This window comes from Symbiobacterium sp., assembly GCF_040797425.1.
GTDB lineage: Bacteria > Bacillota > Sulfobacillia > Symbiobacteriales > Symbiobacteriaceae > Symbiobacterium.
Genome location: NZ_JBFNEH010000014.1, coordinates 1 through 57,671 on the forward strand (window position 1 = coordinate 1; position 57,671 = coordinate 57,671).

At 70.0% G+C, this 57,671-nt stretch carries 39 protein-coding genes (1 of these 39 running past the window's edge); 12 read left to right on the forward strand and 27 right to left on the reverse strand.

The genetic code is table 11. The annotated features are described in order from the left end of the window. The coding region (locus AB2385_RS06345; RefSeq protein ID WP_367654109.1) for a type I glyceraldehyde-3-phosphate dehydrogenase at positions 1-719 on the forward strand (719 nt) is incomplete at its 5' end. A gap of 61 nt (positions 720-780) precedes the next feature. Beyond that, the gene (locus AB2385_RS06350; RefSeq protein ID WP_367654110.1) at positions 781-966 is read left to right on the forward strand and encodes a hypothetical protein; all 186 of its coding nucleotides are present in this window, start codon (positions 781-783) and stop codon (positions 964-966) included. Positions 967-1,029: 63 nt separating this feature from the next. Here AB2385_RS06350 and AB2385_RS06355 read toward each other — a convergent pair whose 3' ends face one another. Continuing rightward, positions 1,030-1,965, reverse strand: coding sequence for a D-2-hydroxyacid dehydrogenase (locus AB2385_RS06355; RefSeq protein WP_367654111.1), 936 nt, complete (start codon positions 1,963-1,965; stop codon positions 1,030-1,032). Between the two features lie 23 nt (positions 1,966-1,988). Next, positions 1,989-2,210 (reverse strand): hypothetical protein, encoded by a 222-nt coding sequence (locus AB2385_RS06360; protein WP_367654112.1) that lies wholly within the window; start codon positions 2,208-2,210, stop codon positions 1,989-1,991. A gap of 96 nt (positions 2,211-2,306) precedes the next feature. Between AB2385_RS06360 and AB2385_RS06365 the strand changes: the two genes are divergently transcribed. Together AB2385_RS06365 and AB2385_RS06370 are read left to right on the forward strand one after the other, a co-directional pair. Then, positions 2,307-3,068: a polysaccharide deacetylase family protein gene (locus tag AB2385_RS06365; RefSeq protein WP_367654113.1), complete on the forward strand. Its 762-nt coding sequence runs from the start codon at positions 2,307-2,309 to the stop codon at positions 3,066-3,068. Then, on the forward strand, positions 3,028-3,576 hold the full coding sequence (locus AB2385_RS06370; protein ID WP_367654114.1) for a hypothetical protein: 549 nt from the start codon (positions 3,028-3,030) through the stop codon (positions 3,574-3,576). The genes AB2385_RS06365 and AB2385_RS06370 overlap by 41 nt, the downstream gene beginning before the upstream one ends. A 101-nt stretch (positions 3,577-3,677) precedes the next feature. On the opposite strand, the gene AB2385_RS06375 is transcribed toward AB2385_RS06370, so the two are convergent. Continuing rightward, positions 3,678-5,306, reverse strand: a complete 1,629-nt coding sequence (locus tag AB2385_RS06375; RefSeq protein ID WP_367654115.1) for an aspartate:alanine exchanger family transporter — start codon at positions 5,304-5,306, stop codon at positions 3,678-3,680. Between the two features lie 102 nt (positions 5,307-5,408). Next, positions 5,409-6,794, reverse strand: coding sequence for a TSUP family transporter (locus AB2385_RS06380; RefSeq protein ID WP_367654116.1), 1,386 nt, complete (start codon positions 6,792-6,794; stop codon positions 5,409-5,411). Positions 6,795-6,891: 97 nt separating this feature from the next. Between AB2385_RS06380 and AB2385_RS06385 the strand changes: the two genes are divergently transcribed. Then, on the forward strand, positions 6,892-7,473 hold the full coding sequence (locus AB2385_RS06385; RefSeq protein WP_367654117.1) for a hypothetical protein: 582 nt from the start codon (positions 6,892-6,894) through the stop codon (positions 7,471-7,473). A gap of 144 nt (positions 7,474-7,617) precedes the next feature. Here AB2385_RS06385 and AB2385_RS06390 read toward each other — a convergent pair whose 3' ends face one another. The 14 genes from AB2385_RS06390 to AB2385_RS06455 all read right to left on the reverse strand — a co-directional run bounded on the left by AB2385_RS06390 (position 7,618) and on the right by AB2385_RS06455 (position 31,617). Further along, entirely contained in the window at positions 7,618-8,898 is a 1,281-nt protein-coding gene (locus AB2385_RS06390; RefSeq protein WP_367654118.1) for an NCS2 family permease, read from the reverse strand. Between the two features lie 96 nt (positions 8,899-8,994). Then, positions 8,995-10,488 (reverse strand): EAL domain-containing protein, encoded by a 1,494-nt coding sequence (locus AB2385_RS06395; protein WP_367654119.1) that lies wholly within the window; start codon positions 10,486-10,488, stop codon positions 8,995-8,997. A gap of 132 nt (positions 10,489-10,620) precedes the next feature. Beyond that, positions 10,621-14,784 carry a UvrD-helicase domain-containing protein gene (locus tag AB2385_RS06400; RefSeq protein ID WP_367654120.1) on the reverse strand — a complete coding sequence of 1,388 codons (4,164 nt, stop codon included), beginning with the start codon at positions 14,782-14,784 and terminating at the stop codon, positions 10,621-10,623. Beyond that, complete coding sequence (gene addB, locus AB2385_RS06405) at positions 14,774-18,277, reverse strand: helicase-exonuclease AddAB subunit AddB (RefSeq protein WP_367654121.1); 3,504 nt, start codon at positions 18,275-18,277, stop codon at positions 14,774-14,776. Before addB ends, AB2385_RS06400 begins: the two co-directional genes overlap by 11 nt. Before the next feature lie 301 nt (positions 18,278-18,578). Then, the gene (locus AB2385_RS06410; protein WP_367654122.1) at positions 18,579-22,214 is read right to left on the reverse strand and encodes an AAA family ATPase; all 3,636 of its coding nucleotides are present in this window, start codon (positions 22,212-22,214) and stop codon (positions 18,579-18,581) included. Further along, positions 22,211-23,446, reverse strand: a complete 1,236-nt coding sequence (locus AB2385_RS06415) for an exonuclease SbcCD subunit D (protein WP_367654123.1) — start codon at positions 23,444-23,446, stop codon at positions 22,211-22,213. The genes AB2385_RS06410 and AB2385_RS06415 overlap by 4 nt, the downstream gene beginning before the upstream one ends. A gap of 365 nt (positions 23,447-23,811) precedes the next feature. After that, positions 23,812-24,348 carry a PolC-type DNA polymerase III gene (locus AB2385_RS06420; RefSeq protein ID WP_367654124.1) on the reverse strand — a complete coding sequence of 179 codons (537 nt, stop codon included), beginning with the start codon at positions 24,346-24,348 and terminating at the stop codon, positions 23,812-23,814. Positions 24,349-24,460: 112 nt separating this feature from the next. Next, positions 24,461-24,856, reverse strand: a complete 396-nt coding sequence (locus tag AB2385_RS06425; protein WP_367654125.1) for a hypothetical protein — start codon at positions 24,854-24,856, stop codon at positions 24,461-24,463. Between the two features lie 168 nt (positions 24,857-25,024). Beyond that, positions 25,025-26,407 (reverse strand): ABC transporter substrate-binding protein, encoded by a 1,383-nt coding sequence (locus AB2385_RS06430; RefSeq protein WP_367654126.1) that lies wholly within the window; start codon positions 26,405-26,407, stop codon positions 25,025-25,027. A 38-nt stretch (positions 26,408-26,445) separates the two neighbouring features. Beyond that, positions 26,446-27,273, reverse strand: coding sequence for a carbohydrate ABC transporter permease (locus AB2385_RS06435; protein WP_367654127.1), 828 nt, complete (start codon positions 27,271-27,273; stop codon positions 26,446-26,448). Then, positions 27,270-28,202: a carbohydrate ABC transporter permease gene (locus AB2385_RS06440; protein ID WP_367654128.1), complete on the reverse strand. Its 933-nt coding sequence runs from the start codon at positions 28,200-28,202 to the stop codon at positions 27,270-27,272. Before AB2385_RS06440 ends, AB2385_RS06435 begins: the two co-directional genes overlap by 4 nt. 228 nt (positions 28,203-28,430) lie before the next feature. Beyond that, on the reverse strand, positions 28,431-29,804 hold the full coding sequence (locus tag AB2385_RS06445; RefSeq protein ID WP_367654129.1) for an ABC transporter substrate-binding protein: 1,374 nt from the start codon (positions 29,802-29,804) through the stop codon (positions 28,431-28,433). A gap of 62 nt (positions 29,805-29,866) precedes the next feature. Further along, positions 29,867-30,694 carry a carbohydrate ABC transporter permease gene (locus AB2385_RS06450; RefSeq protein WP_367654130.1) on the reverse strand — a complete coding sequence of 276 codons (828 nt, stop codon included), beginning with the start codon at positions 30,692-30,694 and terminating at the stop codon, positions 29,867-29,869. Then, positions 30,691-31,617 (reverse strand): carbohydrate ABC transporter permease, encoded by a 927-nt coding sequence (locus tag AB2385_RS06455; protein WP_367654131.1) that lies wholly within the window; start codon positions 31,615-31,617, stop codon positions 30,691-30,693. The genes AB2385_RS06450 and AB2385_RS06455 overlap by 4 nt, the downstream gene beginning before the upstream one ends. A 306-nt stretch (positions 31,618-31,923) precedes the next feature. Between AB2385_RS06455 and AB2385_RS06460 the strand changes: the two genes are divergently transcribed. Continuing rightward, entirely contained in the window at positions 31,924-35,361 is a 3,438-nt protein-coding gene (locus AB2385_RS06460) for a pyruvate carboxylase (protein WP_367654132.1), read from the forward strand. Between the two features lie 117 nt (positions 35,362-35,478). Here the strand turns inward: AB2385_RS06460 and AB2385_RS06465 are convergent, their stop codons facing one another. Next, a complete protein-coding gene (locus AB2385_RS06465) occupies positions 35,479-36,207 on the reverse strand; it encodes a MerR family transcriptional regulator (RefSeq protein WP_367654133.1) in 729 nt (242 codons plus the stop codon). 132 nt (positions 36,208-36,339) lie between these two features. On the opposite strand from AB2385_RS06465, the gene AB2385_RS06470 reads away from it, so the two are divergent. Next, the gene (locus AB2385_RS06470) at positions 36,340-37,200 is read left to right on the forward strand and encodes an Hsp33 family molecular chaperone HslO (RefSeq protein ID WP_367654134.1); all 861 of its coding nucleotides are present in this window, start codon (positions 36,340-36,342) and stop codon (positions 37,198-37,200) included. A 99-nt stretch (positions 37,201-37,299) separates the two neighbouring features. Here AB2385_RS06470 and AB2385_RS06475 read toward each other — a convergent pair whose 3' ends face one another. The 4 genes from AB2385_RS06475 to AB2385_RS06490 all read right to left on the reverse strand — a co-directional run bounded on the left by AB2385_RS06475 (position 37,300) and on the right by AB2385_RS06490 (position 47,463). Continuing rightward, the gene (locus AB2385_RS06475) at positions 37,300-38,628 is read right to left on the reverse strand and encodes an ATP-binding protein (protein WP_367654135.1); all 1,329 of its coding nucleotides are present in this window, start codon (positions 38,626-38,628) and stop codon (positions 37,300-37,302) included. Between the two features lie 60 nt (positions 38,629-38,688). Further along, a complete protein-coding gene (locus tag AB2385_RS06480; RefSeq protein WP_367654136.1) occupies positions 38,689-39,171 on the reverse strand; it encodes a hypothetical protein in 483 nt (160 codons plus the stop codon). Positions 39,172-39,960: 789 nt separating this feature from the next. After that, positions 39,961-46,722, reverse strand: a complete 6,762-nt coding sequence (locus AB2385_RS06485; RefSeq protein WP_367654137.1) for an Ig-like domain-containing protein — start codon at positions 46,720-46,722, stop codon at positions 39,961-39,963. Between the two features lie 282 nt (positions 46,723-47,004). After that, positions 47,005-47,463, reverse strand: a complete 459-nt coding sequence (locus AB2385_RS06490; protein WP_367654138.1) for a hypothetical protein — start codon at positions 47,461-47,463, stop codon at positions 47,005-47,007. A 208-nt stretch (positions 47,464-47,671) separates the two neighbouring features. Between AB2385_RS06490 and AB2385_RS06495 the strand changes: the two genes are divergently transcribed. The 4 genes from AB2385_RS06495 to AB2385_RS06510 all read left to right on the forward strand — a co-directional run bounded on the left by AB2385_RS06495 (position 47,672) and on the right by AB2385_RS06510 (position 51,640). Then, complete coding sequence (locus AB2385_RS06495) at positions 47,672-48,481, forward strand: hypothetical protein (RefSeq protein WP_367654139.1); 810 nt, start codon at positions 47,672-47,674, stop codon at positions 48,479-48,481. A gap of 178 nt (positions 48,482-48,659) precedes the next feature. Then, on the forward strand, positions 48,660-49,541 hold the full coding sequence (locus tag AB2385_RS06500; RefSeq protein WP_367654140.1) for a DegT/DnrJ/EryC1/StrS family aminotransferase: 882 nt from the start codon (positions 48,660-48,662) through the stop codon (positions 49,539-49,541). Between the two features lie 288 nt (positions 49,542-49,829). Next, positions 49,830-50,468 (forward strand): NAD(P)-dependent oxidoreductase, encoded by a 639-nt coding sequence (locus AB2385_RS06505; RefSeq protein WP_367654141.1) that lies wholly within the window; start codon positions 49,830-49,832, stop codon positions 50,466-50,468. Positions 50,469-51,007: 539 nt separating this feature from the next. Beyond that, positions 51,008-51,640: a 2'-5' RNA ligase family protein gene (locus tag AB2385_RS06510; protein ID WP_367654142.1), complete on the forward strand. Its 633-nt coding sequence runs from the start codon at positions 51,008-51,010 to the stop codon at positions 51,638-51,640. 175 nt (positions 51,641-51,815) lie between these two features. On the opposite strand, the gene AB2385_RS06515 is transcribed toward AB2385_RS06510, so the two are convergent. From AB2385_RS06515 to AB2385_RS06530, 4 genes are all read right to left on the reverse strand, one after another. Beyond that, positions 51,816-53,192, reverse strand: coding sequence for a lipopolysaccharide biosynthesis protein (locus tag AB2385_RS06515; protein WP_367654143.1), 1,377 nt, complete (start codon positions 53,190-53,192; stop codon positions 51,816-51,818). An 8-nt stretch (positions 53,193-53,200) separates the two neighbouring features. Beyond that, on the reverse strand, positions 53,201-54,115 hold the full coding sequence (locus AB2385_RS06520; protein ID WP_367654144.1) for a DegT/DnrJ/EryC1/StrS family aminotransferase: 915 nt from the start codon (positions 54,113-54,115) through the stop codon (positions 53,201-53,203). Positions 54,116-54,346: 231 nt separating this feature from the next. Beyond that, positions 54,347-54,583, reverse strand: coding sequence for a hypothetical protein (locus AB2385_RS06525; protein WP_367654145.1), 237 nt, complete (start codon positions 54,581-54,583; stop codon positions 54,347-54,349). Positions 54,584-54,726: 143 nt separating this feature from the next. Continuing rightward, positions 54,727-56,337, reverse strand: coding sequence for a Gfo/Idh/MocA family oxidoreductase (locus AB2385_RS06530; RefSeq protein WP_367654146.1), 1,611 nt, complete (start codon positions 56,335-56,337; stop codon positions 54,727-54,729). A gap of 197 nt (positions 56,338-56,534) precedes the next feature. Here AB2385_RS06530 and AB2385_RS06535 point away from each other — a divergent pair, with 197 nt between their 5' ends. Further along, positions 56,535-57,671: the 5' portion of a S41 family peptidase gene (locus AB2385_RS06535; RefSeq protein WP_367654147.1), read on the forward strand. 192 nt of this gene lie beyond the right edge of the window; 1,137 of the gene's 1,329 nt are visible here — the first part of the coding sequence; the start codon lies at positions 56,535-56,537; its stop codon lies off the right edge, out of view.

The window sequence follows — 57,671 nt, forward strand, 5'->3', positions numbered from 1 at the left end:
CCCTCCACCTGGAGTCGGGCGCCCGGAAGGTCATCATCACCACGGCGACCAAGGATCCGGACGTCACCATCGTGATCGGCGTCAACGAGGAGACTTACTGCCCCGACCGACACCACGTGATTGCGGCTGCCTCATGCACCACCAACTGCCTCGCCCCGGTGGCGAAGGTAATGCATGAGACCTTCGGCATCGAGAGCGGGTTGATGACCACCGTACACGCGTACACCAACGACCAGAATATGTTGGACAACCCGCACCGCGACCTCAGGCGGGCCCGGTCGGCGACCGCCTCGATCATCCCCACCACCACCGGTGCTGCCAGGGCGGTGGCGCAGGTGCTGCCCGAGCTGAAAGGCCGCCTGAACGGCTTCGCCCTGCGCGTGCCCACGCCCGACGTCTCGGTGGTGGACCTGGTGGCCCGGCTCTCCCGGTCGGCCAGCCGCGAGGAGATCAACCAGGCGCTCCGGGAGGCGGCTGAAGGCCCCCTGCGGGGGATTCTCGCCTACACCGAGGAGGAGCTGGTCTCGACCGACTACGTCGGCGACTCGCACTCCTCCATCGTGGACGGCTCCCTGACCATGGTCGGCCCCGACGGCCTGGCCAAGGTGGTCGCCTGGTATGACAACGAGTGGGGCTACTCCTGCCGGGTCGTGGACCTCGCCGCGCTGGTGGCCCGCCACCTCGCCCTCGGGGAGACGGAGTCGAACGCGGCGGACTGAGCCTGCCCCCGGCCGTCAACGGGCCGCTGAACGCGCAGACTACCCGCGGGAGGTGATCTGCGTGAGCCAGGGTCAGCCGCCCCGCGGCAGGACCGGCGAGAAGGTGCGGGAGTCGGGAACCTACAAGTGCGAGGACAACACCCGATGGACCTACGTGGCCGGCGACGAGTTTCGGGCGTGTCCGTCCACCGGGAAACCCACCGTCTGGGAGAAGACCAGCGAACCGGAACACGCCGACAGCCGCTGAGAAACAGGGCGGCCGCCCGTGCGTATTTTCCGCACGGGCGGCCGCCTTCTGTCCCGGCAGCGCCTAGTACCCCCGGGACCGGTCCACCAGCCCGACGAGCGGCTCGCCCCGCTCCCACCGCCGCAGGTTGGCCACGAAGTACTCCGCCACCTCTTCGGGGAGGCTGGGCCCGCTCATGTGGGGCGTCACCGTGATGCCGGGCTCCGTCCAGAACGGGTGCGACGGCGGCAGCGGCTCCACCGCGAACACGTCCAGGACGGCCTGGATGCGGCCGCTGCGAACCGCCCGGAGGATCGCGCCCTCGTCGATGGTCGCCCCCCGTCCCACATTGATGAGCAGCGCCCTCTCCCGCATCGCCTCGGGGTCGATGAGGCCGCGGCTCTCCGGCGTGTCGGGCAGAGTGCTTACGAGGTAGTCGACGCCGGCGATGAACTCCGCGACCTCGGCCGGCATGAAAAGCCGGTCCACATGGGGCCGCGGCCGCTTGGTGCGGGCGAGGCCCCACACCTCCATGCCGAAGGCTTTCCCTCGGGCCGCGATCTCGAGGCCGATGGAGCCCACCCCGGCGACCCCTAGCCGCTTGCCCGCCAGCCGCCCGGCCGCAAACGGCTCCCAGCGGCGCTCCGCCTGCGCCGCGTACTGGCGCCTGAGCTGCTGGGCATGGGCCAGCATGTGGGCGAACACGTACTCGCTCATGACCGGGCCGAAGAGCCCCTCCACCCGGGTGAGCAGCACGTGCGCAGGCAGCGGGGCCGCGACCAGGTCCTCCACGCCCGCCCCCATCGCCTGCACCCAGCGCAGGCGCCGCGCCTCCCGGAAAAGGTCGGTGGGGAAGCGCCAGCAGAAGAGAATCTCGGCCTCGGCCACCGCCCGGGCAGCCTCCTCCGGCGTGGCGCACGGGATGAGACGGTATTCTGCCGAAGCAGGCAGCAGACGAGCTACCAGGTCTGTATATTTAGTGGCACGGGTCCGTTCGTAGATCAGGATTGTGCCGGGCATGTCGCTCCTCCCCCAGCCTCAGGTTAACGCCCGGTCCCGCTGCGCACGCGGTCAGAGGCGATGCCCACGCCCGTGCCCAGGGCGAGCACCACGGCGACGGTGATCGCCACGTACCGCCCGGTCGGATCCCACGTGAACACGGCGAAGGGGCTCCGGCCCCACACCGCCTCCATGCCCATGTGGACCAGCAGCAAGACCACCCAGATTCCCAGCGTGACCAGGAACCCGATCAGTCCCCCACGCATGGATCCTCCCCCTTTCGCTGCAACATTCGGCGCTTTCCCGCCGGGATCCTGTCGGCGAGCAGGACCGACCGCGCCGGTCAGAGAGGGGGGTCAGCGGTGACCGATCCGTTCACGCTCCTGCTCATGACGCTCTTCGGCTATGTCGGGGTACCGACGTTCCTGGCCCGCGCGGGCTTCTCCCGCGTGCTGAAGCGTCTGCCCGAGACCCCGCCGCAGGTGGCCCTCACCTTCGACGACGGCCCGGATCCCGTCTGGACCCCGCGGATCCTCGAGATTCTGGACCGCCACGGTGTGCCGGCGACGTTCTTCGTGTTGGGCAGCCAGGCGGAGCGGCATCCGGACGTGGTCCGTCAGGTGGCCGCCGCCGGCCACGAGGTCGGCGTGCACGGCTACCGCCACCGGGTGCCGGCCCTGCTCGGACTGCGGGCCACCCTGCAGGACGTGGGGGCGACGGTGCGGGTGCTCACCGAAATCCTGGGGCGGCCGCCCCGCTACTTCCGCCCGCCCTGGGGCATCTTCAACCTGTGGACGGGCCTCGCCGCCAGGCGCTACAACCTCTTCCCGGTCGTCTGGTCCCTCTATGTCTCCGAGTGGTCGCGCAGCACCACCGCACACTCCATCTACGTGGACGCGATGCGCCGCGCGCAGCCGGGCACCGTGATCCTGCTGCACGACTGCGCCGGCCCCGGCTCGCGGCCCGACGCCCCGGCAATCGTGGCCAGGGCCCTGCCGCGGCTCATCACCGGGCTCAGGCGCAGGGGGCTCCAGCTGGTCAGCCTCTCCCGGCTGCTCGTACACACGAAAGGAGGGCTGCCCCATGCGCCCGGTGATTCGAGCGTGGGATCGCCTCGCCCGTAACCTGTTCTCCATCCGTCCGGCCCGGGATGGCGGCGTGCTGGGCTACGCCCTGCGCCGGTACCCCGGGCGCGGCATGGTCACGGTCGGCGGGGCGACGCTCCGCCGGGGCGACCTGGTGCTGGAACTGCACCTGGACAGCCGCCTCCTGGCCGCGGAGACGGCGGACGAGTCCACCCACCACCGCATCCTTCGACTGCGCCGGACCCTGCTCGCCGACCTCCGGGCCCTCGCCCGACAGGTGGAATCCGACCCCCGCCTGGGCCGCGCCGCCGGGCTGTGGGCCCTGACGGTCCTGCACCGCGGGGTGGGGGCCCTCGGCTTCACCGTGGCCGAGCCCCGCCCGGTGCCGTTCGGCCGCCTTTCCACCTGGTACATGCGGCTGCTGCTGGCCGCATACCACCCCGACGGGAACCGCCGACTGCAACAACGGAGGCCAGAGCTGGTGGCCAGGGAAATCTTCCTGCCCATGGCCGAGTTCCGGGCGCGGTATGGGGGGAAGCAGGCGTAACCCGGGGGCGAGGCTCGCAAAGCTCCCCGCCCCCGTCACGGCAATGAAATGAGCCACCCCCATGCACGGGCGTGGCTCACCTTGTACTCCAATATGCCCGGTCACATCAGCAGCGCCAGCAGCAACGGCGCCAGGACGATCTTCACCACCATGGACAAGGGGTAGACCGTCACGTACCCCACGTTGGGCAGCTCATTCTCCGCCTCGTCGAGGGCAAAGCCGAGCGTCGCGGACTGGGTCTGCATGCCGGCCACCATGCCGGTGAGGAGCCCCATGGGGATCTTCATCCAGCGGTAGCCCACGTAGAGCATCATCCAGGCGCAGAGCATGGTGATGACAGCGCTGGCGCCCAGCATGGCCCAACCCCGGGGCTGGGCCAGCACCCGCACAAACTCGTAACCCGAGCGCGTGCCCACCGCGGCGAGGAAGATCGTGAGCGCCACCTGCCGCAGCAGCAGGTTGGCGCTGTAAGGCAGCACCCAGACCAGCGGGCCGGTGCGCTGCAGGGCGCTGAGCACGAGCCCGACGATCAGCGGCCCGCCCGCCAGCCCGAGCTTCACCGTGATGCCGCCGGGCAGGGGAATGGGCAGCATTCCCAGGCCGATGCCCAGCACCATCCCCAGCGCCAGAGCCGTCACATCGATCTCAGACACGGCCTTGAAGGAGTCGCCGAAGTAGCGGGCGACCTCGTCCATGCGCTCCCGCCGGGCGAGCACCCGCACCCGGTCGCCCAGCTCCAGCGCCATGTCGGCATGGGGCAGCAGCTCCAGGTCGCCCCGCCACACCCGGGAGACCACCACGCCGAAGCGGTGGGTGAGTTCCAGCTCCCGCAGGGTGCGTCCGGCCAACTCCGGGTTGGAGACGAAGACCTGGCGCATGTCGACCTCGGACCGGTCGAGGTCGGCCTCCACCTCGCTGACGGCACCGATGGCGCGGGCCGCCCGCTCCAGTTCCTCCACCGTGCCCACGGCGGTGAGCAGGTCGCCGTGCTCGAGCCGGCTGCCCCAGTTGGCCACCTCGGCGTGCTCCCCGCGCCGGATGCGTCCGAAGACCACTTTCAGCCGGTGGACGGCCACCACTTCGTTGACGGTGTGGCCCACCACCTCGGGCCGCTCCACCCGCAACGTCCAGCAGGTGATCTCCTCCGAGACGCCGGGCATGTCCTTCAGCGACCGGGCCTCGGCCCGGTAGTCGATGCGGAATACGCGCTGCGCCAGATAGATGGCCAGAATCATCCCGATCACGCTGACGGGGTAGGCGATGGAGTAGCCCACCACCGGTCCGGTGGCGTACGCGGTGGCCCCCGTACGGGTGAGGTACTCGACTGAGGCAGCCATCGCCGGAGTGGAAGTCAGCACGCCGGAGTAGAGGCCGGCCGTCTCGCCGGGGTGCAGCCCCAGCAGGTAATGGGGAACCAGCAACAAGAGGGCGGCCAGGAGGATGGCGGCAACAGCCAGGAGGTTATGGCCGACCCCCCTGCCGCGGAAGGAGCGGAAGAAGCCGGGACCGCTGCTGAGGCCCACGCAGTAGACGAACAGCGCCAGGCCGAACTCAAAAACGATGTCCGGCAGCTTCAGGCTGGGGTCGAGGGCGCCGAAGGCCAGTCCGACGAACAGGACGGCTGCAACGCCCAGGCGCACGCCGCCAATCTTGATCCGTCCGAGCGGGTAGCCGATGCCTGCGACGAGGAAGAGCAACAGGAGCGGGTTGTTCTGCAGGATACCGAGCATGTTCTGCGGAGCCTCCAACGACGTTTGGTTCAGGTACATCCGAATTCATTCGCTCCCCGCTCGCACGGCGCCTGCCCGCCATGGCGATTGCCGACAGTTCCGTCACAGGCCCTCCAGCGGCTGCTCGTCCGAGCCGAAGCCCGCCGCCGGCGTGTACACCGGCGGTGCCCCGTTCGCTGCCGCGTCGCCCTGCGGCGTGGGCGAGTCCAGCGTCTCCCAGGCCGCCGCGCCCCCCTCCAGGTAGCGGGTGCGGTGGCCGCGCATCGCCGCGAGGGCCACCGCCTCCGGGCTCAGCACCCCATCGTCGCAGACGAACACGGCCCCGTCGGCCGGGTCGGCGACATCCAGCCAGGCCTCCAGCTGCGGCCACGGGATGTTCACGCCGCCCGGCAGCGGGCGGCTGAGCGCCACCGCCGGGTCCCGCAGGTCGATGATCTGCGGCAGCGGCCCCTCCTGCACCATCCGGCGCAACTCTTCCGGCAGGAGGGGCGGCAGCGGGTCGACCAGCCGCTCGGGCGCGTCGGTCGGCCCCCAGGCCCGGATGCGGGGGCCAAACAGCGCTCCGCCCCGCCGCCGGCGGACCGACATCCAGAGCGCGGCCACGACCGCCGGCAGCGCGGCCAGGAGGTAGAGATGGCCGGGCCGCACCCGCCGGCCCAGCTCCGGCACCGCGAGCAGCCAGAGCCAGGCGGCGGCAGCCCAGGCGAAAGCCACGGCCGCCCCGGCCAGCCGCCGGGGGCTCAGCCGCCGGGCGAGCTCGGCGCCCCACCACGTGGCGGGGACCGCTCCCGCCACCAGCGGCGCGGCCAGCCACAGGTCGACCTGACCGGTCAGGCCCTTGCCCGCCAGGCCGCCCATGGCGCTGAAGAGCACAATCCCCACCACGGTAGTCTCCGCTGCCCGGCGGGGCCCGACCAGGCGCGCGATCAGGGGCTCCAGGAGGAAACCGCCCGCCGCTCCGACGAGTCCCGATACTGCCCCGGTGCCGGCTGACGCCAGGGCTGCACTCCACACCGGCTGCAGCCCACGGCCTTTGGCCTGAGCACGCCCTGGCGCGCTCGGCCGCGCCCGCGCCGGCCCGCTCCCCGACTCCTGCTTCCGGCCCGCCGGCCGCCGGGGCACCAGCAGCAGGAGGCCGGCCACCGTGGCAAACGCAGCCAGAAGGAAGAGCAGCGCTCTTCCTGGCAGCCGCGCCGAAACCAGGCCCCCGACCAGCGCCGCCCCGGCCCCGGCCAGCCCGGGCACCAGCAAGAGCCGCAACTCCTTCCCGCCTGCGATCCGCCGGCTCCAGAGGGAGACCGCGGCCCACAGCAGGCCGTAGAGCAGTGTGATGGAGGCAACGGCGTGCACACTGAGGTCGCTGAGCCCCAGGATGTGCGGCACGGTGAGCAGCAGCGGCGACAGCACCACCGCGCCACCCAGGCCCAGCAGTCCGGCGATGAACCCTCCGGTGATGCCAACTCCGATCAGCAGCGCCGTCTGCGTCATCGCCCCGTCTGGCGCTTCCCCCTTCCCGCCCGGGTGTCGCATTCTACCGTCTAGTCTTCCCCACCGGCGGACAGGCTAGGCGGCGGAGGATGAGAGCATGTCGGCGGCGCTTCACCGCTATTTGGATCGGCTGGCCCGGGTGATGGGGGTGCGGCCGACCTGCGAGAGCGTGGTTCGCCTCTGGGAGGCTGCCGGGCGCCCGGGGAGCCTGCACCTGCTGGACGCGGGCACGGGCGGATGGGCGGTCGTCTCGTCCCTGCTCCGGTGGGCGGACCGGACCGGGGTGCGCATCGCCATCACGCGGCTGGAGCCGGACCCGCAGGCCTGTATGCGCGCCGCGCGCCGCTTCGCCGGAGAGCCGCGGGTCCGGGTCGTGCAGGGGGACCGGCGGCAGCTCCGGCCGGCCTCGGCCGACATCGTCGCGGCCCTGGGGCTGCTCCGCGGCCTGCCGCCCGTCCAGGTTCCCTGGATGCTGCTGCACTGGCGGGAGGCCGCCCGCATCGGCGTGGTGGCAGTGGAGCCGTGGGGTTTCAGCGCCGGGGATGTGGCGGAACTGCGCAGCTACCCGGGCCTGGAGGAGCTGCGGTACAGGAGGCGCCGCTGGTTCTGCGGCCAGATCACACTGGCGGTGGCGTCGCCGCCATGCGGGCGCTGGCGGGACGGACGGGCGGGCAGATGACGCCGGGCGCCCACCCGCCCCCGCGGGGTGGCGGCCGGGCCGGTGGAAGACCCGGTCGGCCCAGGAGAGTGCAGGAGAAGAGCCGGGGCCGGTGAAGCGCACGGCCCCGGGTGTGGGGGCAGTGCCGTCAGGCCATCCAAGACCTCACGCCGCCCGGATCAGGAAGTAGAGCAGGAACAGTGCGGCCACCACGTACATCGCGGGGCTGACCTCCCGCCACCGGCCGGCCGCCGCCTTCACCAGCGGATAGGCCACCAGGCCGAAGGCGATGCCATCGGCCACCGAGAACGTGAGGGGGATCAGGAGGATCACCAGGAAGGCCGGAATGGCCTCCGTCAGGTCGTCGAACGCGATCGTCCGCAGCGGCTCGCACATCAGCGCCCCCACCAGCACCAGCACCGGGGCGATGGCGCTGTTGGGGATGAGCCCCACCACGGGCAGCGCGCCCAGGGAGGCCAGGAAGAGCACGCCGGCCGTCACCGCCGTGAGTCCCGTCCGGCCCCCGGCGGCGATGCCGGCCGCGCCCTCCGCCGCGGCCACCGTCGGCGTGGCGCCCAGCAGCCCGGCCAGGAAGACGGCGAGCGCGTTGGCCTGCAGGGCCCGGGGCACCTCCTCCTTCCGCGGCAGGAGGCCGTACATCAGGCCCAGGTTCTCGAAGAGGACCACCATCGTGAACGTGAACGTGGCCGCCCAGAAGGGCAGGGTGGCGAGGCGGCCCGGCGAGAGGGCGCCCGCCACCTGCCGGTACGCCGCCAGCGAGGCGGATGCGGCGGCCGTCCCGCCCGGATGGCCCGCGGCCCAGGCCAGGAGGGACCCCGCCCCGATGCTGATCAGCACCGCTCCGGGCACCCGCCGGAGGTAGAGCACCACGGTAATGGCCAGCGTGATGAGCGTCAGCAGCACCTGGGGGTCGCCCAGGTCGCCGAGGGCCACCAGGCTGTCGCCGCCCGAGACGATGAGGCCGCCCTGGCGCAGGCCGATGAACGTCAGGAAAAGCCCCACCCCGGCGGAGATCGCCGCCCTGAGCGATGCCGGAACGCCGCTGAGCACGCTCTGCAGCGCCGGGGTGAAGGCGACGACGCTGCAGAGGAGCCCGGTGGCGCAGACCACGGCCAGCGCCTCCTGCCAGGCGAGGCCGATCCCCTGCACCAGCGTGTAGGTGAAGAGGGCGGCGTCGCCCAGACCCGTCACCACCATGAGCGGGGCGTTGGCCCACAGGCCCATCAGGAGGGACCCCACGCCCGCCGCCACCGCCGAGGCCACCGTGGCCCCGGCCAGCGGCATGCCGGCCTCGGCCATGAGCCTGGCGTTCACCACCACAACGTAGGCGCCGGTAACGAACGAGACAAGCCCCGCCATCACCTCCCGGCGGAGCGTGGTGCCGTTTGCCTGCAGCTGAAAGCGATCCTCAAGTATTCGGTTCACGAAACGCACGTTATCCTGACTCCGATGCGAAAAACCCTCCACCCACCCGTGAGACAGAGCTCACGAGGCCCATGATAGCACAGGAAAATCCCGCCGTCACGAGGCGGCGGGATTCAGGCTTTCCACCAGTGCGGAGAGCGGTCCGGGACGCCCCAGGTGGAAGCCCTGGCCCAGCTCCACGCCGATCTCGCAGAGCCGCAGCCGGGTGTCCTCGTCCTCCACCCACTCGGCCACCACCTGCAGGCCCAGGTCTGTCGCCAGACGGTGGATCGCCTCCACCACCAGCCGGCTGGCAGGGTTGTGGGCCAGGCCCGTCACGAAGGAGCCGTCGATCTTGACCACGTTCACCGGAAGATTGGCCAGGGCGCTGAGGGACGAGAAACCCTGCCCCAGGTCGTCCAGTGCGAAACCGCATCCCAGCGCCCGCATCTCGTCCATCCACGCGCGCAAGGTCTCGGCGTCGCCGGCCCAGGCCGTCTCGGTAATCTCGAACGTGAGCCGGTGCGCCACTGCGCGCGCCTGCTCCACGCGCCGGGCAATCCACCGGCGCTGTGCGGGATCCCGCAGGCTCTGACCGGAAAGGTTGATGAAGAGGTGCAGGTCCGGCATCCCTTCGAGGGTGGCGATGACCTGCTCCAGGCACCACCGGTCCACCTCGGGCATGAGCCGGAACTCCTCGGCCGCGTTCAGAAACGTCCCCGCCGGATACGTCTCCCCGTCCTCGTCCCGCAGGCGCAGAAGGGCCTCGGCGTAGGCCACCCCGCCCCGCTCGAGGTGGACGACCGGCTGGTATTCCAAGAAGAGCGAGCCGTTCCGGAGTGCGGCGCTCAGGCGCTTTCCCCACCGGGCCATGGCGTGCAGCGCGGCAAGTTCGGCGTCGTCAGGCGGGGGGAGGATGCGCCCCTGGCCCCACTGCTGCGCGCGGTGGAGCAGCAGCTGGCCGACCAGCAGCACGTCCTGCGGCTCCATGCCGGGGCGCAACGGCACCAGACCGGAGCAGAAGCTCACCCGGCCCCGCTGCCCCGCCTGCCGGTCGAGCGAGCCCAGCCGGCGCTGCAGCTCCAATGCGAGCTCGTAACCCCCTTCCGGGTCCACCTCCGGCAGCAGCAGGGCGAATTCGTCCCCGTCCAGGCGGAAGGGCACGCCCTGCGGCGGTGCGCAGGAGACCAGGGCGGCGGCCACCGACTGCATCAGCGCATCGCCGGCGTCGTGGCCGAGGCTTTCATTGACCAGCCGCATGCCGTCCACGTCCAGCACCAGGAGCGTCCCGCCCCGGCGGGCGGCCAGCAGGTCGCCCAGGCGGCGAATCAGCACCGTCCGGCCCTCGAGGGTGCACTCGGGCTGCGGGTGGGAGGCGGCCGCCCGGCCGGCGAAGCTGCGGCTGAGGAAGAACAGATACACGGCGGTTGCGGTAACGAAAAGGAACCCCTTTACGGTCTGCACGTTCCAGCGCAGGCCGGCTGAGCTGAGCCACTGCTCGGCAATCCTGTCTGACCCCCAGACCCACACTAGCGAGACGAAGAGGTAGGCCAGCGAGGCCAGGGCGGCCCGGCTGGTGGCAGGGGAGACAGGGGTTGCTAGTCGCTTCAAATGATTCACCCCGGGTCCACTGAGACATGGTATTACGCACCCAAGAATATCACAATCGTCAAGTAACGGTATAGGTTCTGGACCCGGGGGCAGGCATCAGACCGAATTGCGTCACTACCAGCGCGAAAGTACTCACACGAGCAGAGACCGATGGCTCGCCAGGAAGTGCAGGTACGCCTCCTTGACCGGGCGCCCCAGGATCTCCTCCACCGCCCGGCGATAGAGCCGGATCTGCGTCCCGTAGCGGAGTGCGGCCTGTTCGGGCTCACGGCGGTCGGTCTTATAGTCTACCAGCACAAACCCATCGTCCTCCTCCAGAAGAAGGTCGATCATCCCCTGCACGATCACCACATCGGAGGAGGCGACCGCCGCCGAAAGGTCCGGGTAGACCTCGGCCGCGGGCACCGCCAGCGTGAAGGAGACCTCGCGCCGCACCCGGTCGGGCCGCTCCCGGATGCGCCGCCCCAGGGGCGAGGCGAAGAAGGCGGCGATGGCCTCCGCGTCCACGGCGGCGGCCTGCTGCGGCGTGAGCAGCTTTCCGGCGACCAGTTCGGAGAGCTGCGCGCCCACGTCCGCCGCGTCCAGCGGGCGGGTGAGGTCCAGGTGCTGCAGCACCAGGTGCGCCGCGGTGCCCCGCTCCGTGGGCGACAGCCCCTTGCGCTCCTCCTGGAGGAAGCGCGGCCGGCTGGAGAGGCCGCTGCCGATGGGCTCGCCGTCCTCCTCGTCCACCACCAGCCGCTCGCCCGGGGCCTCCGCGTCGGGGTCGAAGTGGCCCTTCAGTTCGGTGACGGACAGCTTGCCGAACCGGCGCACCACCGTCTCGTAGGGGTAGCGCCAGGCGAAGCGGGCGCGCAGGGCGTCCCCCAGGGCGGGGTCCAGGGGCCGGTCGAGGGGCTCGGCGGCGGCGATGCGCGCCCAGTCAAGCTGCTCCCGAGCGCCGGGGACGCCGGCGAGATCCACCAGCTGCTCCTGGGCCTGCGGATCCCAGACGGTGACCTGCCAGCGTGACGGGTCGCCGGCCACCGCCGCGTCCGGGCCCGCCGCGGCGTCCAGCGCCGGGCCCGCCAGCCGCCTCAGCGGCGCACCGGCGGCGTGGCGCATTACGGCGGGTCCGATCCAGTCGAGGTAGGTCCTGGCCGAAAGCAGCAGCGACTCGGGCAGCGGCCAGCCCGCCACCGCGGCCGCCCGGGACCACTGCTGGCAGGCGGCACGCAGCTTTGCCACGCTGCCCACCAGCACCAGGCGCTCCCGCGCCCGGGTGAGGGCCACGTAGAGCACCCGGAGCTCCTCGGCCAGGCTCGCCAGGCGGGTGGCCTCCCGCACGGCGTGGTGGGCGATCGTCGGGTACTTCACCCGAGACTCGGGGTCCACCAGCATCGGCCCGAAACCCAGCCCCCGCTCCAGCAGCAGGTCGCCGGAGAGGTCCCGCTCGTCGAACTTGCGGCCGAGACCGGCCACGAAGACCACCGGGAACTCGAGGCCCTTGCTCTTGTGGATTGTCATCACGCGCACCACGTCTTCGGCCTCGCCCAGGGCTGGAGCCGTGCCCATGTCCTGCGACTCGGCCCGCATCCGCTCGATAAAACGCAGGAAGCGGAAGAGCCCCTGACGGGCGAACTGGTCGAACTGGCGCGCCCGCTCGTAGAGCGCCAGCAGGTTGGCCTGCCGCTGCGCTCCGCCGGGCATGCCGCCGACATAGTGCAGGTAACGGGTCTCCTGGAGAATCTGCCAGATTACCTGGCTGAGCGGCCGGCGCCGGGCCAGGGTCCGCCAGCAGTCCAGGGCGGCCAGGAACCGGGAGAGCACCTCCGCCAGCCCGTCCGGCTGAGACGGGGTCACGTCGGGTGCGGCGGCAGCCGCAGCCTCGGCCATGCCGGTACCGGCACCCTCTGCCGTGGCGTCCGCGTCCCGCGTGCCGGCAGCCGAGCGGGCCGCGGCCACCAGGGCGTCGTAGAACGAGCCGCGCGGGTCGGCCAGGCGGATGCGGGCGAGGTCCGCGGCGGAGAGCCCTACGATGGGCGAGTGCAGCACCGCGGCCAGCGGGATGTCCTGCCGGGGGTTGTCCAGGATCTGCAGCAGGCTGAGGATGACCTCCACCTCGGTGGCGCTGAAGTAGCCGGTCGCCATCTGCGCATAGGCGGGGATGCCAGCCTGGCCCAGGACCTCCACGAACGTGTTGGCCCGGCCGGTGGTCGCCCGGAGGAGGACCACGATGTCGCGGTACCGCACCCGGCGGTAGGTCTGCAGCTTGCGGTCCCAGACCTGCAGCGGCGGCTCGCCCGGCGTGCCGTCCACCATCTCCCGGATGCGCCGGGCGATGAGGCGGGCTTCCCGCTCCATCGCCGTCAGGTCGGCGAGCTCTTCCGCCAGCGAGTTGCTGTTCCGGCCATCGCCGGTGCCGTCGTCGGTGGTGTTGCCCTCGGTTGCGCCTTCGGCGGCCTCTTCGGACTCCGCCGGTTCCTCGCGGTCGAGCAGGTGCAGTTCCACCGGGGGCTCGGCGGGAAATCCGGCGGGAACATGGGCAGCGGGCCCGGATGGGGTGCCAGCAGGGGTATCCCCAGACGCACCTGCACCGCTTGCGGCTCCGGTGGCCCCCGCCGGTTCCGCAGCGGTTTCCCCGGACGTGCCCGCTGGTGCATCCGCGCTGGCCTCCGGGGGAACGGGGGCAGGGGCGGCGGCCGGCACCTCTGCGGGCTGTCCCGTGTCCCCCGAAGGACCGGGCACGGCGGGCAGCGGCGGGTAGCCGGCCCGGTAGACCAGTTCGGCCTCCTTATCGTAGGCGATCTCCCCCGCCTCGGGGGTCATGATCTGCCGGAAGAGGAAGTTGACCGCGTCCACCACGCCCAGCCGGCTGCGGAAGTTGGCGCCGAGCACGATGCGCGCACCGGAGGCCGCAGGGTCGGGGGCGCCGCTCCACGGCCGGTAGGCCGCGTACTTGGCCATGAAGAGGCTCGGGTCCGCGTGGCGGAACCGGTAGATCGACTGCTTCACGTCGCCCACCATGAAGCGGTTCGGCGGGCCCTCCTCGCCGTCCCGGGAGACCAGCGTCAGGATTGCGTCCTGCACGCCGTTGATGTCCTGGTACTCATCTACCAGGACCTCCTTATAGCGGGCCCGCAGGTCCCGGGCCACGTCGGAGGGCACCAGGCGCTCGGGGGTGGACGCCGGGTCGCGCAGCAGCTGGAGTGCGAACCGCTCCAGGTCGTTGAAGTCGACGGCGGACTGCGCCGCCTTCGCCGCCCGGAACTCTGCCGCGAACTCCGTCACCACCTGGCCCAGCGTGCGCAGGTGGGGGGCGACCACCCGCAGGTCGCCCAGCCACTCCGCGGCCGTCCGGCCGAAGTAGCGCTCCAGCACCCCGCGCACGGCCTTCTTCGCGCCGTCCCGCAGGTTCTGGACCTTTTCCTTCAGCTTCTCGTCCACGTCTTTCCCTGCCCGGGGCAGCCGTCCGAAGGCGATCCCCTTCACCGCCGCGGCCAGGTCGTCGTACGTCTCGGCCCGGGCCGCCCGCCGCACGGCCGCCTCCTCGGCAGCCAGCACGTCGGCGTAGGCCACCGGGCCGCCGGGGAGCCGGGTGAGCCGCGCCGCGTCCGCCAGGGAGTCGGCCGCCCGCTCCAGGTCCAGCCGCACCTTTCGCCTGAGCGGCGGCCACCAGGGCAGGTCTTCGAGGGCTGCGCCCTCGGGCACGTCGAAGCGGGCCAGGCTCTCCTCCAGCCAGGCCTCGGGCCAGGGCAGCGACTGCATGTAGTCGTAGACCGCCAGCACCAGCTGCCGCAGGCCCTCGTCGCCCCGGCCGCCGCCGTAGCGGTCCACCAGGGCGTGGAACGGCCCGTCCTCCTCCTCGTCGAACCGGCGGGCGAAGAGGTCGTCCAGCACCTCGTGGCGCAGCAGGAGCGCCTCGTGCTCGCCCATCACGCTCACCGACGGGTCGATCCCCAGCCGGTAGAAGTACTGGCGCACCAGCGACAGGCAGAAGCTGTGCAGCGTGCTGATGGCCGCCCGGCCCAGCAGGGCCAGCTGCCGCTGGAGCCGCTCGTTGTCCGGGTCTTTCGCCAGCGCCGCCTCGATGGCCGCGCCGATGCGCTCCCGCATCTCGGCAGCCGCCGCCTCGGTGAAGGTGACCACCAGGAGCTCGTCGACGTCGATGGGGTCGCCGGGATCGGTCAGCCGCCGGATCACCCGTTCCACCAGCACCGCCGTCTTGCCGGAGCCCGCGGCCGCCGCCACCAGCAGGTCGGTACCCCGGGCCGTGATCGCCTGCTCCTGCTCCGGGGTCCAGCGCACCTCACCGCTCACCCGCTCCACCTCCCATCGCAACTCGCTGCCACACCGCCGGGGCGGCGATCTTCTCCAGGCGCCGGTACGTCTGCCCCTCCACCCCAGGGTCGAACTGGCAGACCGACCGGTACTGGCAGTATGTGCAGGGCGTCTCATCCGCCAACCGGTAGGGGGCGACCGCCACCTCGCCCTCCATCACCCGGGCGCCGCACTCGCCCACGATCTTCTTCAGGTGGTCGAAGAGCAACCGGAACTGCGTCGGGTCGGCCACCGGGGAGCCCTTGCGCACGGTGCCGTCCTGGTTCACCCGGGCCTGGATCAGGCCTAGCCCGGCCTCGTCCATGGCCAGGATCACCGCCGGATCGGCGCTCACCAGCCCCCGGGCCTGGTACCGCCTGCGCCGCCGACGCCGGATTTCGTCTTCCGGCTGCGGTCCGGGCAGCGGCTCCAGCGGGTTGTGCACCGGGAAGTAGAGCGCCCCGGCCGGGACCCGCTCCCCGGGCAGCAGCGGCTCGCCGCCCTCCACCACCGCGCACAGGTAGAGCAGCAACTGCAGGGCCAGGCCGTGGTAGAACTCGCCCAGCCGCAGGTCGCGCTGGCTCGACTTGTAGTCGATCACCCGCACCAGCCAGCTGCCGTCGGGCCGCTGCAGGGCGTCCACCCGGTCGATGCGGCCGCGCAGCAGCACCCGGTCGCCGCCGGGCAGCGGCACCGCCACCGGCGGCAGGCCGTCCTGCTCCTCGCCGAAGGGCACCTCCACGGCGACCGGCCGGAAGCGGCCGTGGGCCACGTGCTCGCCCAGGAAGCCGAGCGTCGCGCGCAGGGTGCGGCGGATCACCTTCAGGAGGTAGCGGTGCTGCGGGCTGGAGAGGAGGATCTCGCTCTGCAGGCGGGGCGCCAGGCGGTCCACCACGTCGTCCATGCGCCGGGCCGCCTCGTCGGGCGCCAGCGCGTCCCACGAAAGCCCATCCCGCTCCAGCTCCCGCACGAAGAGCGACAGGGCGGCGTGGTAGAACAGGCCGAACTCGGGCGCGTCCACCTGGAACTGGGCCCGCTCCTGCAGCCTGAGGGCGTAGCCGGCGAAGTGGCGGAACGGGCAGGCGAGGAAGGCCTCGAGCCGGCTGACGCTGGTGAGCAGCCGCTCGCCGTAGAGCAGCCGGGCCAGGTCGCGCCCCAGCGGCGCCGACCGGCGGCGGAACCATTCCTCGTAACCCACCGCGGCCAGGATGGAGGCGCTCGCCTCGTGCAGCCCGGGCTCGCTGACCGCCCACTGGTAAAGGTCGAGCCAGAGGGGGTCGAGGGGATAGCCCGAGCGGGCCTGCCGCAGGGCCCGCGCGATGGAAGCGGCCAGCTGCACCGGCGTGGTGACCGCATCGAGGGCCTCCGCCGCCGAGCCGCCCGCCGGGACGGCCGGCCGCGGCTGCAGTGCGGGGAAGAGGCGCCGCAGCCGGTTCACCACCGGCGAGGGGGCAGTCGCCCGGCCCGACTCGTCGGCCAGCGGGTAGCTGATCCAGAGGAAGTCCGACCCCCGGGTGAGCGTCAGGTAGGTGAGGAACTGCTCCTGGAAGAGCCGCTCCAGGCTGGTGGGGCCGACGTCGAGCCCGGCCTGCTTCAGCCGCTCCCGCTCCCGATCGGTGAAGATGGCGTCCTCCGCCGGCTGGGGCGGGAAGTCCTTCTCGGTGGCACCCAGGATCAGCGTGGCCCGGACGCCGGCGTGCCGGCTTCGCTCCACGGTGCCGACGATCACCTGGTCCAGGCCGGGCGGGATCAGGCCCAGCCGCAGACCGTCCAGTCCCGCGGCGAGCACCTGCAGGTACTCCCGCGGGGTCATCTTCTCGTTCCCCAGTCCTTCCACCACCTGGTCGAAGAGCTCCAGCACGCGGGTCCAGACTTGCTCGTGCTCCCGGGCGGTCTCCAGGTCGCCCCGCTTCTGGGCCTCCTCCTTCCACGCCTCCAGCTGGCGGGCGACTTTCAGGTCGTCCAGCAGCTGGAACAGGTAGGTGGTGAGCTCCCGGACGGTGAGGCCCTGGCGGCTCCGGCGCTCGATGCGGCGGTGGAAGGCCAGCAGCGGTGCGGTGGCGCGGCTGCGGATGTGGTGGATGCGTTCCAGCAGGGCCCGCTGACCCGGACCGGCGGGCGTCTCGTCCTCCTCCAGGGTGTAGCGGCGGAGGTACTGCCAGGGCTCCGGCTGCTGCCAGGCGCGGCCCCGGATGCCGTGCTCGATCACGTAGTTCTCCAGCAGGTCGACCTCCGTGCGGGAGACACCGGCCAGGTCGGTCTTGAGGTAGCGGAAGACGGGGTCATACGCCCAGTCGTGCACTACCACCTCCAGGGCCGCCCGGAGGAGCTCCACCAGCGGGTGGTGGGCGACGGTGCGCCGCCGGTCGATGAACGCGGGGATCCCGTGCTCGGCGAAGATCGTGGCGGTGAGGTCGCCGTACTCGTCGAGGTTGCGGGCAATCACGGCAATCTCCCGGAAGCGCAGCCCCTCCTCCCGCACCAGCCGCAGGATCTCCCGGGCGGCCGCCGCCACCTCCTCCCGCCGGTTCTGCGCCTCCACGAGGGCGATGTGCGCCGGCGCGTCCGTCCAGGCCGGGGCCGACTGCCGGAAGAGGTATTGCTCCACGTGGGCGAGTTCGGGGGCGTGCCGGAAGCGGTGACCTTCCCGCAGAAGCAGGGGCGGGTCAACGGGCACGCCGTTCTCCAGGGCCAGCGCCACGAGCTGGTCGTAGGTGGTAAGCGGCGGATGGAAGAGGTCGCCCGGACCGTGGTGCCCGCCGGCCTTGTAGAGCTGGCCCGGGGGGATGCAGAGGCTCACGTGGACCTGCCGGGCGGAGCGCATGATCGCAGCCAGCACGGTCAGTTCCTGCGGGGTGAAGCCATTGAACCCGTCCACCCAGACCTCGGCGCCGTCCAGCAGCCGGCTCTGCTCGAGGTGGGCCGCCAGCACGGTGAGGTAGTCGTCGGGGTCGGTGAAGCGGTTCTCGGTGTACTGCTGGAGGTCCGCCATCACCAGGGAGAGGTCGTGCAGCTTCGCCCCGAGCGCGGTCTCGCCCAGTCCCTCGGCCTCAAGCTGCTCGAACTGCCGCCGGAGGCTCTCGGGCCCCTGCTGGTAGCTGCGCAGCTCGCGGATGGAGCCTGCGACGCGCTCGATGAAGCCGGGCTTGTCCGCGACCTGGTGGAAGAGGCGCAGTTCGCCGCGCCGGCGCTCGAGGAGGGCGCGCAGGACCATCTGCTTGCCGAGGTCGGAGAGCGGCGGCAGCGCCAGGCCGCCCACCTTGAGGGACACGCGCCAGGCCAGTCGCTGGAAGGAGAGCACCTGCGCCCGCATGATGCCCTTGAGCCGTCCGCTGCTGAGCAGGGCCTGCTCCACCTGGAAGGTGGCCTGCTCGGGCACGAGCAGGATGAGCGGGGGCCCGGACGGCGCGGCCAGGGCGGCCTGGGTGAGTTCGTCCAGGCAGGTCTGGCTCTTGCCGGAGCCGGCACTGCCGATGATGAAGCGCACGGCCATGATGGGACCTCCTTTTGTGTGATGCGGTGAACGGTGGGTTGCCCGGGGCAGCGGGGCTCGGCGCCCCGGCCGTATGAGCAGTGGTAACACTCTTCGGCGGAAGCCGTTCCGTGCCGCCGGGCAGGGCGGCTCGCCGCCGCTGGCGCGCACCGGCGGTTGTGCTCCTCGTCGGCCGGGCGTGCTCGCTCCGCTGCGCTCGCGCCGGCCTCCTGCGGAGCCTGAACCGGCGCCAGCAACGCGGCTTCGCTCGCCCTGCCCGGACCGGGGCACCCACGCGTACTGCCAGCCTCCGTGCGAGGCCTTACGCCCGCTCGAGGCGCAGGCGGCTGCCCCGGCCGCCGGGCTCGGCCGGCTCGACGATCACCCGGCGCTGGAGCCGGGCGCGCAGCTCGGCCACGTGGCTGATCACGCCGACCTTCAGGTTCTGGCCGCGCAGTCCCTCGAGGGCGGAAATCACCACGTCCAGTAATTCGGGGTCGAGGGTGCCGAAACCCTCGTCCAGGAAGAAGAACTCCAGCGGGTAGCGGCCCCGCAGCTGAATCTGTTTCGAGAGTGCCAGGGCCAGCGAGAGCGAGGCCAGGAAGGTCTCGCCGCCGGACAGGCTGGTCACCGCCCGGCAGACGCCGCCGTTGGCGTCGTCCCGGATCAGGAAGCCGCCGCCGGGCTCCGTGACCAGGGCATAGCGGTCGCGGGTGAGCTGGCCCAACTGCTGCGATGCATCCGCCGCCACCCGGCGCATCTGCTCCGCCGCAAGGAAGTCCACAAAGGCGTTGCCCTGAAGCACCTTGCGCAGCTCTTCCAGGTAGTTCACCTGCGTGCTCAGGGCCGTACGCCGCTCCTCCAGTTCCTGCCAGCGCTGCTGCTTGGCCAGCAGGTCGGCGAGCACCTGCTGCGCCCGGGCCCGTTCCTCGCGGCGCTCCTCGACGGCGGTGCGGGCCTGCTCCAGCCGGGCCGACCAGCCCTGCCACTCCGCCTCGGTCAGGCTCCGCCCGGCCAGCTGGTCCCGCAACTCCCCCTGGCGGCTCTGCAGCCGCACCCCTTCCTGCTCGTGCGCCTGGATCAGCGCCTCCAGCTCCGCCTGCCGCTGGGCGCTCCGCAAGGCCGACCGTGCGGCCTGTCCGTCCGGGAAACCCGCGGCTTCGAGGGCCGAGGCCAGAGCGGCTGCGGTCTCGGCGTCGCGCTGCGCCGCGAGTTCGGCCTCCCGCCGGGCGGCAGCCAGGGCCGACTCCGCCTGGCGGTGGGCCCGCTCGGCCTGGTCCCGTCGCTCGGCCGCGCTGGCCTCGTCCTCCTCCAGACGGCGGAGCTGCGCCTCCACGGCGGCCAGCTGCGGCGCCGCCGGCTGGCCGCCGGAAAGCCGCCGCCACTCGCTTTCGATCTCGCTCAGGCGCTGCCGCGCCTCCGCCAGCTCCACCTCACGCTGATGGAGCAGTTTCGTGTACTCCTGCTCCCGACGGCGCAGCTCTTCCAGCGTCCGTTCCTGCTCCTCCTGTTCGCTCCGGAGCGCTTCCAGCTGCTTGCGCAGGCCGGCCACCCGCCGGTCCGCCTCCGCAATCCGCCGCTGGGTCTCCTCCACGGATTCCGGCGTCATGTCGCCCCGGGCGGCGTCGAACTCCGCCTGCCGCTCCGCCAGACTCCGGGCAAGCGCCTCCACCTCGCCGTGCGCCTCTTCCACCGCCCGTTGCGCCAGATCGGAGCGGGCCATCCGGTCCGCGGCCTCGGCTGCGGCGCGGGAGAGCCGGTCGGCCTGCTCCTGCCGCTTCGCCTGCCAGGTGGTAAGCTCGTCCCGCCACGCCTCGAACCGGGCCCTGCGCTCCCGGTGGCCGGCGGCCTCCCGTTCGAGCGCGGCCTGGAGCTGCGCCGGCGGCAGCCCGCGCCAGGCAGCAGGCAGCTGCTCCTGCAGTTCGGCCACCCGGGCTTCCGCCTGTTGCAGGGCGGCCTCCGCCTCCGCCGCGCGCCCGGCTGCTGCCGCGGCCTGCTGCCCGTTGGCAATCCGCTGCTGGGCGGCCCGCTCCAGGGCCAGCTCCACCTCACGCAGCCTGGCCTCGGCCTGCTCGAGCTCCGCCTCGCGGGCCTGGAGGTCCGCGGCGGCCTCCGGGCTGGCGGGATGTGGATGCTCCCGCGATCCACAGACGGGGCAGGGGGCCCCCTCCTTCAACTCGGAGACCAGCGCCGCCGCGTGGGCCTGGCGCCGGGCCTCCGCCACGGCCGCCCGGGCCGCCTCCCGCGCCGCACGGGCGGCGTCCAGCTCCTGCCTGCGCTGAACCTCGGCGGCAGCCGCCCGGTCGGCTTCCTGCTGCAGCCGCGCAGCCTCACCGGCGCGCGCCTCGTACTCTTCGCGCCGCCGGGCCGCCTGCTCCAGCAGCACGGACAGGGTCCGGATCTGCTCCGCGACCCGGCTCAGCCAGGCCTCCTCGGCCCGCAGGTCGTCATCGCTCGCGGGCGGCTCTGCCTCCAGCTGCGCCACGGTCTGCTCAATCTCCCTGAGCCGGCGCTCCGCCTCGACCTGCAGGGCCCTGCCCTGCTCGGCCAGCCGCCCGGCCTTGCGCATCTCATCCTCCCGCTGACGAAGGCGCCGCTCGGCCTCGGTGAGGCGGACCTGCGCCTCCCGCAGCCGGTCGAGGCTGCGCACGGCCTGGCTGACCCGTTCCCTCAGTTCCGCCGAAACGTCCAGCGCCGCAATCTGCTCCCGCAGCCGCGCCTCCCTGGCGAGCAGGGTCTGGCGGTGTTCCGTGCCCGCAGCCAGCTCGGCGGAGACCTGGGCCAACAGGCCCTGGCCCTTGGCGACGCGCGCCGCCAGGTCTGCCGCCTTGCCGCGGGCCTCCGCCAGCGCCCCCTCCAGCTCGGCAGCCCGCTGCAGGTCCCGCTGCCGCCGGGTGAGGGCCGGAAACTCGTTTGCCCGGCGGGTCCTCGCCGCCTCGTGCGCCTCAACTGCCGCGTCCAGGGAGGCCGTGGCGGCGGCGAGGGCCTGCTCCGCCTCCGCCAGCCGGGCAGCCGACTGAGCCGCCTGCGCGGCGGCCTGGTCCCGGGCCTCCAGGTGGGGGCGCACTCCGTCCGCCCGGCGGGCGGCCAGCAGCTCCTGGCGCCACGCCTGGGCCTCCGTCACCTGCCCCTGCCATGCGGCCAGCCGCTCCTCCACCTCCCTGAGTTCCTGCTGCAGGTTCCAGACCCGCTCCCAGGACCGGAACTCGGCCTCCACACGGCCCAACTCCTCTTCTGCGGTCGTGAGCAGGGCCGCCGCGATCCCAAGCCGCTGCTCGGCGGCCGAAACGGCCTCGGCGGAGGCGTCTCCCAGCCCGGCCTGCTCCGACTCGACGGCGATCAACTGGCCGCGCACGGCTTCCAGCCGCTGCCGCAGCCGCTGGTGGAGCTTGTCGCCGTACTGCTCCAGTGCGAAGATGCGCTGCAGCATCTTCGTGCGCTCCGCCCCCGTGAGCGTCAGGAACTCCGCAAACTGCCCCTGGGGCAGCACCACGGCGCGGGTGAAGTCTTCCACCTGGAGCCCCAGAAGGTCGATCACCCGCTGCGTCACCTCACGGTCCTTGTCGGCGAGCACCTCGTCGCCCGCCGGTGCGTCACCCGGCAGCGCGCCGTCGGCGGTGCGCACCCGGACCAGCCGGGCGTACTCGCTGCGGATGGAGGGGGTGTCCTTCTCGCGCTTGTAGGCGCGCTCCACGCGGTACGTCTCGGGGCCAAGGCCGAACGTAAACTTTACATAGAGCCGGTTCTCGGCATGGTTCATGATGCCGATGGTCCCCCGCTCCGCCCGGCCCACCCGGCCGTACAGCGCAAGGGTGATGGCGTCCAGAACGGTCGACTTCCCGGCGCCGGTGGGGCCGAAGATGCCGAACAGGCCGCCGTCCAAGAGCTGCGTGAAGTCGAGTTCCTGCTTCTCCCGGTAGCTCTGCAGTCCCGCAAATTCGAGCCGGATCGGCCTCATTCTGCCCCCTCCTCGTCCTGGTCGCTTACCAGTTCCAGGAAGAGCCGCACCAGTTCGTCCGGCGGCGTGCCGCCCCGCTCCTGCTGGTAGAACCGGATGAACTTCTCCTGCAGGCTCAGCTGCAGCTCTTCCCCGCCGACCGCCACCTCCTCCTCGACCGTCGGGATCACCGGGCGGATGTGGATGATGTCGGGCCGCAGGGTGCGGAGGCGGTGGATCTGGTCGAGGGTGAGGGGATGCTCCAGGTGGATCGTCAGGTCGATGAACGCGGTGGGATCCTTGCCCTCGCCGACCCAGCGCTCCACCTCGGCCAGGCCCCGGGCCTCCCACCTGACCAGCGGCCGCCCGGCGGTGATGGGAATCTCCCGCAGGGCGGGCGCGGAGTCGCCCGGACGGAGTTCCAGCACGGTGACGCCCTTGGTGTAGCCCGTCTCGCTGAAGGAGAACGAAAGCGGCGACCCGGAGTAGCGGGTGACCGCCGCCGCCCCGTGGATCTGCTGGGGGCGGTGCAGATGGCCCAGCGCCACGTACTGGGCGCCCGGGGGCACGGCGTCGGCGTAGACGGTGTACGCGCCGCCCATGTGGATCGGCCGCTCCACGTCGCTGGTCTCGGCCCCGCCGGCCATGTAGATGTGGCTCGTGACCAGGCGGACGGCACCGGGGTGGAAATGCCGCGCCGCCGCCGCAAGCCAGCCCTTCACCTGGTCAGAGTAGAGGGACTGCAGTTCCTCCTCGCCCAGGGTATCGGCCAGGAGCTGCTTCAGGCGGGACTCGGAGGGATAGGCCAGCGCCAGGACCACCGCCGGGTGGTCCACGCCGGGCACGGTGAGTTCCACCCACCCCGGCCCGGCGGCGACCCGCTGCACCCGATCGGAGCCCGGGGTGTGGGTGCCGGGGTCGTCATAGGGGTAGCCGAAGAGGACGGCCCCGTGCCGCTGGGCCAGGGCCCGCACTGCGGTGAGCCGGTCCGGCGAGTCGTGGTTGCCCGCGATGACCACCACCGCCCGGCGTCCCCCCTCGCCCAGCCGGGCGAGGGCCTCGCAGTACAGCTCCTCGGCGCTGGCCGGGGGGTTGACGGAATCGAACACGTCGCCCGCGATGAGCACCAGATCGATGGCCTCATCCCGGACGATCGCACACAGCTCGTCCACGAACTTCTCGTGCTCTTCCTGCCGGCTGCGGCCCTCCAGGGTGCGGCCCAGGTGCCAGTCGGCGGTGTGGAGGATTCGCACGGGCCTGTCCTCCTCTTGCGCAAGTTTGTTCGGGGAGAAGTTCTTGGTGGAACGGGTGTTCTCCTTCCCCGCCTGCGGGTGATTCGGTGGATGAGAACAGGTCGCAGTTCCATGTGTAGAGATTGCCGAAGCTGGAATGTTCTGGGTTTCCGTGCGCGGCGTCGCCCTCTCCCCGCTCCTGCAGCAGGCTCAACCGAACAAGCCGTGACACGTCCAGGTCATCCAGCCGCCAGGAGGAGAGCTCGTCCTTCGTGCGGGCGCACTCCTGGCAGAGGGGCTCCCGGCGGGAACGCCCGGTGAAGTCCTTGCGGGGAAACACATGGCCGCATTCGGGGCAGACCAGTTCCCTGAACTTGCGCGCCACGTCACTCCCCCACTGCCAGGCCTCGCTCCTCGGCGGCGGCGACCAGCAGGTCCAGCAGCCGGGCCGTGGCCCGCACGTCGTCCAGCGCCCGGTGGTGCCTGTCCGCGGCGATTCCCCAGTGGTCCAGCAGGGCCTCGAGCCTGTGGCTGGGCAGGCCGGGAAAGAGCCGGCGGCTCAGCCGCATGGTGCAGAGGACGGGACCGCCGTACGGCGGCAGCCCCGCCCGGGCCAGCTCCTGATTGAGGAAGCGCAGGTCGAAGGCGGCGTTGTGGGCGACCAGGAGCGGCTGGTCATGCAGAACCTCGGCCATGAGCCGTTTGATGGCCAGGGTGGTGGGCGGGGCGTCGGCCAGGTCGGCGTCGGTGATGCCCGTAAGATGCGTTATAAATGAAGAAAGCGGACGACCGGGGTTGCAGAGCGACTGGAACTCCACGGTGCGGTCCCGCTCAAAGCGGACAGCAGCAATCTCCATCACGCGGTCGGTCGTCCGGAGACCGGTGGTTTCGAAGTCCAGCACCACGTAGGGAAGACGTAACATGGGGCAGCCTCCTCCAGGTCTCTCCATCGCTGCCGGGTGACTTCCCTGGAGGAGGCCGTGATTCCTGCTGTGCGTGACCGGCGGGCCGGAAGACGGCGCGGCAGGCCCGCCCTTACGGAGTCTCAGGCCATTCGTCGCCAACCGTGATGGGCTCCGCAACTTCGTCCGTCTTGGCGTCCACGAAGAAGGTGACGTTCGGGCCAGGGTGGAGGCTCTGCACGATCCAGGTGCTCCGCGGCCGTCCTTCCCCCTCGCTGTCGCTCAGGTAGGCGGGCACGTAGTCCGGAACCAGGATGGCGTCGAACTCCCTCCCTTCCCGAGCCGCGGGCGGGATCAGGGCGATCGCCTGCCCGGGCGAGTTGACCGGCCCCGCCGGCGCATGCGCAGCGACGGACTGGCCCGGGTCGCCCCGGCTGCCAGTCTCGGTGCTCGCAGGCTCGGAGCCGGCCGTCTCGCCCGGTGTCCCGGGATCGGACGGGCGCAGGGTGCAGGCCGTGATCAGCAACATCAGCACCCCGAGGAGTGCGGCCAGTGATGCCCCCGGTTCGGCGGGCTGAGGCTGTAAGGGAGGGCGTCGCCGAAGGGTCGCTTGACGCAGCACACATCTGCGGGGCCAGGTGCGCCGTGCACCGTGAAAGGGAGCCCGGGCAACGCTCGCCCGGGCTCCACCCCTTTGCTACTGCGCCTGCGTTGTCCGGTTGTAGTCCTCGATGCCCTTGGTGATCTCCTCCGCCGCCTTGGCCAGTGCCTCCGACGCCGTGGCCTGGCCCAGGATCACCGACTCCATTGCCGCCTCCACGATCTGGCGGGCCTGCGGGAAGGTGCCGATCACCGCGCCCTGGGTCACCGTGGTGAGCGGCGAGGACCGCAGCTGCTCGATGGCCGTGATGAACTGCGGCCGCTGGGTGTGCCAGTCCTTCAGGATCTGCTCGTCGTAGGCGGCCTTGCGGATCGGGAAGTAGCCGGTGGCAATCGACCACTCGGCCTGAACCTCCGGCCTGGTCAGCCACTTCACGAACTCCCAGGCAGCCCACTGTTCTTTCAGCGGCTTGGTGTTCGTGATCCAGAGCGATGCGCCGCCGATGATCACGCCGCCGTTGGCCCCTTCCGGGCGCGGCAGGAAGGCCGTGCCGATCTCGAACTTATCGCCCACGCCGGCGAGGATATTGCCCAATGCGGCCGTGGAGTCCATGGTCATGGCGACGCGCCCGGAGGAGAAGGCCGCCTGCGTCTCCGCCGTCCGGCGACCCAGGTTGATCGCCACGCCCTCGTCCACCATCTCCTTCAGCCAGTTCACGAACCGCTCGCCCTCGGGCGAGTTGATGATCGCCTTCGTGGCCCGGGCGCTGCGGCCGTTATCGTTGTCCACGTAGTGGGCCCCCTGCACCGCCAGGAACTGCTCGAAGAACCAGCCGTAGAGGGCGATGCTGGCGCCGTGGCGGGTCTCGCCGCCCTGGGTGACCGTCAGCTTGCGGGCGTACTCCTTGAACTCCTCAAAGGTGCGGGGCGGCTGTTCGGGGTCGAGCCCCACCTCCCGGAAGGCATCCTTGTTGTAGTACACAATCGGCGTGGACGTGTTGAACGGCATCGAGTAGAGGCGCCCGTCGAAGGTGTAGTAGCCCAGGATGTTGGGCTCGAAGTCCTCGGTGGAGAAGCCGTCGGCGTCGATGAAGTTCTGCATCGGGGTGATCATGCCCGAGTCGATCATGAAGCGGCTGCCGATCTCATACACCTGCATGATGGTGGGACCCTCGGGGCCGGCCGCCCGCAGTTTCTGCAGGGCGTCGTCGTAGCTGCCCTGGTAGACGGCCTCCACCTCCACCCGGTCCTGCGAGCTGTTGAACCGCTGTACCAGCCGGTCCACCGCCTCGCCGGCGACGCCGCCCATCGCGTGCCAGAAGGTGACCTTCACCCGCTCGCCGGGCTGGATCTCCACCTTCTGAAACTCGCCGTCCGAGCCGGCGCCGCCGCCTCCGCCGCTGCGGGTGCAGCCGGCCAGCAGGGCCAGGATCAGCACCAGGGCCCAAAGGGTCAGGAATGGACGTCTGAATCCTCTCACGTGAAAACTCCTCCTCTTCACGAGAGTTGCGTAAGCCGCTACCCCTTGATGCCGCCGGCCATCAGCCCGCGCACCAGGTAGCGCTGCCCCCACAGCAGGATGACGAGGGCGGGCAGCATGCAAAGCACCACGCCGGCCATGATGCGGTGGTACTGCATCCCCTCCTCGTTCATGAGGAAGCGCACGCCGATCTGCACCGTCCGCATCAGCCGGGTGTTGGTCACCAGGAGCGGCCAGAGGTACTGGTTCCAGGTGTTCAGGAACGTGTAGGCACCCAGGGTGAGCAGGCCGGGGCGGGCGAGGGGCAGGGCGATGGACCAGAAGAAGCGGAACCGGCCGCAACCGTCAATGCGGGCTGCGTCCTCCAGCTCCCGGGGGATCTGCAGGAAGAACTGCCTCAGCAGGAACGTGCCGAAGGCGGTCGCCAGGAAAGGCAGGATCAGCCCCGGGTACGAGTCCAGCAGCCGGAGCGACCGGATGGTCAGGTAGTTGGGGATCAGGGTGACCTCCCAGGGCACCATCATGGTCGACATGAACAGAGCAAAGAGCGCCGCCCGGCCCGGGAACCGCAGGAAGGCGAAGGCGTAGCCCGACAGGCTCGCGGTGGCGATCTGACCGAGGGTGACGGCCGCGGACACCACGAGCGAGTTGAGCAGGTACCGCCCCACGGGCACGGTGCGGGCGACGTCTGCGTAGTTGGCCCAGTTCGGGGTACTGGGCACGAACCGGGGCGGGAAGGTGTTGACCTCCGCCGGGGGCATGAGGCTGATGGAGACGGCGTACAGAATCGGGAACACGATGATTACGGCGGCCACCGTGAGGGCCACATACAGAAGCAACCGGTTCAGTCGGGCGGCGAGGCTCACTGGTAATGCACCCGCCTCTCCCCCAGCCTGAACTGGATGTACGTCAGCACCACCATCACGATGAAGAGCAGAATCGCCTGTGCGCTGGCGGAGCCGAACTCGTACTGGCGGAAGGCCACCTGGTAGATGCGGTAGACCACCGTGTTCGTGGCATCCGACGGCCCGCCCGCCGTCATGATTTCGATCTCAGCGAAAACCTGGAACGCGTGGATGACGCCCACCACGGCGGCGAAGAAGAGCGTCGGGGAGATCATCGGCAGCGTGACGTAGCGCGTCTTCGCCCAAAATCCCGCGCCATCCACCACCGCCGCCTCGAGAAGTTCATCCGGCACGTTCTGCAGGCCGCTCAGCATCAGGACGAAGTTGAACCCGAGGCGGAGCCAGATGCTGACCATCCCCACCGACAGGAGCGCCCACCGGGGATCGGTGAGCCAGTGGATCGGGGCGATGCCCACCAGCCCGAGCAGATAGTTGACCATGCCCGACACCGGGTTGAGCAGCATCACCCAGATGGTGCTCCCGATGGCGGCCGAGATGGCCAGCGGCGAGGAGAAGATGAGCTGAAAGATGCGGGTGCCCTTGAGCGGCTGGTGCGCCAGCAGGGCGAGCACGAAACCGAGGATGAGACCGACGGGAACCGTGTAGAGTACAAAGAGGAGCGTCACCCCCATGCTCTGCAGGAACGTGGACGAGAGAGCGTTCGCGTAGTGCTGCAGCCCCAGGAAGACCCGGGGCCGGCCCAGCGGGTCGGTGAGGAAGAGGCTGAGGTAAATGGAGCGCACGATCGGGTAGAAGGTGAAGATGGCGAGCAGAGCCAGGCTGGGGGCGAGGTACAGGTAGGGCTCCAGCCGCTCCGACCACCGGACCCGCGCCCGCGGGGCCGGCTCGGGCAGCCGGGGCCGCACCGCTCGCTCCGGAAGGCTGGCCAAGTGCTTTCCCCCTTTCGACGACATTCCAGGGAATAATTCTTCCTTCGGAGCGCAGGCTCCTGCACCAAGAGTACCCCTTTTCTGTAATATCGCCCTACTATGATGAAGCGCTCTGGCGCGACAATGGCCCCGGCCAGGTGCATCGGGGCACAAAAAGCAGGGGGGCTGTCCCGGTTTGCCCGTGGGACAGCCCCTCGTCGATTGCGGTGTACGCTTGTGCGCAGTCCGTTACTGGACCGTCATGTTGTACTCTTCGATGCCCTTGGTGATCTGAGCCTCGGCGTCGGCCAGCGCCTGCTCCGGCGTCTTCTGGCCCAGCACCACGGCCTCCATCGCCTCTTCGACGATCTGGCGGGCCTGCGGGAAGGTCCCGATCACGGCGCCCTGGGTCGCCGTGGTCAGCGCGGAAGCGTGCAGCTGCTCAATCGCGGTGGTGAACTGCGGCCGCTCCGCGTGCCACTCCTTCAGGACCTCCTGCTCGTAGGCCGACTTGCGCACCGGGAAGTAACCCGTGCGAATCGACCACTCGGCCTGCTGCTCCGGCTCCACCAGCCACTTCACGAACTCCCAGGCCGCCTGCTGCTCTTCCTTCGGCCGGGTGTTGGTGATCCACACGGAAGCGCCGCCGATGATCACGCCGCCTTCCACACCCTCAGGCCGGGGCAGGAAAGCCGTGCCCACCTCGAACTTGTCGCCGACGCCGGACAGGATGGTGCTCAGCACGGCGGTGGAGTCGAGGGTCATCGCAATGCGGCCGGCGGAGAAGGCCGCCTGGGTGTCGCTGGTCTTGCGGCCCAGGTTGATGGCCGAGCCGTCGTCGATCATGGCCTTCAGCCACTCCATGATCTTCAGGCCCTCGGGCGTGTTGATGGTCGCCCTGGTCGCCCGGGCGGAGCGGCCGTTATCGTTGTCGACGTAGTGGGCGCCCTGAACCGCCAGGAACTGCTCGAAGAACCAGCCGTACCACGCGATGCCGGCGCCGTACCGGGTGTCAGTGCCCTCGGTCTTGGTCAGCTTCTTGGCATACTCGTGGAACTCCTCCATGGTCTTGGGAGGCTTCTCCGGATCGAGCCCGGCCTCGCGGAAGGCGTCCTTGTTGTAGTACACGATCGGCGTGGAGGTGTTGAACGGCATCGAGTACAGCCGCCCGTCAAAGGTGTAGTAGCCGAGGATGTTCGGTTCCAGGTCGCTGATGTCATAGCCCTCGGCGTCGATGAAATCCTGAATGGGGGTGATCAGCCCGGAGTCGATCATGAACCGGCTGCCGATCTCGTAGACCTGGATCATCGTCGGGCCGTCGGTGCCGGCGGCCTTCATCTTCTGCAGAGACTCGTCGTAGGTGCCCTGGTAGACCGCCTCTACCTGGATGCGATCCTGCGAGTTGTTGAACTTCTGGACGAGGTAATCGACGGCTTCACCATTCTTGCCGCCCATGGCGTGCCAGAAGACGACCTTGATCTTGCCGCTGGACTGGGGCGCTGCCTGCTGCTGCGTCTGGCTCCCTGACGGCGTGGTCGTGTCCGTGCCGCCGGACTTGGTGCCGGAGCTACCGCCGCAACCGGCCAGCAGGCTCAGCGCGAGGAGGAGCGCAGTCAGGGTCATGCCGGTTCTCCTGGTGCGTTGGAACATAGATTCGCCTCCCAACTCGACAAGATGTAGCCAAGCTACCCCTTCACGCTACCGGCCATCATGCCGCGCACGAGGTAGCGCTGACCCCACAGGAGGAAGACCAGGGCAGGCAGCATGAAGAGCACCACGCCCGCCATGATCCGGTGGTACTGCAAGCCTTCCTCGTTCATCAGGAACCGGGTGCCGATCTGGACCGTGCGCATCAGGCGGCTGTTGGTGACGAGCAACGGCCAGAGGTACTGGTTCCACGTGGAGAGGAAGGTGTACGCCCCCAGCGTGAGGAGGCCGGGCCGCGCCAGCGGCACGGCGATGGACCGGAAGAAGCGGAATCGGCCGCAACCGTCGATCCGGGCCGCCTCCTCCAGTTCCCGCGGAATCTGCATGAAGAACTGCCGGAGGAGGAAGGTGCCGAAAGCGGTGGCCAGGAACGGCAGGATCAAGCCGGGGTACGAGTCAAGCAGTTTCCACGACCGAATGGTGAGGTAGTTGGGGATGATGGTGATCTCCCAGGGCACCATCATGGTGGACATGAACAGCGCAAACAGCGCGTTCTTGCCCCAGAACTTCATGAACGCAAACGCATAGGCCGAGAGGCTGGCCGTGAGCACCTGGCCCAGCGTCACGGCGGTCGACACGATCAGGCTGTTGAGCAGGTAGCGAAAAATCGGGAACGACCGGGCAACTTCCACGTAGTTGGACCACCGGGGCGAGGACGGGATCAGCGTCGGCGGGAAGGTGTTCACCTCCGACGGGTCCATGAGGCTCGTCGAGACGGCGAAGAGGATGGGGAACATCATCACCAGTGCCGCCAGGATCAGGGCGAGGTAGAGCAGCACCTTGCTGAAGCGGTCTGCGATTATCACTGGTAGTGCACCCGCCTTTCACCCAGTCGGAACTGGAAGTATGTGAGGATGACCATCACGATGAAGAGCAGGATCGCCTGAGCGCTGGCCGAGCCGAATTCGTACTTCCGGAAGGCTTCCTGGTAAATCTGGAAGACGACCACGTTCGTCGCGCCCGAGGGACCGCCGGCGGTCATCATGTCAATCTCGGTGAAGACCTGGAAGGCGTGGATGACACCCACCACCAGGGCAAAGAAAATCGTGGGGGAGATCATGGGCAGCGTGACGTGGATGGTGCGAGCCCAAGGCCCGGCGCCGTCCACCAGAGCTGCCTCGTAGAGCTCCTCCGGCACGTTCTGCAGGCCGCTCAGCATCAGGACGAAGTTGAACCCGAGGCGGAGCCAGATGCTGACCATGCCCACGGCCCACAGCGCCCATTTGGGATCGGTCAGCCACCGGACCGGCTCAATGCCGATCAGCCCCAGCAGGTAATTCACAATACCAGAGACCGGGTTCAGCATCATGAGGAAGATGGTCGCACCCGTGGCCGCCGATACGGCCAGCGGCGAGGAGAAGACCAGCTGGAAGAAGCGGCTGCCCTTCACCGGCTGATAGGCCAGCAGGGCGAGGATGAAACCCAACACGAGCCCGACGGGAACCGTGTACAGCACGAACTTGAGCGTGACGAGCAGACTCTGGAAGAACCCACCTGTGAGCTGCGTCGCGTAGTGTCTGAGCCCGATGAACACTTTGGGGTTCCCGAGGGGGTCGGTAAGGTAGAGACTCAGATACACGGAGCGGATGATCGGGTAGAAGACGAAGATGGAGAGCAGGATCAGACTGGGGGCGATGTACAGGTAGGGTTCCAGACGCTCGGCCCAGCGACCCAGTTTCCAGTTACTTCCACCCTTTGAGCGAAAAGCTGCCTCGGTCCCGGCGCGCAATAGGTGTCACCCCGTTCTGCCGTGATGTGCCAGTCTGTGATGCACCAGAGTCTCAAATGTAAGTTCTTCTCACTACTCATGTTTCCTTCCACTTCGATGTGTATTAATTCGAGGAGGGATGATTGGGCACATCGATCGATTCAGGGATGTACGGTTCTTGTCGAAGATATCTAGTGCTTCTGTCTACCGCTGCAAACATCTATGTATTTAGACTTTTGCTAATAACTCCTTGAAGGGTTTGTTGTGGAGGAATCCACACAAAGGGGGCGAATACGATTGCTTTAATACATTAAAGGGGTGAGAACCATGCCAGCCTTCCGCCGCATCCTGGTGGCCAACCGGGGTGAAATCGCCATCCGTATCTTCCGCGCCTGCACGGAACTGGGGAAACAGACCGTGGCGATCTACTCCGAGCAGGACAGCTTCTCGCTCCACCGGTACAAGGCGGACGAGGCCTATCTCATCGGCGAGGGCAAGGGGCCCGTCGAGGCCTACCTCGACATGGAGGGGATCATCCGGCTGGCACGGCAGCACGACGTCGACGCCATCCACCCCGGCTACGGGTTCCTGGCCGAGAACGCCGCCTTCGCCCGGCTCTGCGGGGAAAACGGCATCGCCTTCATCGGCCCCGATCCCGAACATCTGGAGATGTTCGGCGACAAGGTGGCCGCGCGCCGGATCGCCCAGGAGGCCGGCCTGCCCCTGCTCCGGGGCACCGACCGCCCGGTTGCATCCACCCGGGAGGCGCTCGCCTTCGCCCGGGAGGTGGGCTACCCCGTCATCGTCAAGGCCGTGCTGGGCGGCGGCGGACGGGGCATGCGGGTGGTCCGGTCCGACGCCGAGCTGGTGGCCGCGCTGGAGCGGGCGGGCTCGGAGGCCCGCGCCGCCTTCGGCTCGGGCGACCTGTACCTGGAGCAGTACGTGGAGCGACCCCGCCACATCGAGGTCCAGGTGATGGCCGACCGCTACGGCAATGTGATCCACCTCTACGAGCGGGACTGCTCGGTGCAGCGCCGCCACCAGAAGGTGGTGGAGATCGCCCCTTCCCTGGCCCTCACCGAGCCCCAGCGGCAGGAGATCTGTGGCGCCGCCGTCCGCCTCGTGGCCCGGGTGGGCTACGTGGGCGCGGGCACCGTCGAGTTCCTGGTGGATCAGAGCGGCCGCTTCTACTTCATGGAGGTCAATCCCCGCATCCAGGTGGAGCACACGGTCACCGAGGAGATCACGGGGCTCGACATCGTGCAGGCGCAGATCCGCATCGCCGAGGGGGCCCGGCTGGACGAGGCGCTGGGCGTGGCCTCCCAGGCGCAGGTGAACCGGCACGGCTACGCCATCCAGTGCCGGGTCACCACCGAGGACCCCACCAACGACTTCCTGCCCGACACCGGCCGCATCCTGGCCTACCGCTCCCCCGGCGGGCCGGGGGTAAGGCTGGACGGCGACAACGGCTTTGCCGGGGCCGAGATCGGGCCGTACTACGACTCGCTGCTGGTGAAGGCCACCACCTGGGGCCTCACCTTCGAGGCCGCCGCGGCCAAGATGAGCCGGGTGCTCCAGGAGTTCCGCATCCGCGGCGTCAAAACCAACATCCCGTTCCTGCTGAACGTCGTCCGCCACCCCCGCTTCCTGGCGGGCGACCTGGACACCAACTTCATCGCCAACACGCCGGAGCTCTTCCAGTTCGCGCCCCGGCGGGACCGCGGCACCAAGCTGCTCCGGTACATCGGAAGCGTGGTGGTAAACGGCGGGCCGGGCGTTCCACCCGGGGCGAAGCCGCCCGCCCGGGGCCACGTGCCCATCCCGCAGGTGGACGGCCCCGTGCCCTCCGGGGCCCGGCAGGTGCTGCTGGAGCGGGGGGCGCAGGGCTTCGTGGAGTGGATCCGTTCCCAGAAGCGCCTGCTGGTGACCGACACCACGATGCGGGACGCCCACCAGTCGCTGCTGGCCACCCGGGTGCGCACCCGGGACATGCTGGCCATCGCCCCCGCCACGGCCCGGCTGGCGGCGGGCCTCTTCTCGCTGGAGCTCTGGGGCGGCGCCACGTACGACACGGCCCTGCGCTTCCTGAAGGAGGACCCCTGGGAGCGGCTGGAGCTGCTCCGGGAGGCCATCCCCAACATCCCGTTCCAGATGCTCCTGCGCGGCGCCAACGCCGTGGGCTACGCCAACTACCCCGACAACCTGGTGCAGGCCTTCGTGAAGGAAGCCGCCGCGGCAGGCATCGACATCTTCCGCATCTTCGACTCGCTCAACTGGCTGCCCAACATGCGGCCGGCCATCGAGGCGGTGCGCAGCGAGGGCAAGGTGGCCGAGGTCGCCCTCTGCTACACCGGCGACATCACCGACCCCACCCGCACCAAGTACGACCTCAAGTACTACGTGAACCTCGCCCGGGAGCTGGAGGCCGCCGGGGCGCAGATCATCGCCATCAAGGACATGTCGGGCCTCCTCAAGCCCCGGGCGGCGACCATGCTGATCTCCGCCCTGAAGCAGGAGGTGGGCGTGCCGCTCCACCTGCACACCCACGACACCGCCGGCACCGGCCTGGCGACGCTGCTGGCCGCCGCGGCGGCGGGGGTCGACATCGTGGACGCGGCCCTCTCCTCCCTCTCGGGCCTGACCTCGCAGCCCTCGCTCAACACGCTGGTGGCGGCGCTGCAGGGCGACGAGCGTGACACGGGGCTCGACCCCGCCGGCCTGCAGCAGCTGGCGGACTACTGGCAGGAGGTCCGCCGCTGGTACGCCCCGTGGGAGTCCGGCCTGGCCGCGACGTCCGCCGAGACCTACCTGCACGAGATGCCCGGCGGGCAGGTCTCGAACCTGCGGCAGCAGGCGGCGTCGCTGGGTCTCGGAAACCGCTGGCCGGAGGTGGTCCAGGCCTACCGGACGGCCAACCTGGCCCTGGGCGACATCGTGAAGGTCACGCCCTCCTCCAAGGCGGTGGGCGACCTGGCGCTCTTCATGGTGCAGAACGGCATCCGCACCCCCGAGGAGCTGATCGAGCGGGGCGAGAGCCTCGCCTTCCCCGAGTCGGTGGTGCACCTGCTCTCCGGGTACATGGGCCAGCCTCCGGGCGGGTGGCCCGCCGACCTGCAGCGGGTGGTACTCAAGGGCCGGGAGGCCATCACCGTACGGCCGGGTGAGCTGCTGCCGCCCATCGACTTCACGGCGAAGCAGCAGGAGCTCTCGGAGAAGCTGGGCCGCCCTGCCAGCCGGCGGGAGGTGCTCTCGGAGATCATGTTCCCCGGCCTGGTGGAGGAGCTGGCCCGGCACCAGGAGGAGTTCGGCAACACGGCGGTGGTGGACACGCCCACGTTCTTCTACGGGCTCCGGCCCGGCGAGGAGACGCGGGTGGAGATCGAGCGGGGCAAGACGCTGATCATCAAGCTGATCGACGTGCGGGACCCGAAGCCCAACGGCATGCGGGAGGTGCTCTTCGAGCTGAACGGCTTCCCCCGGGAGGTCGAGGTGCCCGACGCCCGCCTGGCCGAGGCCGGCGTGCGCCGCCCGAAGGCGAGGAAGGGCGACCCGAACCAGCTCGGCGCCTCGATGCCCGGCAGGGTGGTCAAGGTGCTGGTCTCCCCCGGCGACGAGGTGGCCAAGGGGGTCCAGCTGGTGGTCACCGAGGCGATGAAGATGGAGAACGTGCTCACCGCCCCCCGGGACTGCAGGGTGGCCGAGGTGCTGGTCCGGGAGGGCGACCGGGTGGAGGCCGGCGACCTGCTCGTGCGGCTGGAGGGTTGATCGGGCGCCCCTCACCGGCGACCTGCCCGTCCGGCGCGCGGAGCGGAATGAACGGCATGGCGAAGGCCGGCGGCCGCCTCGTGGGGTGGCCGCCGGCCGCTGTGTGGTTCCGCTCCTCTAATCGTGCGAGACCGCCTGCTTGATGTACCGGTAGAGTTCGCCATCCATGCCGAAGATCAGCCCCGCATCGGGGTTCTCCCGATAGTACCGCTCCGCCGCCTGCGTGAGCGGTTCGTCGGCAGGCAGCAGCGCCCCGGTCGCCTCCTTCCAGCGCCGGGCCAGGGCGATGACCTCGGGGTCGTCCGGCGGCTTGCCGGCGCTCAGGCAGCGGCGGAACTCGGAGACCAGCCGCCGGCCTGTTTCGAACAGCCGCTGCTGCTCAGCAGGGTCCAGCGCCAGGTAGCGCCGCCGCAGGTCCTCCACCTGTTCCCGGCGGAAATGCGGGCTCCGCGTGAGGGTCAGCGCGTGGGCCACGGCCATGATCTCCTCCGTGGAGACCGGCCGTCCACGCTGCAGGTGTTCGTAGATGCGCCGCACGCGGTCCCGCACCTCAGTCAGCGCCGCGATCTCCGCGTCCAGCCTGTTCAGCTGCAGCTCCAGCATCTCCCGGGGGTCAGCGCCCCGGTCGCTGATCATCGCCCTGATCTCGCCCAGCGAGAAGCCGAGCTGCTTGAGGGAGATGATCTGCAGGAGCGTGCGCACGTCCTCATCCGAGTACACCCGGTGCCCCGACTCCGTGGTGTGCGACGGCGAGAACAGGCCGATCCGGTCGTAGTGGTGCAGCGTCCGCACCGTCAGCCCGACACGCCGGGCCAGTTCGCCGATCTTCCAGCCGCGCCCGCTCACCCGCCTCCCCCTTCCGCAGCGCCGCGCCCTCCGCCGCAGCTTTCGCCATCTCCGGGGGTTGAACCTGACGTAGCGTCAGGTTCTATACTCGGTGGCGAACCAGCCTGGTGGAGAGCGAGGGGATGTCTTGTCATGGAAAACTATATCATCAGGACGCTGGCCTTCAACCGCAGCGTCCGGATCATGTTCGCCGAGACCACCGGCATCGCCCGGGCCGTCTGCAGTCAGGGACAGGTGAGCGGCCGGGCCCTGCGCGCGGCGCTGGCCACCACGGTGACGGCCGCGGGCCTGCTCTGCGGCACCTTGAAGGACCACCAGCGCCTGAGCCTCAAGGTGGGGGCGAGCAGGCCGGGCTGCCGGATCTTCGCCGAGGTCGACTCCGGCGGCAACGTCCGGGGCTACCTCAGCGACGAGTGGCAGACGGTTCCTGCACCCGAGATCGCCGGGTTGTCGCTGCCGGAGCTGATCGGCACCGGCGGATCCCTCCAGGTGATCAAGGACCTGGGGATGTACCGGGGGTTCACGGGCATCACCGACATGCCGTACGGGAACATCGTGGATGACCTCGCCCACTACTTCCGCCAGAGCGAGCAGACACCCACCTGCTTCGTCTGCCACGTGGAGTTCGACGGGGACGACGAGATCGTCGCCTGCCGCGGTGCGATGGCGCAGCTGCTGCCGGGGGCGGACGAGGACAGCCTCCGCGAGGTCGAGGGCATCCTCCGCGCCCCCGCGGTAGCAGACCCGGAACGGCCTGTGTCCGAGCTGCCCGCGCTGCTGCCGGCCGACACGGCTCTCCTGGGCATCGCCCCCCTTCGGGCGTCGTGCGGCTGCTCTCGGGAGATGTTCTACCCCATGCTGATGAGCCTGGGCGTGGCGGACCTGAAGGATGCGGTGGCGTCCAACCGGAGCCTGGACGTCGTCTGCCACGCCTGTGGCTGCCGGTACTCGTTCGCGCCCGAAGAGGTGGCCGCGCTGCTCCCCCGGAACTAGCCCCTGACCTGGCGGGCGACGGATGTGCCGACGGTCTGTCCCGCGGTTGACGGCATGACAGAGAGACCCGGCCGCCCGGGGGTGGGCGGCCGGTCGCCGTTACTTCCGTTTCGCCTCCAGTTCATCCACGAACTGCCGGGCGGCGCGACCCGAGAGCCCGTTCTGCCACAGGGCCCAGCGCCGGGCGGCGTCCCGGAGCTCCTCCCGCCCGATCGGCAGCCCCCGCCGGGCGGCCAGGTGCTCGACGATCGCCAGGTACTCGTCCTGGTCCGGACGCAGGAACAGGATCGTCCGGCCGAACCGGTCCGCCAGCGAGAGCCGCTCCTCCAGGGCGTCCTGGCCGTGCACCTCCGCCTCCTCGGGGCTGCTGCGGTCGGCCCAGCGCTCGGGCACCATGTGCCGGCGGTTGGAGGTGACGTAGAGCAGCAGGTTGGGCGGGCGCCGCTCCAGGGCCCCCTCCAGGAGCGATTTGAAGGCCCGGTAGTCGGCGTCGTCGGCCTCGAAGGTGAGGTCGTCCAGGAAGAGGATGAACCGCTGCGGGTGCCGGCGCACGATGCGGTAGAGTTCGCCCAGGCTCCCAAGTTTGTCCCGACCCACCTCCAGCAGCCTCAGGCCGGACTCGCCGTAGCGGGGCGCCATGGCGCGGACCAGCGAGGACTTGCCCGTGCCCCTGGGGCCGTAGAGCAGCAGGTTCTGGCCGGCGCCGCCCCGCAGGAAGGCTTCGGTGTTCTCCCGGACCGCCGCTTTCTGCTCCACCAGCCCGGCCAGGTCGTCCAGGTCCACCAGGTCGGGCTGATCGACCACCTGCAGCCGCTCGCCGTCCCACGTGAGGAACCAGGAGCAGGCCACGACGCCGCAGCCGTGGGTGCGGTGGAACCCGGCCAGCTCGTCCACCATGGCGGCCCAGTCGTCTGCGCCGGCCAGCCGGCGGGCCATCTCCCGGAAGGCCGGCGCGAGGAAGGGGCCGGCCGGCGTGGACAGGCGGCCCGAACGGGCCGGATGGTTGGCGTCCGGGGAAGTCTCCCTGACGCCGGACCAGGTCGGGAGTCCGCCCTCCGGCCATTCCCCGGCCAGGGCCCGGCACCGCGGGCCGGAGAAGGCGAACAGCTCCCGCAGGATGCGCAGGTCCCAGGCGGCGGCCTCCCGCAGCGGGGCCGGCACGGCGCCCGCCGCGGCCGCCCGCGTGAACGCGTTCTCCGCCCGCAGCACGTGGTGGAGCAGATAGTCCTGCCAGGCGTCCCCAGTGGGGCCCGCAACCGGTTCGAGCGCGTACAGGGTGCGGACCAGCCCGAGGTAGGCCGTGCGCACCCGCTCGCCGCCCCGGGGCATGGCGGTCAGAAAGTCCGCCATCGCCTTGCCAGGCGATGTATCCAGCAGGGTGTGGTAGAGTACAAGGGATTCAACGCTCGCTCGCGATGGTGCGGCCAAGGCAGGCTCCCCCTTTCGGTGGGGGGATATTGGCGAAGGGCCCGCCCAACTCCTGCCCGGCTACTTCCCCTTGCGCTCCAGCCGGTAGATCTTCTCGTCCAGTTCGAGCCACTTGGCGCCCAGGTACTGCAGGTGCTCCTCGATGCGCTTCAGGCGCGCCTCCAGGTCGGTGGCACGCCCGCCGCGGGCGCCCCGGCCGTGCGGAGCACCGCCGTGGGAACCGTGCGATCCGCCGCAGCGGCACTCAGCGTCGGGATCCCCCGGCCCGCCCTCGTGGCGGCCGGGGCCATCCTGTTCACGGCCGCCCCATTCGCCGGTGTCACCGCCCGGCTCGCCGCCCGGGACGCCTTCCGGTGCCGGGTGATCACCCTCGCCGCGCTCTCCGCCCTCCTCCTCCGCCTGGTCCATCGCAGACATCTTGGCGCGCAAGGCCTCCACATCGCCCTGGACGTCTTTGATCTTGTACCGCAGCTCCCTCACCTCGCCAATCAGCCCCTCGAGCCGGTTGAAGCTGGCCTTCAGGAGCTCCGTGGTCTCATCCATACTGACACCCCCGCCCGCCTAGTATGCCCCGCGGGTCAGCCAGCCCAGCGGACAGGTCAGCCGCCAAGGCAACGCGGCAAAGACGGACAGGCCGTTGTACTCAGCAGACAGCAAATCCAGCGGCAAGGATGATGCCGGGGCAACAAGCCAGGAGGCCGGCCAGGCGGCGTGGTGCGCGCCGGGCCGGCCCTCCGGGGCCCCGTGCGTGGCTCAGTTGCTCGACAGGCTGCCGGTAAAGGTGCTCCGGCTGCCGCTCGTCTCGTGGAGAGAGAGGTAAGCCCTCCAGGTCTTGCCCTGCCACGCGACGTCCTTGAAGTACCCGCCGGGGCCTTCCCAGCCGTCCTGCTCCAGCGCTTCGAGGCAGGCAGAGGCCGCCGCCTCGTCCACACCGTCGCAGGTGAGCTCGTCTGTAGGAGTTCGTGATCGAATGCCAGGGGTCCTCGAGTTCGACCCACTCCCCACCGTCGACCCGGACGCGCGCGCAGACCTGGTAGCCGTAAAGCTGACCAGACCCATCTGCACGCTTCACCTGGCTGGCCGCCAGGAAAAGCGGGTCGTGGGTGAAGTGGAGCGGCAGCCCTACCACCTGCTCTTCGGGCAGGTTCTTGACGCGGCCCAGGGTCGTCGTAATGGTCACGTTCTGCGGCTTGCCGAAGTCCACTTCGGCCGCCAGGATCCGCCGATAGTTAGGGTTTCGCTCAGTTCAGTTGTGTTATTGCTGTCCCACGCCCATGTTCCGCATATACAGATGACCGGGGACGGTCTTCATCCGTCCCCGGTCCTCTCTTCTCAACGCCACTCGCCCGGGGCCACTTTGTCCAGCAGCCGCTTGATCACCGTCGCCGCCTCCGCCCGGGTGGTCTGCTCCAGCGGGGCGAACGTACTGTCGGAACGGCCCTTCATCAGCCCCTCGGCCACGGCGAAGCGGACGCCGTCCTGCGCCCACGGGGCCACCTGGTCCCAGTCGGCCATCCGGGACAGCCGCTCGCCGGTCTCCCGGTCCAGCGAGCCAGGCAGGTTCAGCCGGTCGGCCATGCGGCTCAGCACCACCGCCAGCTCCTGGCGGGTCACCGGCACGTCCGGCCGGAAGGTGCCGTCCGGGTAGCCCGTCATGATGCCCGACCGGATGGCCCCGCCGATTTCGGCGGCCAGCGGGTCATAGGGCGAGATGTCGTAGTAGACCCGGGCGAACCGGTCGTCCTGGCCCAGTTTCAGCGCCCGCGTGAGGATGGCGGCCAGCTGCCCTCGGGTGATCGGCTGGCTTGGCGCAAACCGGGTGGGCGAGACTCCCCGGAGCACCTGCCGGGCGGCCATCTCGTGCACGATGGCGTAGGCCCAGTGGCCCGGCGGCACGTCCTCGAAGCGGTTCTCGTAGGCCAGCAGCACCGTGACCCCGGTGGTCGTCTGCGCCACCTCGATCCGGTCGCCTTCCGGCGCCAGGCGGCCGCCCAGCGGCTGGAGCTGGCTCGTCGGGTCCGTCTGGGCAAAAATCGCCAGGGTGACGGCTTCCACCGGGTCGGTCACCGGTACCGGATAGCTCAGCAGCAGCGGGCTCGGCAGCGTGGCGATGGGGGTCGTGGCCCCGCTGGCGGCGATGCGCACCAGCGAGACCTGAAGCGGTTCGCCCACCTGCCGGTAGCCGCCCACGCCCGTCCAGACCTCCAGGTAGCGGTTGTCGATCTGCCCCTCCGCCAGCACCACGGCCAGGCGCTCGTCCGCCGCCAGTTTCAGGTCTGCCACCAGCTCAGGGGTGAGGGTGACCGCACCCAGGCGGGAGGAGACGGTCACCGTTGCACCGGCGCCCGCCGCCCGCTGCAGGGCCGCGGCGTCCAGCAGCGCTACGCCGTAAGGCTGGTCGTCCAGGCGCACCACCACGGTGCGCTCGGCCTCGGGCACCTCGGCGGCCAGCAGCGACGCCACGGCAGCGCCCATATCCAGATCAGTCACTACAGCAGCGGCCACCTGGTCCGGCTGGGCCCCCGCGGGCGCCACGCTCTGCGCCAGGGACTTCTCCGCGCTGGTGGCCGGGCAGGCGAGCACACCCCCCTCACCCTCTTCGCAGAGGCCAACCGCCTCGGGCGGCTCCGTCCGGAAGGCGCTGACCAGCTCCGCGTCGGAGCCGCTCCCGCGCGTGGCCTGGATCCGGTAGGTGTAGCGGGTGGCCGGCTGCAGGCCGGTCAGCGTCACCGAATGCCGGGTGCCGTAGCCGGCGCTGCGGCTCTGCTCCTCGCCGCCATCGGGCCGGTAGTAGACCGTGGCCTCCGCCGTGTCGTCCGTCTCGAACCGCAGGGTGGCCCACTCGGCGCCGGTCTCCACCTCCACCGCGCCGATGGCCATCGGCCCCGGCTCACGGGTGAGGTTGATCGTGTAGACCTTGCTGGTGCCGTTCTCCGCCACCACCGTGACCGTGATGCGGTTGAGGCCCACCTTTAGGTCCTGGTTGCCCTCCACCCAGACCTTGCTCCAGGCGTCGCCCGCCTGGGCGTTCACGGTCACCTCGGTGACGTCGTAGGGCACGGTGGCGGTGTAGCTCGTCCGGTCAGGCCGGAACTCGGGCTGCAGCTTGCCCGGGCTGATGGAGAGGTCGACCAGCTCCGCCACGGTGGACTTGGCCCGCAGGAAGACCAGCAGGTAGGGCTTCCGGATGCCAGTGGCCGGCGAGTAGACCTCCACCTCCACCTCGCCGCCGCCGTCGCTCAGCGTGACGGGGGGCGAGGGCTTGCCGCTCTGGGCCTCCACCCAGTTGCTCTGCGGGTCGTCGGCCCGGCGCACCCGGATGCGCACATCCGGGTCCTGGGCGGTGGCGGTCACCTGCACCTGCGGCAGCCAGCCGGAGTAGACGACGCTGTAGCTGAGCACGTGCCGGTCAAAGGGCGGCGTCATGGTGCCCGCGGACGGTGCGAGCCCGGTGAGCCACAGGTCGTTCACGATGAGGTCGAAGGGCCGCAGGGAGGTGCCGCCCTCGGCATCGGTGGCCCGGACCGTGATCGTTGCGGTGCCGATCTTGCCCTCCACCGGCCGGAGCTGCAGCTTCCACTGCCCCGGGGCGACGGGCTTCACGATGATGTGCTCGGGATCGTTGGGCACCAGGCCCGGGTTGGCCGAGGTCACCTCGAGGGTGATCTGGGAGACGTCGGAATCCACGTCGGTGACCGTGATGTCGATCTCGTCGGTGATCTGGCCGATCTCGGTGCCCATGGTGGGGATCGGGGCGATCACCGGCGCGTCGTTGACCGCACGCACGTTGATGGTGAACTTCTGCCAGGGCGAGGCGTTCACGCCGCCGTAGTCGGTCCCGCCGTCGTCCACCAGCCGTACCTCCACCTCCGCGGTGCCGAAGGCGTCAGGCGCCGGGGTGTAGGTCAGGGTGCCGTTGGGCGCAACCGCCGGGCCCTCGGCGAAGAGGTCGGGGTTGTCCGTGACGACCTCGAACCAGACCTTCTGGTTCTCCTCGTAGGGCCCGGGGGTGATGGCCGTGGCCCAGTTGACCACCTTCTGCGGGCCGGCGTCCTCGTCCACGGTCTGGTTGGGGCCCTTCACGAAGGAGGGGGCATCGTTCACGGGCGTCACGATCAGCCGGAAGCTGCGGCTGGCCGAGGCGTACCCGTCGGAGATGGTGAGGGTGATGGTCGCCGTGCCGTACCGGTCCTTGGCCGGGTTGGCAGCGATGCTGGCCGTGCCGTACCAGTCGGAGTCGCCCTCCGTGAAGCCCTTCATCACCACCGAGAGGCTCCCGTCCGGCAGCAATTGCTTGTTGTCCGCCGTAATCGTCGCCTTCAGCGCGCTCGCCGGCGAGTCGACGTCGAAGTAGGTGAGGCTCACGCCGGCCAGCGCTTCGTCCTCGAGGATCGTCCGCTGGGACTCGGTGAACTCGCTCAGTACGGGCGGGTCGTTCACCGGCTCGACGGTCAGCGGGATCTCCAGGCGGGCCTGGGCCTGGTCGTCGCGGCTCCGGGTCTCGATGATGATGGTCGCCTTGCCATACTCATCCGGCTCCGGCTCCACCACCAGGCGGCGGTGGGCCCCCGATCCCTCGAGCCGGACGCTGTCGGCGGCCAGCAGGTAGGGGTTCTCCGGGTCGAGCGCGTAGGAAACCGAGACCTCCACCTCGCTCATGGGGGAATCGGGATCGTAGATCTCGACCTCACGGGCGAAGTAGCCGTCTTCCTTCATGGTGATCTCCTTGCCCAGGCCGATGATCCGGGGAGCATCAGGCACGGAGTGGACAGTAACAGAGATCGGTTTCGAGTTCACGCTCGCCTGACCGTCACTGAGGGTGATCACCACCTGAGCCTGCCCGAACTGGTCCGCCGCCGGGGTGATCACGAGCTCCCGATTGGTTCCCTGGCCCGTGAAGGTGAAGCTCTCGGGCGGCAGGAGCGTCGGGTTGTCGGACGCGGCGCTGAGGAGCAGCCGATCCAGGGGGGTTTCGACGTCCCAGACCCGCAGGTCCACCATGGCCGACTCGTCCTCATTCAGTTCCACCTTCTGGGCGTACACCGTCAGTTCCGGCTCGTCGTTGATCTCGCGCACATTCACGATCAGCACCGCCGAGGCTGCCTCTGATGCGCCGCTGATGGCCGTGAGATTGATCTGCACCGGGCCGCTCTTGTCCTTGTTCGGAGTGACCTGCAGCGTAAACGTGTCGACCCGGCCCGCGTGTTTCTCCGACACAACGATCACCGTGGCATCGTTGGCCAGGGCCTCCAGTTTGGTCCCGCCGGGGCCATCGATGTCTTCCACCACGATCTCGAAGAACGCTGTGGTGTCCTCATCCATGTTGGCTGCGGCGGGCAGCCTGATCACCGGCGGGTCGTCCACGGGGTCAACGATGAGTTCGAAAATCCAGGTGGCCGTCTTGTTGCCGCTGTCCTGCACAGTGACCGTGATCACCGTGGACCCGTTCGCATCTTTGAACGGACGGATGCGGAGCACCCGGTCGGTGCCGGATCCCTCGACAACGATGTAAGGCGGATCCGACGGGACCAGTTGGGTATTGCTGGAATGAATGTAGAAGGTATGGGAATCGTACGGATCGGGATCATACAGGTAGAAGGGTACGCTGACTGGCGTGTCCTCCTCGGTCCGTACCTTCTCAGGAATCCCCTCCAGGACCGGGTCGTCGTTCACGGGGTTGACCGTGAGCGTCAGGTAGTGGGTGGTGACCATATGGTACGGGTTCTCCGCCTCCACCACTACGACCACCTTGCCGAACTTGTCGGGGGCGGGCTTCAGCTCGAGCCGGTAGTATCCCGGGCTGACCGCGGTCAGCGTGACGCGGTCGTCGGGGAGCAGGACGGCGTCGCGGGAGAACACCCGTAGGGCATGGATCTTATCCGCAGGCGTCACGTTAAAGTGGAAGACGGCCGTCCCGTCCTCATCCACCACGGCCTCCTGCGGCAGGAGGTCGATCTTGAGCGGGGCAGAGATCACGACGTTGAACGACTTCGACACTTCATTGGATCCATCTTTGGCCACCACCGTGATGGACGTCGTGCCCTCCAGGCCGGGCCGGGGCGTGATGGTGAGCCGCCAGCGGTCGGGCCCGGTGTTCTGCACGAGCACGGTGAGCAGGTTCTGGTCTTCGGGCGTGGCCGTTACCCTGATCCCGCTGGCCATGTCGTCCACGTCGGTGATGCGCACGATGACGTCGAACTGCGTCACGCCGAGTTCCTTGAACACGTCCGGAATGTCATCTATCACCGGCGGGTCGTCGACAATGTTCACGGAAAGCCGGAACTCGCGCTTGACCGTGACCGAGCCGTCGCTCACCTGCAGGGTGATCTGCGTCTCGCCGTGCTCGTTGGCAGCAGGCGTGAGGGTCACGGTCCACCGGCTGCGCACCTGCTCGTCCGGGACAATTTCGATGCCGCTCGCGGGCAAGAGCCTGGTGTTCGAACTGAAAACATAGAGTTCTAGCTGGTCCTCGGGATCTGGATCGTCCGCCGCCACCACGAACCGGAACGGGGTGTCCTCATCGGTCTCCGTGTCGCCCGCGGGCGCCTCGATGATCACAGGCGGGTCGTTCCTGGGCCTGATCGTGAGCGTGAACGACCCCGTCGCAGTCCCGCCCTCCGCGTCCGTCACGGTGACGAACACCTGCGTCTTGCCATACACATCCTGACGGGGTGTCCAGCTCACGCTTACCTTACCAGCGTCCTTGGTAATCGTCGGTTCCTTGTCGAACCACTGCGCCTGGTTCTCCGCCGTGACCGCCACCTGCAACTCGCCGGGGTCGGTCTCGTCGTCGGAGACCGTGAACAAGAAGGTGAGCGTCTCATCCTCATCGATCGTGAGGTCCCTCAGGCCGCTGATCTGGGGCGGCTCGTTGGTCGAGAGCACGGTCACGGGGAAAGAGTGGGTCACCGAAGTCGTGCCGTCACTCACGGTCAGCGTTACGTTGGCCTTGCCGCTCTTCTCCTTCACCGGGGTGATGGTCAGCGTCCGGCTGGCGCCGCTGCCCGTCACGGCGACCGACAGCAGTTCCGGGGCGTTCGTCGACGCCGTGACGGTGAGGTCGTCGCCGTCCCGGTCGACCACCCGGACCGTCAGTGGGTCATCCACCGCCTGCATGCCCACCTTGGGCTCACCGATCTGCACCGGCACCGTCACCGGGGCGTTCTCCGCCGTCTCGATCTGCGCGGGCGCAGACTTCACCACCGGCGGGTCGTTGACGGGCGTCACCGTCACCGCGATGGTGGCGTTGGTGTAGAGGTTGCCGGCGTCGGTCGCCGTCACGGTGACCGTCACGGTTCCATGCTGATCAGGTGCGGGCGTGATGGTAAGCACGCGCTTCGCACCTGCGCCCTCCACCCGCAGGCCGCTCTGCGCCACGATGGTCGTGTCACCGGAGAAGGCCGTCACCTTCACGCCGGCCGGGTCTTCGTCCCGGATCTCCAGCGGAACCTGCACGCTGCCGTCCTCCGCCACGGTCGCCGTGGCCGGCGCCACGATCGCCGGAGGCAGGTTCCGCTTCGCCATCTCGATGCGGAAGGCGAAGTCGCTGTCGTACGCCTTCCACGCCCCGGGCTGGTGCTGGAGCAGCTGGTATCCCGGCGCGGCGTTCGGGTCGTCCACGTCAAACCAGTAGAACGTCGTGGGCTTCCCCGGCCGCGTCTCACCCGCGCTGGTCACCACCAGCGCGTAGGGCTGGTTCACGGTCAGCCACCCGCCGGCGCGCGGCTCCAGCTCCACCGTGGTCCACTGGGGCACCGTGCCCGCCTTGTACGGCGGAACCTCCGCCGCCGGCACCACGGCCTCGGCCAGCACCTCGTCGCCCAGCGCGTTGCCGGATACGGCCCGGACCTCAATCCGGAGCGCTGCCGTGTCGCCGGAGCGCGCCAGCGGCAGGCTGACCCGCTCGACCACCCCGGTCACGCCGGCCGTGAAGACCTGGGCGCAGGCGTAGTCCGCCCGGCACTCCTGCGGCACGGGGTTGTCATTCACCCGCTCCTGTTCGCGGATCAGCTCGGCGCCGCAAGCCAGGGGAGCCAGCGCATCTGACAGCAGCAGCAGAGTCAGGGCAACGGCAAACCGTTTTACTCGGGTCATCCCACGTGATCCTCCCGCTTCTCCGAACTTGGCATCGAAAGCCGCCGCGTATCTGCATAAGGCTTGAAGGACTATTACCTAAACCTTGTTCGCCCGGCGACCATGGATTTCCTTTCACCATGCGCCCTGGGGCCGCTCCCGAGCCCTGGCAGGCGGCAGAAAAAAAGCGGGCCGACCCGGCCTGCACGGGTCGGCTCTCGGCTTGCTGCTCCCTATGGGAATCGGCCCCGGTCTCCGGCTTCAGCCACGCGGACGGGCGCCGCAGGACACGGCGTTCCATCCTCACGCCCGCTCCTCGTAGCACTGCCGGGCGTACTGGTCAGGGATCCAGCCCCAGCCCCAGATCGGCGTGGGCTGGCTCGGCACCGTCCCCAGCACCTCCACGGGATCGAGGTTGGACGAGAGCACGGTGCAGTGGTGCTGCCAGTTGGCGCCGAAGTCGAACACGTAGGTGAACCGCTCTCCCCGCTTCACCTCCGCCCCCACGCGGACCTTGTCATACGGGCGCACCGCCCGCGGGTTCCCCTCCTCGGGGACGCCGAAGCAGCGTCCGTCGGCGAAGCGGAACTCGTGCAGATGGCTGAGATCCCACCGGGCAAAGCCCAGGTCGATGGCCGTCGCCAGGTCCATGAAGGTATGGGAAGGCCCCACCAGGAAGATGCGGCCGGGCTGCGGCGCGAACTTGAGCCCTGCCCCGGATACCAGATCCACCCGAAGGGTAAACCAGCCTCTTACCGCCAAATCGGTGCCTCCTCCGCAGTGCGCGGCGCTCTCCTGAGGACGCCGCGCGCCGATTGCATGGCACTACTGCTTCGCACGCCGACCGGCGAACTCCTGCACCCGCCGCAGGGAGAGGGAAAAATCTGGGCGGGGGGCTGGCAGCGCCGTTCTAGGCCTGCCCCTCGGACCATAGCCTGTGAGCGATCAACCTTCGCGAAGGAGCGGTCGCATGCGGCGTGTCTGGCACCGCATCTACTCCGACTTCCTCATGCCGCCCCGCCTGGCCGAGTACCGTTCCCTCCTGGAGGCCGCCCTGAACCGGGGCTATGAGGTGCACTCGGTGCTCTCGTTCTGGCAGGCGAGCCGGGGCGGCCTGGACCCCGGTCGCCGCTACCTGATCAACCGGCACGATGTGGACACAGACGTCGGAACGGCCCTCCAGATGCACCGCATCGAGCAGGACCTCGGGGTGAGGGCCTCGTACTATTTCCGCCTACGCACCCTGAACGTGCCTTTCATGCGGGAGATCGAACGGGCGGGCAGCGAGGCCAGTAACCACTTCGAGGAGATCGCCACCGTGAGCAAGCAGAAGGGGCTCTGCACGCGACAGCAGGTGGAGCAGCACATGCCCGAGATTCGCGCCCTTTTCCGGAGCAACTTCACGTACGTCCGCGCCCTGACGGGGCTGCCCATGCTCACCGTGGCCTCGCACGGCGACTTCGTGAACCGACGCCTCCGGATCGCCAACCATGAGCTGCTGAACGACGACCTCCGGCGCGAGCTGGGCATTGTGGTCGAAGCCTATGACGAGTCCCTGACCAGCCTCTTCACGGAACGGTTCACCGACACCCTCTACCCCCGGTTCTGGCGCACCTACTCCCCGCTCGTGGCCATCGAGCGGGGAGACGCGGTGATCCAGATTCTCACCCATCCGCGCCACTGGCGGTCTGCGCCCCTGGTCAACCTGGCCGACAATCTGCGCCGCCTGACCGAAGGGGTGACCTACGAGGTCAGGGCCGTCATGCGCAAAGGGGCGTGACGGCAAATGGAGCGAAAGCGCATCTGGTGGTGGGCCGCGGGAGCCGCCACCCTGCTCCTGCTGGCGTACGTGAGCTGGCAGTTCGGCGTGTTCGCCCGGCCGCACCAGGCGGCGCCCCTGGTCGTGCCCAGGGCAGGGCCGCCGCCGGGCGGGGACGGGGAGCCCTTCGGCAGGGGCGATGCCATGCCGCCGGGCGAAGGAGAACCGCCAGCGGGGGGCGATCCGGCGGGAGGGAGCGCTGCTGTCCATTCCGCGCGACAGCCGCGTCCTCATCCCCGGCCGGGGGCTGGACAAGATCAACCACGCCCTCTTCGGCCACCCCGCACCCCTCCCCGCCCTGCGCGAACTGGCCGACCGGCACGGGCTGCTCCTGATCGAGGACGCGTGCGAGGCGCTGGGCTCCACCCTCCACGGCGTGCCCTGCGGCAGCCCCCGGTACGCCCACGGCGCCGTGTTCGCTTTCTACCCCAACAAGCAGATCACCACGGGCGAAGGCGGCGTGGTGGTCACAGACGACGACCGTGCGGCCGCCCTCTGCCGCAGCCTGCGCAACCAGGGGCGAGGCGAGGACGGCGCCTGGCTGACCCACGTGCGCCTCGGCTACAACTACCGCATGGACGAGATGAGCGCCGCCGTGGGCGCCGTGCAGATGGCGCGGCTGCAAGAACTGCTGGACAGGCGGGCCCGGGTGGCCGCAGCCTACCGGCGGCGCCTGGCGGAGATCCCCGGGGTCACGCTCCCTGAGGCGGCCCCGGGGGCGCAGGTGCAGTGGTTCGTCTGGGTGGTGCGCCTGGACCCGGCCATCGACCGGGACCGGGTGATGCAGTTCCTGCTCGGCCGGGGCATCGGCTGTCGGCCTTACTTCCCCCCGATCCACCTGCAGCCGTTCTACGTCGAGGTGTTCGGCTGCAGGCCCGGGGACCTGCCGGTTACCGAGGCCGTCGCCCGGACGGTGCTGGCCCTGCCCTTCCACGGGGGCCTGAGCGATGCGGAGATCGACGAGGTCGCCGCGGCGCTGGCGGAGGCGGTCGTTTGCGCCGCTGTGCGCGGTGGACGGTGACAGGTGCTGGATCACCGGCGGATGGCCAGTCGCAGGAGTGGCGTGCGGCGCCAGATCCGGGTCGATGCCGGGTGCTGGGCCGAGAGCGATGAGGGTGGAAGGGCGCCGGATGGCGCGTCTCGCGCAGCCGGTGGTAAACTATGGGTAGTGGCGGCAGGCGGGATGACCCGCTAGCTCCGGCGGTGGGATGGCGCGGGTGCGGCCGTGCGGGATCGACGGGCACACGCCCCCACCCCCGGGGCTCACTGGTTGCCAAGCCACAAACCCGTGATGAAGGAGCGGTTGCGCATGAAGATCGCCGTGATCGGGGCCAGCGGTAAGGCCGGTAGGTTGATCGTGGAAGAAGCCGTCAACCGCGGGCATGAGGTAACCGCGATTGTGCGCGACGCGAAGAAGGTCACCCGGCCAGACGTCAAGGTGGTGGAGAAGAGCATCTTCGACCTGACGGCGGAGGACCTCAAGCCCTACGACGTGGTGGTGAACGCCTTCGGCGCCCCGCCCGGAGAGGAGCAGGCCCACGTTGACGCAGGGCGCACGCTGATCCGGGCGCTGAAGGGGACCGACGTGCGCCTCATCGTCGTGGGCGGCGCCGGGAGCCTCTACACCGACGAGAGCAAGACCCTCAGGGTGCTGGACGCCCCGGGGTTCCCGGAGGCGTACAAGCCCACCGCCAGAGGGCAGGCCCGCAATCTCGAGGACCTGCGCGCCACCACAGACGTGAAGTGGACGTTCATCAGCCCGTCGGCCGTGTTCGATCCTAACGGCAAGCGAACGGGCCAGTACCGCACGGGGAAAGACGTGCTGCTGCATAACTCCCGGGGCGAGAGCTACATCAGCTATGCCGACTACGCCATCGCCGTGCTCGATGAAATCGAGAAACCGAAGCACTTAAACGAACGGTTTACGGTTGTCGGAGAGAAGGAGTGACAGACGCCACCGGTCAGCGTTCCTGACTGGCTCGGTGCGTGGTCGTTCCTCAGCGGCAACACGGCCCGACAAGAGCGGTGCACGTACGCACCGCTCTTTTTCATGCCCGCCCAGCGGCTCGTCGGGCGCCTGCCGACGCCCCAGTTCGCACCCGCCCCCTCGCCGCCTCCTCCGTCTTGTCCCCCTTACGGCGGGGTGTTGGTCATCCTGCCACCATCCTCGCGCTGCCTCCCATTTTCCTCACCGTGCTTACGCCATCAAGCTGGTCCCTCCCGCCTCATCCTTCCGGTGCCTACCATCCCCCTTCTCCGCTCTTGCGGCAGCGAGGTGGTCACCCCGCCGTCGTCCTTCTGGTGCGTCCCATTCCCCTCACCGCCGTGGCGGCACCGAGGTGGTCACCTCGCCGCCGTCCTGCCGCTGCCTCCCATACCCCCACCGTCCTTGGAACGCCACGGAGAGCACAGTCGGGGGTTGCGGTCGTAACGATGGCGCGATATGATGGCGACATTATCAGAATAATGACAGAGGGGGTTGCATGCTTGGACTTCTCAGCTCCGACCTACGTAATTCTCCCTGTCCAGTCGCCCATCGCCGATCAGATCCTGCGAATCCGGGAGCGCTACGGGCACCCGTTGGCCTACCCGGTAGAGGTGACCGTGGCGGGGTCCAGCGGGGTAGGCACCCTCGAGCCCGATCAGGATCCCGAAGCGGTCGTGCAAGTGCTGGAGCGCATCGCCGCAAGCACCCGGGCGTTTCAGACCGAGTTCGGCGAGGTCCGCCGGTTTCCCGGGACGAACATCTTCTGGCTATCCTTGAAGGACGAAGCACCTTTCCGAGAGCTGCATCAGCGGCTCAAGGAATCACAAATTCGGTTCCAGCCAAGCCCTTTCCCTTTCCAACCGCACTGCACGCTGCAAGTTCGGCAGCGTAGCGAACAAGAAGCGACAGAACTGCTGCGCCTGCGGGTGCCCGGCTCGGTTGTCTTCGACGAGATTGCGCTGGCTTCCGAGGTGCGGAACGAGAGCGGGCAGCTGGAGTGTCCCATCCTCTGGCGCGCGAAACTGGCCAGCTGCTCCGCCAGCGTCAGCCAGCGGCGCTCGTTGCGGGACGGGAAGCTGGTCGGGGACGGCCGGAAGCAGACGGGCAGGTACGGATTGTGGTGCGGCAGGTAGACCCGGCCCCGCCGGTTCAGGTAGAGCACCGCCTCCAGCCGCGCCCCGTCCCCCTGGGACTGCCCGAAGACCAGCCGCTCCGGCCGGACCCCCCACCTGATGCGGTTGAACTCGTGCCATCCGTCCAGCGCCAGCGGGTTGGGCCAGTGCGTCTCCATCCTTCCCTCCCCCTTCCCTATGACTCCCGGACCGCGCCGACACCGCCCCGGCGCTGCCAGCCCGGCCGGCTGATGGCCAGGAGCATCACCGCGTAGAGCGCCAGGTAGCTCGCCGTCATCGCCCCGCCGTACAGCGCCACGGCCACCCCGGGGAGAGCCCCCAGCCCCTTCGCCGCCACCAGCGCACCGAGGACCAGGATCAGGCGGCCGGCGTCCCAGCACAGCTGCAGGTCCTGCCGCTCCAGGGCGTCGAGGGTGTACGAGAGCGGCACGACCACGAACCTGGCCAGCATGGTCAAGACCAGCACCTGGGTATACATCCCCGCCTCGCGCCATTCGGGCCCGAACACGAAACTGAACAGCTGCGGACCGAAGGCCCCGAGGAAGAGGATCGGCGGGGCGCCGACCAGCAGCAGCCGCCGGGCCAGCTGCTGGAAGAGCGGCCGGACTCCCCGGGGCTCCTCCCGGGCGAGGCGGGCCACCTCGGCCGCGTACACCTGAGCAACCGCCTGGCCCACCAGCGTCATGGGCGCGTCGATCATCCGCTGACCCAGGGCGTACCAGCCCGCGACCTGGGTGCCGTAGAAGAGGCCCAGGAGCAGCTGCGCCACCTGCAGCCCGCCGCTGTTGAGCAGGCCCGCCCCTGCGGCGAGGAGCGGAAACCGGCGGAAGCGGACGGCCGCGGCCCGCATCTCCCGGAGGGAGAGCAGGCGGAGCGGGCTGACCCGCGTGCCCGGGTCCCGTCCCAGCAGCACCAGGGCACCTGCGCCGTAGCCCGCGGCCCGTCCCACCACCAGGCCCAGTGCGCCGGCGCCCGCCGCGCCGAGGCCGATCTGCAGCCCTCCGGAGACGGCCGACTCCACCACCCGCGACCGGGTGATGCGGCGGAAGGCCTGCTGGCGGGTCGCCCAGCCGCCGCCCGCCTGGAGGATGCCGAAAGCCAGCAGGGTGAGCGGGAAGAGCCAGACCATCTCCGTCGGGACGGCCGCGGCCAGGCCCCACGGGTCCAGCCGGCGCAGGAACCAGAGCACCGCCCAGGCGAGGGCGCTCACAGCCCCGGCGACGAGGGCGGAGAGCGCCGCCAGGTTGGCGCTCCCCTCCACCGTGGGGGCGATGGGCACGGCCATCTCGTACCGCAGGCAGACGGCCGAGGACAGGATGGCGAGCGCCGACGTGTAGAGGGCGTAGACGCCCATCTCTTCGGGCGAGTAGATGCGGGTGATCACCGGGGAGGTGAGCACCACCAGCGCCTGGGAGAGGGCGCTGCCCCCGGCCACCAGGGCCACCGCCCGCGTGAGCGGGCCCGCGTCCAGGAAGCGCTGCAGGAACCGGGGACGGTGTTCCGTCGGGCGCAGGCCGGAGCGTTTCAAGGCGCGCAGGACTCGTGCGACCATGCCCACCCTCACCGCAGCGCAGCCCGGAGCGCCGCTGCGACCTCGTCCTGCTGGTCCCGGCGCAGGAAAGGACCGATCGGCAGGGAGAGCACCTCCCGGGCGGCGGCCTCGGCCGCGGGCAGGCTCAGGTTCAGGTGCCGGAAGACCGGCAGCCGGTGCAGCGGCACGGGATAGTAGACCATGGTGCTGATTCCGCGCTCCGAGAGAGCCCGCTGCACTTCGTCGCGCCGCCCGTTGAGGATCCGGATGGTGTACTGGTGAAAGACGTGCTCCACCTCCGGGCGGACGGCGGGCAGCACCACCCCGGGCAGGTCGGCGAGGATCTCCTGGTAGTACGCTGCGGCGGCCTGCCGGCGGCGGTTCCACTCGTCCACGTGGGGCAGCTTCACCCGGAGGATGGCGGCCTGCAGGACGTCGAGCCGGGAGTTGTAGCCCACCCGCTCGTGGTAGCACTTGCGGCGGGAGCCGTGGGCCCCGGCGAGGTCCCGGAGGCGGGCCATCTCGGCCGCGTGCCCGAAAAGGTGCACCGGCACGATCGCCCGGGTGCGGGGCGTGACGGCCGCCGCGGCCAGGTCCGGGTCGAGGGTGAACGTGTCCGGATCGATGTCCGCAAAGACCGGGGTGGCCCCCGCGTGGCAGATGGCCTCGACGGTGGCGAAGAACGTGAACGGGGTGGTGATCACCTCGTCTCCCGGCCCCACCCCCAGGGCGCGCAGGGCGATGACGAGGGCATCGGTGCCCGAGTTGAGCGTTATGGCATGGCGCACGCCCAGGTAGGCGGCCAGCTCCCGCTCCAGCGCCTCCACCTCGGGGCCCAGGATGAACTGGCCGGAGCGCAGCACCTCCTGGATGGCCCCCTGCTGGGGCTCCCACAGGAACTCCACCTCTGCGGCCAGGTCCAGCATCGGAACCCGCTCACGCATGGGTCTCACCCATCCCTTCCATGTGTGGCCTCCGGCGTCGGAGCGGCCGCGGTGATGCCCCCTGTCGTCACGCCCGCCGGGGTTGCAAATGCGGCCTCCGCCCCCGTGGCCGCGCCCGTCCATACGCAGACCGCCGGCCCGGTCGCCGCGGTCACACCCGTCTCCGGCGCGCCGCCCGCCGGCGCCGCCGGCGCCCGAAGCGCCTGCCGCCCCTCCTCCGCGGCCGCCGGCTCACATGGCGCGGACGCCCCCGGGGAAAGGCGCCGGGGAGGCGGTGTAGAGCACGGGCTTCGGACGAATCGGCTCCACCGGCGGCTCCGCGGGGTCAACGATGCGGAGGCTGTCGAGGGAGGTGAACTCCCAGAAGCGGCTCCGGAAGGCCGCAGCCAGGGCGTTCGCCGCGTCGGCGGCACGGACGGGGTCGATGTCGACCACGGCGAGCTGGATCACCTCCGTGTCCCGCACCACCGAGACGCGGATGCGCTCCTGGAACTGGTCCAGGCTCTCCTGGAGCGGCCACGGCGGCGCCGGTGCAGAGCAGGAGGGGCAGCAGGACCCACACGAACCGCCGGCCCAGCATGGCGAAGACGTCCCGCAGGCTGATGCGATCGTCAGCCACGGAGGACACGCCCCTCCGCCCGCCGGTAGGTCTGGCCGCACGCATCGCACCGGCCCGCCGACTCGCCAGCGGGGAACACGATCCGGTTGCCGCAGCGGCAGACCCAGCCGATGATGCGGGCCGGGTTGCCCACCACCAGGGCGTGGTCGGGCACGTCACGGGTGACCACGGCGCCCGCCGCGACGAAGGCGTGCTCCCCGATGGTCACGCCGCACACGATGGTGGCGTTGGCGCCCAGGGTCGCCCCCCGCCTCACCAGGGTGCGCCGGAGTTCGTGCATGCGGGGCGTATGGCTGCGCGGGTTGCGCACGTTGGTGAAGACCACCGACGGGCCGCAGAAGACCTCGTCCTCCAGCTCCACGCCCTGGTAGATGGACACGTTGTTCTGCACCTTCACGCGGGCACCCACGCGCACGTTGGGGCCGATCATCACGTTCTGGCCGATGGTACAGCCGGGCCCGATGGTGCAGTTGGCCAGGATGTGGGAGAAGTGCCACACCCGGGTGCCGGGGCCGATGACCACGTTTTCGTCCACGTAGCAGGACTCGTGCACGAACGCACCGGGGAACCGGTCGGAGGCGCCGCCGCCGGGAGAGGCGGCCGGAGTGCCGGCGGCGGCACCCGGTGCAGCGTGTCCGGCGGCGGTAACCCTCCTCTGACACGCCTCCAGCACCGCCAGGACCGCCAGCGCCTCCCGTCCGTCGGTCTCCGGGCTCCGGCGGCTGGCCACGCACTCCAGGAAGTGGCGGCACTCGGCCATCAGCGGTTCCTCGGGAGTGTAGTCCACCGGCACGGGCTCGCCCTGCCGGGGCACCGGCCGCCCGTCCTGCCAGTCGGCGCCCGAGGGGAAGAGCAGAAGCTTGTGGTCCGGATCGGTGTCAGTAAAGACCGCCATCCGCCGGTCACCCACCACCGTGATCCGCTGCTGTTTGAGCGGATGCAGCCACGAGAAGAGCAGGTAGGCCGCCGCCCCGCCCGGGAACGCGAGCGCCGCCGCAAACACGTCCTCCACCCCCGGCTGCAGGAAGGCGCTCCCCTGTCCCCGCACCCGGACCGGGGCCTCCTCCATGAGCCACAGCACCACCGAGACGTCGTGCGGGCCCAGCGACCAGAGCACGCTCTCCTCCCGCCGGAACCGGCCCAGGTTCACCCGCTCGGCGATGATGTACTGGATGCGCCCGAGGTCGCCGTCTGCCACCAGCTGCTTCAGCCGCCGCACGGCCGGGTGGTACCGCAGCAGGTGGCCGACCATGAGGATGCGCCCCTCCGCCTCCGCCAGCCGGACGAGCTGCTCACCCTCGGCATGCGAGAGGCAGAGCGGTTTCTCCACGAACACGTCCTTGCCCGCCTGAAGGGACCGGCGCACCAGGTCGCCATGCGTCGCCGCCGGCGTGGCGATGGCCACCGCGTCCACCGACGGATCGGCCAGCGCCTCCTCCAGCTCATCGGTCACGATGGCCCCCGGGTACCGCAACCCGAGTGACCGCCTGAGACTCTCGTCCACTTCCACGACCCGACGGAGGGCGCCCAGCGCGTGGAACGTCCGCACCAGGTTGGCCCCCCAGTACCCAGCGCCCACACACGCCACCCGGGGCACTCTCACAACTCGTCTCCCCTTCCCTACACCTCAAGAGGCTATGCGGGGACAGGCCGGTACTTGCCGGGAAATGTGAGGTCAACGTGCCGAGCCTCTCCAGCCAGGGAGTCCCGGTCCAGCCACACGCAGGGGTTGCGACCCGGCAGGCAGAAGAAGCATCCATGGCCGCGCTGACGGCCCAACCTGACACGGGGGGATCGCCCATGGGAGCCACAGTCCGGCGACGCTGGTACCGGCGACGTTGGGTCAGGGTGCTTTTCGGCTGTCTCACCACCGTTCTGATCCTGCTGGGCATCGCCGGATTCGCCCTGTACCGGGCGATGACCAGCGTCGCCCGGCCCGGACCCGTCTGGGAAGGCCCGCTCACGCCCGAGCAGCGGGAGGAGATCTTCGATGCGCTCTGGACCACCGTCTACCGCCACTACTCCTACCTCGAACTGAAAGGGATCGACTGGAAGGCCCGCCGGGCGACCTACTGGCCGCAGGCCCAGGCGGCGCCCGACGACGTCGCCTTCTACCGCGTGCTCGAGCGGATGGTGGCCTCGCTAGACGACGGGCACACCCGCCTGATCTTCTACCCGGGCCAGGAGCCGGTCACCACGCCGCCCCTCACTCTCGGCTGGGTGGAGGAACAGTACGTAGTGCTGGAGGTCGACGATGCGCTGACGGACCAGGTGAAACCGGGCGACCGGCCCACCGCCGTCGACGGGCGGCCCGTGGCCGAGGTGGCGGCGGAGCTGCGCCCCTACATCGGCGAGGCGACGGAGGTGCGCCGCCAGCGCCGTATTGCCCGGAGCCTGCTCTCCGGTCCGCCGGCCACGACCGTGGCCGCGACCTTCGTCCGGCCCGACGGCACCCAGTACACGGTGGCACTGGAACGACCGGATCCCGAGCCGGGAAGCCCCGGCGCCGGGCCGCTGCCCTCGCAGGTCTCTTCCCGGGAGATTGACGGGTTCGGGTACATCCGGATCGCCAGCTGGTCGGGCGACGCCGTGTACGGCTTCGACCAGACCCTGGAGCAGTTCCGGGATGCCCCGGGGTTGATCATTGACGTGCGGGGCAACGGCGGCGGAAACGACATGCTCGCCAGCCAGGTCGCCGGCCGCCTGTTCACGGAAAAGCAGTTTTTCGCCCGCTGCCGCTTCCGCGTCTACCCCTTCTGGACCCCTGCGTTCCGTCGCTACGTCGAGCCCCGGGGCCCCTGGACCTACACCGGCCCGGTGGTGCTGCTGATCGACGAGGGCGTGTACAGTTCCAACGACTTCTTCGTGGGCGGACTGGCCCGGAGCGGCCGGGTCACGACCGTGGGCCGGCCTACGGGTGCGGGATCTGCCAACCCG

Excerpts from the sequence above, each read along its gene's own strand:
- AB2385_RS06355 (WP_367654111.1), bottom strand. The coding sequence starts at position 1,965 with ATGCCCGGCACAATCCTGATCTACGAACGGACCCGTGCCACTAAATAT.
- AB2385_RS06360 (WP_367654112.1), bottom strand. The coding sequence starts at position 2,210 with ATGCGTGGGGGACTGATCGGGTTCCTGGTCACGCTGGGAATCTGGGTG.
- AB2385_RS06370 (WP_367654114.1), top strand. The coding sequence starts at position 3,028 with ATGCGCCCGGTGATTCGAGCGTGGGATCGCCTCGCCCGTAACCTGTTC.
- AB2385_RS06375 (WP_367654115.1), bottom strand. The coding sequence starts at position 5,306 with ATGCTCGGTATCCTGCAGAACAACCCGCTCCTGTTGCTCTTCCTCGTC.
- AB2385_RS06380 (WP_367654116.1), bottom strand. The coding sequence starts at position 6,794 with ATGACGCAGACGGCGCTGCTGATCGGAGTTGGCATCACCGGAGGGTTC.
- AB2385_RS06385 (WP_367654117.1), top strand. The coding sequence starts at position 6,892 with ATGTCGGCGGCGCTTCACCGCTATTTGGATCGGCTGGCCCGGGTGATG.
- addB (WP_367654121.1), bottom strand. The coding sequence starts at position 18,277 with ATGGCCGTGCGCTTCATCATCGGCAGTGCCGGCTCCGGCAAGAGCCAG.
- AB2385_RS06410 (WP_367654122.1), bottom strand. The coding sequence starts at position 22,214 with ATGAGGCCGATCCGGCTCGAATTTGCGGGACTGCAGAGCTACCGGGAG.
- AB2385_RS06420 (WP_367654124.1), bottom strand. The coding sequence starts at position 24,348 with ATGTTACGTCTTCCCTACGTGGTGCTGGACTTCGAAACCACCGGTCTC.
- AB2385_RS06425 (WP_367654125.1), bottom strand. The coding sequence starts at position 24,856 with ATGTTGCTGATCACGGCCTGCACCCTGCGCCCGTCCGATCCCGGGACA.
- AB2385_RS06445 (WP_367654129.1), bottom strand. The coding sequence starts at position 29,804 with ATGACCCTGACTGCGCTCCTCCTCGCGCTGAGCCTGCTGGCCGGTTGC.
- AB2385_RS06460 (WP_367654132.1), top strand. The coding sequence starts at position 31,924 with ATGCCAGCCTTCCGCCGCATCCTGGTGGCCAACCGGGGTGAAATCGCC.
- AB2385_RS06470 (WP_367654134.1), top strand. The coding sequence starts at position 36,340 with ATGGAAAACTATATCATCAGGACGCTGGCCTTCAACCGCAGCGTCCGG.
- AB2385_RS06480 (WP_367654136.1), bottom strand. The coding sequence starts at position 39,171 with ATGGATGAGACCACGGAGCTCCTGAAGGCCAGCTTCAACCGGCTCGAG.
- AB2385_RS06485 (WP_367654137.1), bottom strand. The coding sequence starts at position 46,722 with ATGACCCGAGTAAAACGGTTTGCCGTTGCCCTGACTCTGCTGCTGCTG.
- AB2385_RS06495 (WP_367654139.1), top strand. The coding sequence starts at position 47,672 with ATGCGGCGTGTCTGGCACCGCATCTACTCCGACTTCCTCATGCCGCCC.
- AB2385_RS06500 (WP_367654140.1), top strand. The coding sequence starts at position 48,660 with ATGCCATGCCGCCGGGCGAAGGAGAACCGCCAGCGGGGGGCGATCCGG.
- AB2385_RS06505 (WP_367654141.1), top strand. The coding sequence starts at position 49,830 with ATGAAGATCGCCGTGATCGGGGCCAGCGGTAAGGCCGGTAGGTTGATC.
- AB2385_RS06515 (WP_367654143.1), bottom strand. The coding sequence starts at position 53,192 with ATGGTCGCACGAGTCCTGCGCGCCTTGAAACGCTCCGGCCTGCGCCCG.
- AB2385_RS06520 (WP_367654144.1), bottom strand. The coding sequence starts at position 54,115 with ATGCGTGAGCGGGTTCCGATGCTGGACCTGGCCGCAGAGGTGGAGTTC.